This is a genomic window from Micromonospora sp. WMMD812 (genome assembly GCF_027497215.1).
Lineage (GTDB): Bacteria > Actinomycetota > Actinomycetes > Mycobacteriales > Micromonosporaceae > Micromonospora.
The window spans coordinates 1,030,781-1,086,567 of sequence record NZ_CP114904.1 but is presented as its reverse complement, the minus strand read 5'-3'; the positions used below and the strand labels follow the sequence as shown (position 1 = coordinate 1,086,567).

Annotated in this window: 61 protein-coding genes and 1 riboswitch (2 of these 62 running past the window's edge); of the genes, 26 read left to right on the top strand and 35 right to left on the bottom strand. The window is 73.0% G+C overall.

Annotated features, from left to right (window positions below; genetic code table 11):
* The 3 genes from O7603_RS04950 to O7603_RS04940 form a co-directional block, all read left to right on the top strand.
* Positions 1–375, top strand: the final stretch of a protein-coding gene (locus tag O7603_RS04950) for a cytochrome ubiquinol oxidase subunit I (RefSeq protein WP_281574496.1). 1,041 nt of this gene lie to the left of the window's left edge; 375 of the gene's 1,416 nt are visible here — the last part of the coding sequence; the start codon falls outside the window, past its left edge; its stop codon occupies positions 373–375.
* A gap of 15 nt (positions 376–390) precedes the next feature.
* On the top strand, positions 391–1,389 hold the full coding sequence (cydB, locus tag O7603_RS04945) for a cytochrome d ubiquinol oxidase subunit II (RefSeq protein WP_281574495.1): 999 nt from the start codon (positions 391–393) through the stop codon (positions 1,387–1,389).
* 66 nt (positions 1,390–1,455) lie between these two features.
* Positions 1,456–2,493, top strand: coding sequence for a nitronate monooxygenase (locus tag O7603_RS04940; RefSeq protein ID WP_281574494.1), 1,038 nt, complete (start codon positions 1,456–1,458; stop codon positions 2,491–2,493).
* A 170-nt stretch (positions 2,494–2,663) separates the two neighbouring features.
* Here O7603_RS04940 and O7603_RS04935 read toward each other — a convergent pair whose 3' ends face one another.
* Positions 2,664–3,101, bottom strand: coding sequence for a hypothetical protein (locus O7603_RS04935; RefSeq protein ID WP_281574493.1), 438 nt, complete (start codon positions 3,099–3,101; stop codon positions 2,664–2,666).
* A 104-nt stretch (positions 3,102–3,205) separates the two neighbouring features.
* Here O7603_RS04935 and O7603_RS04930 point away from each other — a divergent pair, with 104 nt between their 5' ends.
* Positions 3,206–3,661, top strand: a complete 456-nt coding sequence (locus O7603_RS04930; protein ID WP_281574492.1) for a MarR family winged helix-turn-helix transcriptional regulator — start codon at positions 3,206–3,208, stop codon at positions 3,659–3,661.
* A gap of 100 nt (positions 3,662–3,761) precedes the next feature.
* On the opposite strand, the gene O7603_RS04925 is transcribed toward O7603_RS04930, so the two are convergent.
* The 3 genes from O7603_RS04925 to O7603_RS04915 all read right to left on the bottom strand — a co-directional run bounded on the left by O7603_RS04925 (position 3,762) and on the right by O7603_RS04915 (position 5,846).
* Positions 3,762–4,448, bottom strand: coding sequence for a hypothetical protein (locus O7603_RS04925; RefSeq protein ID WP_281574491.1), 687 nt, complete (start codon positions 4,446–4,448; stop codon positions 3,762–3,764).
* 66 nt (positions 4,449–4,514) lie between these two features.
* The gene (locus O7603_RS04920) at positions 4,515–4,952 is read right to left on the bottom strand and encodes a peroxiredoxin (protein ID WP_281576600.1); all 438 of its coding nucleotides are present in this window, start codon (positions 4,950–4,952) and stop codon (positions 4,515–4,517) included.
* Positions 4,953–5,012: 60 nt separating this feature from the next.
* On the bottom strand, positions 5,013–5,846 hold the full coding sequence (locus O7603_RS04915) for a patatin-like phospholipase family protein (RefSeq protein WP_281574490.1): 834 nt from the start codon (positions 5,844–5,846) through the stop codon (positions 5,013–5,015).
* Between the two features lie 77 nt (positions 5,847–5,923).
* On the opposite strand from O7603_RS04915, the gene O7603_RS04910 reads away from it, so the two are divergent.
* Positions 5,924–6,652, top strand: coding sequence for an SDR family oxidoreductase (locus tag O7603_RS04910; RefSeq protein ID WP_281574489.1), 729 nt, complete (start codon positions 5,924–5,926; stop codon positions 6,650–6,652).
* Positions 6,653–6,756: 104 nt separating this feature from the next.
* Here O7603_RS04910 and O7603_RS04905 read toward each other — a convergent pair whose 3' ends face one another.
* Both O7603_RS04905 and O7603_RS04900 read right to left on the bottom strand, forming a co-directional pair.
* The gene (locus O7603_RS04905) at positions 6,757–6,879 is read right to left on the bottom strand and encodes a hypothetical protein (protein WP_281574488.1); all 123 of its coding nucleotides are present in this window, start codon (positions 6,877–6,879) and stop codon (positions 6,757–6,759) included.
* Entirely contained in the window at positions 6,876–8,294 is a 1,419-nt protein-coding gene (locus O7603_RS04900) for an OFA family MFS transporter (protein WP_281574487.1), read from the bottom strand. The genes O7603_RS04905 and O7603_RS04900 overlap by 4 nt, the downstream gene beginning before the upstream one ends.
* A 223-nt stretch (positions 8,295–8,517) precedes the next feature.
* Here O7603_RS04900 and O7603_RS04895 point away from each other — a divergent pair, with 223 nt between their 5' ends.
* Positions 8,518–9,252 carry a class I SAM-dependent methyltransferase gene (locus O7603_RS04895; protein WP_281576599.1) on the top strand — a complete coding sequence of 245 codons (735 nt, stop codon included), beginning with the start codon at positions 8,518–8,520 and terminating at the stop codon, positions 9,250–9,252.
* Positions 9,253–9,285: 33 nt separating this feature from the next.
* On the opposite strand, the gene O7603_RS04890 is transcribed toward O7603_RS04895, so the two are convergent.
* On the bottom strand, positions 9,286–10,422 hold the full coding sequence (locus O7603_RS04890; protein ID WP_281574486.1) for a hypothetical protein: 1,137 nt from the start codon (positions 10,420–10,422) through the stop codon (positions 9,286–9,288).
* Positions 10,423–10,706: 284 nt separating this feature from the next.
* Here O7603_RS04890 and O7603_RS04885 point away from each other — a divergent pair, with 284 nt between their 5' ends.
* The 9 genes from O7603_RS04885 (at position 10,707) to O7603_RS04845 (ending at position 22,211) form a co-directional block, all read left to right on the top strand.
* Positions 10,707–12,302: a beta-N-acetylhexosaminidase gene (locus tag O7603_RS04885; protein WP_281574485.1), complete on the top strand. Its 1,596-nt coding sequence runs from the start codon at positions 10,707–10,709 to the stop codon at positions 12,300–12,302.
* 174 nt (positions 12,303–12,476) lie between these two features.
* Positions 12,477–12,848, top strand: coding sequence for a helix-turn-helix transcriptional regulator (locus O7603_RS04880; RefSeq protein WP_281576598.1), 372 nt, complete (start codon positions 12,477–12,479; stop codon positions 12,846–12,848).
* 14 nt (positions 12,849–12,862) lie between these two features.
* Positions 12,863–13,273, top strand: a complete 411-nt coding sequence (locus O7603_RS04875) for a VOC family protein (protein ID WP_281574484.1) — start codon at positions 12,863–12,865, stop codon at positions 13,271–13,273.
* A 338-nt stretch (positions 13,274–13,611) separates the two neighbouring features.
* Entirely contained in the window at positions 13,612–15,996 is a 2,385-nt protein-coding gene (locus O7603_RS04870; protein WP_281574483.1) for an excinuclease ABC subunit UvrA, read from the top strand.
* Positions 15,997–16,493: 497 nt separating this feature from the next.
* Positions 16,494–17,195: a hypothetical protein gene (locus tag O7603_RS04865; RefSeq protein ID WP_281574482.1), complete on the top strand. Its 702-nt coding sequence runs from the start codon at positions 16,494–16,496 to the stop codon at positions 17,193–17,195.
* Positions 17,192–17,539 (top strand): transcriptional regulator, encoded by a 348-nt coding sequence (locus O7603_RS04860; RefSeq protein ID WP_281574481.1) that lies wholly within the window; start codon positions 17,192–17,194, stop codon positions 17,537–17,539. The genes O7603_RS04865 and O7603_RS04860 overlap by 4 nt, the downstream gene beginning before the upstream one ends.
* Complete coding sequence (locus O7603_RS04855; RefSeq protein ID WP_281574480.1) at positions 17,536–18,720, top strand: acetylhydrolase; 1,185 nt, start codon at positions 17,536–17,538, stop codon at positions 18,718–18,720. The genes O7603_RS04860 and O7603_RS04855 overlap by 4 nt, the downstream gene beginning before the upstream one ends.
* Before the next feature lie 1,460 nt (positions 18,721–20,180).
* Positions 20,181–21,188 (top strand): tyrosine-type recombinase/integrase, encoded by a 1,008-nt coding sequence (locus O7603_RS04850; RefSeq protein WP_281574479.1) that lies wholly within the window; start codon positions 20,181–20,183, stop codon positions 21,186–21,188.
* Positions 21,189–21,317: 129 nt separating this feature from the next.
* Complete coding sequence (locus O7603_RS04845; protein ID WP_281574478.1) at positions 21,318–22,211, top strand: hypothetical protein; 894 nt, start codon at positions 21,318–21,320, stop codon at positions 22,209–22,211.
* A gap of 5 nt (positions 22,212–22,216) precedes the next feature.
* On the opposite strand, the gene O7603_RS04840 is transcribed toward O7603_RS04845, so the two are convergent.
* From O7603_RS04840 to O7603_RS04830, 3 genes are all read right to left on the bottom strand, one after another.
* A complete protein-coding gene (locus O7603_RS04840; RefSeq protein ID WP_281574477.1) occupies positions 22,217–22,858 on the bottom strand; it encodes a fasciclin domain-containing protein in 642 nt (213 codons plus the stop codon).
* 85 nt (positions 22,859–22,943) lie between these two features.
* Positions 22,944–25,052, bottom strand: a complete 2,109-nt coding sequence (locus tag O7603_RS04835; RefSeq protein ID WP_281574476.1) for a M14 family zinc carboxypeptidase — start codon at positions 25,050–25,052, stop codon at positions 22,944–22,946.
* Between the two features lie 143 nt (positions 25,053–25,195).
* Complete coding sequence (locus O7603_RS04830; protein WP_281574475.1) at positions 25,196–25,975, bottom strand: endonuclease/exonuclease/phosphatase family protein; 780 nt, start codon at positions 25,973–25,975, stop codon at positions 25,196–25,198.
* Between the two features lie 270 nt (positions 25,976–26,245).
* Between O7603_RS04830 and O7603_RS04825 the strand changes: the two genes are divergently transcribed.
* Together O7603_RS04825 and O7603_RS04820 are read left to right on the top strand one after the other, a co-directional pair.
* Positions 26,246–27,025 (top strand): TSUP family transporter, encoded by a 780-nt coding sequence (locus O7603_RS04825; RefSeq protein ID WP_281574474.1) that lies wholly within the window; start codon positions 26,246–26,248, stop codon positions 27,023–27,025.
* Position 27,026: 1 nt separating this feature from the next.
* Entirely contained in the window at positions 27,027–27,797 is a 771-nt protein-coding gene (locus O7603_RS04820; protein ID WP_281574473.1) for a GNAT family N-acetyltransferase, read from the top strand.
* Positions 27,798–27,824: 27 nt separating this feature from the next.
* On the opposite strand, the gene def is transcribed toward O7603_RS04820, so the two are convergent.
* Entirely contained in the window at positions 27,825–28,334 is a 510-nt protein-coding gene (def, locus tag O7603_RS04815; protein ID WP_281574472.1) for a peptide deformylase, read from the bottom strand.
* 10 nt (positions 28,335–28,344) lie between these two features.
* Positions 28,345–29,133 (bottom strand): TetR/AcrR family transcriptional regulator, encoded by a 789-nt coding sequence (locus O7603_RS04810; protein ID WP_281574471.1) that lies wholly within the window; start codon positions 29,131–29,133, stop codon positions 28,345–28,347.
* Between the two features lie 73 nt (positions 29,134–29,206).
* Here O7603_RS04810 and O7603_RS04805 point away from each other — a divergent pair, with 73 nt between their 5' ends.
* Both O7603_RS04805 and O7603_RS04800 read left to right on the top strand, forming a co-directional pair.
* Positions 29,207–30,166 (top strand): ATP-binding cassette domain-containing protein, encoded by a 960-nt coding sequence (locus O7603_RS04805; protein WP_281574470.1) that lies wholly within the window; start codon positions 29,207–29,209, stop codon positions 30,164–30,166.
* Positions 30,163–30,975, top strand: a complete 813-nt coding sequence (locus O7603_RS04800) for an ABC transporter permease (protein ID WP_281574469.1) — start codon at positions 30,163–30,165, stop codon at positions 30,973–30,975. The genes O7603_RS04805 and O7603_RS04800 overlap by 4 nt, the downstream gene beginning before the upstream one ends.
* A gap of 59 nt (positions 30,976–31,034) precedes the next feature.
* Here O7603_RS04800 and O7603_RS04795 read toward each other — a convergent pair whose 3' ends face one another.
* Positions 31,035–31,523 (bottom strand): MarR family transcriptional regulator, encoded by a 489-nt coding sequence (locus O7603_RS04795; protein ID WP_281574468.1) that lies wholly within the window; start codon positions 31,521–31,523, stop codon positions 31,035–31,037.
* 42 nt (positions 31,524–31,565) lie between these two features.
* Here O7603_RS04795 and pip point away from each other — a divergent pair, with 42 nt between their 5' ends.
* On the top strand, positions 31,566–32,516 hold the full coding sequence (gene pip / locus O7603_RS04790; RefSeq protein ID WP_281574467.1) for a prolyl aminopeptidase: 951 nt from the start codon (positions 31,566–31,568) through the stop codon (positions 32,514–32,516).
* Positions 32,517–32,618: 102 nt separating this feature from the next.
* On the opposite strand, the gene O7603_RS04785 is transcribed toward pip, so the two are convergent.
* Positions 32,619–33,881, bottom strand: a complete 1,263-nt coding sequence (locus tag O7603_RS04785; protein WP_281572460.1) for an ISL3 family transposase — start codon at positions 33,879–33,881, stop codon at positions 32,619–32,621.
* A 251-nt stretch (positions 33,882–34,132) separates the two neighbouring features.
* Complete coding sequence (locus O7603_RS04780; RefSeq protein ID WP_281574466.1) at positions 34,133–35,356, bottom strand: chorismate-binding protein; 1,224 nt, start codon at positions 35,354–35,356, stop codon at positions 34,133–34,135.
* 96 nt (positions 35,357–35,452) lie between these two features.
* On the opposite strand from O7603_RS04780, the gene O7603_RS04775 reads away from it, so the two are divergent.
* Positions 35,453–35,653, top strand: a complete 201-nt coding sequence (locus O7603_RS04775; protein WP_281574465.1) for a DUF5999 family protein — start codon at positions 35,453–35,455, stop codon at positions 35,651–35,653.
* A 114-nt stretch (positions 35,654–35,767) separates the two neighbouring features.
* On the opposite strand, the gene gcvP is transcribed toward O7603_RS04775, so the two are convergent.
* Positions 35,768–38,590, bottom strand: coding sequence for an aminomethyl-transferring glycine dehydrogenase (gene gcvP, locus O7603_RS04770; protein ID WP_281574464.1), 2,823 nt, complete (start codon positions 38,588–38,590; stop codon positions 35,768–35,770).
* 72 nt (positions 38,591–38,662) lie between these two features.
* Positions 38,663–38,761: riboswitch (glycine riboswitch) on the bottom strand.
* 90 nt (positions 38,762–38,851) lie between these two features.
* Positions 38,852–39,745 carry an NAD-dependent protein deacetylase gene (locus O7603_RS04765; protein ID WP_281574463.1) on the bottom strand — a complete coding sequence of 298 codons (894 nt, stop codon included), beginning with the start codon at positions 39,743–39,745 and terminating at the stop codon, positions 38,852–38,854.
* A gap of 98 nt (positions 39,746–39,843) precedes the next feature.
* Between O7603_RS04765 and O7603_RS04760 the strand changes: the two genes are divergently transcribed.
* Entirely contained in the window at positions 39,844–40,500 is a 657-nt protein-coding gene (locus tag O7603_RS04760; RefSeq protein WP_281574462.1) for an NAD(P)H-binding protein, read from the top strand.
* Between the two features lie 114 nt (positions 40,501–40,614).
* On the opposite strand, the gene O7603_RS04755 is transcribed toward O7603_RS04760, so the two are convergent.
* From O7603_RS04755 to O7603_RS04685, 15 genes are all read right to left on the bottom strand, one after another.
* Complete coding sequence (locus O7603_RS04755; protein ID WP_281574461.1) at positions 40,615–41,310, bottom strand: cell division protein DivIVA; 696 nt, start codon at positions 41,308–41,310, stop codon at positions 40,615–40,617.
* A 108-nt stretch (positions 41,311–41,418) separates the two neighbouring features.
* Entirely contained in the window at positions 41,419–42,597 is a 1,179-nt protein-coding gene (locus tag O7603_RS04750) for a globin domain-containing protein (RefSeq protein WP_281574460.1), read from the bottom strand.
* 3 nt (positions 42,598–42,600) lie between these two features.
* Positions 42,601–42,999 carry a group 1 truncated hemoglobin gene (locus O7603_RS04745; RefSeq protein WP_281574459.1) on the bottom strand — a complete coding sequence of 133 codons (399 nt, stop codon included), beginning with the start codon at positions 42,997–42,999 and terminating at the stop codon, positions 42,601–42,603.
* 604 nt (positions 43,000–43,603) lie between these two features.
* A complete protein-coding gene (locus O7603_RS04740) occupies positions 43,604–44,191 on the bottom strand; it encodes a MerR family transcriptional regulator (RefSeq protein WP_281574458.1) in 588 nt (195 codons plus the stop codon).
* A 216-nt stretch (positions 44,192–44,407) separates the two neighbouring features.
* On the bottom strand, positions 44,408–44,872 hold the full coding sequence (locus O7603_RS04735; RefSeq protein ID WP_120331353.1) for a bifunctional nuclease family protein: 465 nt from the start codon (positions 44,870–44,872) through the stop codon (positions 44,408–44,410).
* Positions 44,873–45,063: 191 nt separating this feature from the next.
* Complete coding sequence (locus O7603_RS04730; protein WP_281576597.1) at positions 45,064–45,762, bottom strand: MerR family transcriptional regulator; 699 nt, start codon at positions 45,760–45,762, stop codon at positions 45,064–45,066.
* A 50-nt stretch (positions 45,763–45,812) separates the two neighbouring features.
* Positions 45,813–46,265 carry an FHA domain-containing protein gene (locus O7603_RS04725; protein ID WP_007071101.1) on the bottom strand — a complete coding sequence of 151 codons (453 nt, stop codon included), beginning with the start codon at positions 46,263–46,265 and terminating at the stop codon, positions 45,813–45,815.
* A gap of 219 nt (positions 46,266–46,484) precedes the next feature.
* On the bottom strand, positions 46,485–46,865 hold the full coding sequence (gene gcvH / locus O7603_RS04720; protein ID WP_281574457.1) for a glycine cleavage system protein GcvH: 381 nt from the start codon (positions 46,863–46,865) through the stop codon (positions 46,485–46,487).
* Positions 46,866–46,918: 53 nt separating this feature from the next.
* Complete coding sequence (locus tag O7603_RS04715) at positions 46,919–47,908, bottom strand: DUF881 domain-containing protein (protein ID WP_281574456.1); 990 nt, start codon at positions 47,906–47,908, stop codon at positions 46,919–46,921.
* Between the two features lie 10 nt (positions 47,909–47,918).
* Positions 47,919–48,251 (bottom strand): small basic family protein, encoded by a 333-nt coding sequence (locus O7603_RS04710; protein WP_091588778.1) that lies wholly within the window; start codon positions 48,249–48,251, stop codon positions 47,919–47,921.
* Complete coding sequence (locus O7603_RS04705; RefSeq protein ID WP_281574455.1) at positions 48,248–49,180, bottom strand: DUF881 domain-containing protein; 933 nt, start codon at positions 49,178–49,180, stop codon at positions 48,248–48,250. The genes O7603_RS04710 and O7603_RS04705 overlap by 4 nt, the downstream gene beginning before the upstream one ends.
* A complete protein-coding gene (locus O7603_RS04700) occupies positions 49,177–49,794 on the bottom strand; it encodes a CDP-alcohol phosphatidyltransferase family protein (protein ID WP_281574454.1) in 618 nt (205 codons plus the stop codon). Before O7603_RS04700 ends, O7603_RS04705 begins: the two co-directional genes overlap by 4 nt.
* A 350-nt stretch (positions 49,795–50,144) precedes the next feature.
* Entirely contained in the window at positions 50,145–50,615 is a 471-nt protein-coding gene (locus O7603_RS04695) for a MarR family transcriptional regulator (protein WP_281576596.1), read from the bottom strand.
* Between the two features lie 53 nt (positions 50,616–50,668).
* On the bottom strand, positions 50,669–51,847 hold the full coding sequence (locus O7603_RS04690) for a PP2C family protein-serine/threonine phosphatase (RefSeq protein WP_281574453.1): 1,179 nt from the start codon (positions 51,845–51,847) through the stop codon (positions 50,669–50,671).
* Positions 51,848–51,944: 97 nt separating this feature from the next.
* Complete coding sequence (locus O7603_RS04685) at positions 51,945–52,691, bottom strand: SAM-dependent methyltransferase (protein ID WP_281574452.1); 747 nt, start codon at positions 52,689–52,691, stop codon at positions 51,945–51,947.
* Between the two features lie 119 nt (positions 52,692–52,810).
* On the opposite strand from O7603_RS04685, the gene O7603_RS04680 reads away from it, so the two are divergent.
* The 3 genes from O7603_RS04680 (at position 52,811) to O7603_RS04670 (ending at position 54,452) form a co-directional block, all read left to right on the top strand.
* On the top strand, positions 52,811–53,692 hold the full coding sequence (locus O7603_RS04680; RefSeq protein ID WP_281574451.1) for a universal stress protein: 882 nt from the start codon (positions 52,811–52,813) through the stop codon (positions 53,690–53,692).
* 74 nt (positions 53,693–53,766) lie between these two features.
* The gene (locus O7603_RS04675; RefSeq protein ID WP_281574450.1) at positions 53,767–53,979 is read left to right on the top strand and encodes a phosphatidylethanolamine-binding protein; all 213 of its coding nucleotides are present in this window, start codon (positions 53,767–53,769) and stop codon (positions 53,977–53,979) included.
* Entirely contained in the window at positions 53,976–54,452 is a 477-nt protein-coding gene (locus O7603_RS04670; RefSeq protein WP_281574449.1) for a hypothetical protein, read from the top strand. The genes O7603_RS04675 and O7603_RS04670 overlap by 4 nt, the downstream gene beginning before the upstream one ends.
* Here the strand turns inward: O7603_RS04670 and O7603_RS04665 are convergent.
* The gene (locus O7603_RS04665; protein ID WP_281574448.1) at positions 54,449–54,655 is read right to left on the bottom strand and encodes a hypothetical protein; all 207 of its coding nucleotides are present in this window, start codon (positions 54,653–54,655) and stop codon (positions 54,449–54,451) included. The genes O7603_RS04670 and O7603_RS04665 overlap by 4 nt on opposite strands.
* 127 nt (positions 54,656–54,782) lie before the next feature.
* Here O7603_RS04665 and O7603_RS04660 point away from each other — a divergent pair, with 127 nt between their 5' ends.
* Positions 54,783–55,436, top strand: a complete 654-nt coding sequence (locus O7603_RS04660) for a hypothetical protein (RefSeq protein WP_281574447.1) — start codon at positions 54,783–54,785, stop codon at positions 55,434–55,436.
* Positions 55,437–55,464: 28 nt separating this feature from the next.
* On the opposite strand, the gene O7603_RS04655 is transcribed toward O7603_RS04660, so the two are convergent.
* Together O7603_RS04655 and O7603_RS04650 are read right to left on the bottom strand one after the other, a co-directional pair.
* Entirely contained in the window at positions 55,465–55,647 is a 183-nt protein-coding gene (locus O7603_RS04655; RefSeq protein ID WP_281576923.1) for a hypothetical protein, read from the bottom strand.
* Between the two features lie 89 nt (positions 55,648–55,736).
* Positions 55,737–55,787, bottom strand: the 3' end of a protein-coding gene (locus O7603_RS04650) for a hypothetical protein (RefSeq protein WP_281574446.1). 147 nt of this gene lie beyond the right edge of the window; only the last 51 of its 198 coding nucleotides appear in the window; its start codon lies beyond the right edge, outside the window; it ends in the stop codon at positions 55,737–55,739.

Here is a 55,787-nt window from a genome sequence, read left to right as displayed (position 1 = left end):
ATCGCCCTGCTGGTGCTCTGGACCCACCGCAAGGGCCGCGCCCCGCGCAGCAAGTGGCTGCTGCGCGCCGGCCTGGCCATGCCGGTGCTGCCGTTGCTCGCCAACTCCTTCGGCTGGATCTTCACCGAGATGGGCCGTCAGCCGTGGATCGTCTTCGGCGAGATGCTCACCCGCAACGGCGTCTCCCGCAGCGTGTCGCTGACCGAGGTGCTCACCTCGTTCACCGCGTTCACCCTGATCTACGCCACCCTCGCCGTGATCGAGTTCCGGCTGCTGGTCCGCTATGCCAAGGCCGGCGTGCCCGACCTGACCCCGCAGCCCGAGATCGACGACAGCCACGACGACGCCGAGCGCCCGCTCGCCTTCGCCTACTGACCTCCGGAGCGCACCGTGGACCTCACGACCATCTGGTTCCTGCTCGTCGCCGTGCTCTTCACCGGCTACTTCATCCTGGAGGGTTTCGACTTCGGCGTCGGCATGCTGCTGCCGGTGCTCGGCCGCGACGACCGGGAACGCCGCGTCCTGATCAACACCATCGGCCCGGTCTGGGACGGCAACGAGGTCTGGCTGATCACCGCCGGCGGCGCCATGTTCGCCGCCTTCCCCGAGTGGTACGCCACCCTCTTCTCCGGCTTCTACCTGCCGCTGCTGCTGATCCTGCTGGCCCTCATCGCGCGCGGGGTCGCCTTCGAGTACCGGCACAAGCGCCCCGAGCCGTCCTGGAAGCGGCGCTGGGACGCCGCGATCTTCTTCGGCTCCCTCGTGCCGGCGGTGCTGTGGGGGGTGGCGTTCGCCAACATCCTGCGCGGTGTGCCGCTCGACGCCGACCACGAGTACGTCGGCGGCCTGCTCGACCTGCTCAACCCGTACGCCCTGCTCGGCGGCGCGACCACCGCGGCGCTGTTCCTGACCCACGGCGCGGTGTTCATCGCCCTGAAGACCGTCGGCGAGGTCCGCGAGCGCGCCGGCGCGCTCGCCGTGCGCGTCGGCGCGGTCGCCGCCGTGCTCGCCGTCGCGTTCCTCACCTGGACGCTGGACATCCGCTCCAGCACGGCCGCCGTCGTGCTCGCGGTCGGCGCGGCGCTCGCGCTGCTCGGTGGTCTCGCCGCCGCTCGCGTGCGCCGGGAGGGCTGGGCGTTCACCGGCACCGCCGTGGCGATCGGCCTGGCCGTGGCGACCCTGTTCGCCGCGCTGTTCCCGAACGTGCTGCCCTCCACCCTGGACGCGGCCGGCACCCTGACCGCCACCAACGCCGCGTCCACCCCGTACACCCTGAAGATCATGAGCTGGGTGGCGGTGGTGTTCACCCCGATCGTGCTGGCCTACCAGGGCTGGACCTACTGGGTGTTCCGCAAGCGGATCGGCGTGGTCCACATCCCGCAGCACTGAGACCCGCCCGCCGGCCCGCCTCTTCCCCTCGGGCGGGCCGGCGGGCGCCGCGGCTAGGGTGAGCCGGTGACCGGTGAACCCTGGCTCGGCCTGCTCGGCAGCGCGACGCCGCTGGTCGGCGCCCCGATGGCCGGCGGCGCCACCACCCCGGCCCTGGTGCGGGCCGTCACCGCGGCCGGCGGCTTCGGGTTCGTCCCCGCCGGCTACCGGACGCCCGACGCGGTCGCCGCCGACCTGGCCGACCTGCGCGCCACCGGCACGCCGTGCGGGGTGAACCTGTTCGTGCCCGGTCCCCGCGAGATCGACGAGGAGACCTTCCGCCGGTACGCGCGGGAGATCGCGGTCGAGGGCGAGCCGTACGGCCTGGACCTGGCCGGCGCGCCGATGGTGCACGACGACGACCGCTGGGCCGACAAGATCGACCTGTTGACGCGGGAGCCGGTGCCGGTGGTGAGCTTCACCTTCGGGCTGCCCGACCCGGCGGCCCTCGCGGCCCTGCGTCGGGCCGGTTCCCGGGTGCTGGTCACGGTCACCTCGGTGGACGAGGCGCGCGCCGCCCGCGACCTCGGCGTCGACGGTCTCGTCGCGCAGGGCACCGAGGCGGGCGGGCACAGCGGCACCCACACCCCGCGCCGGCCGGCCCCGCCGACCTCGACCCTGCCGCTGGCGCGGGACGTGGCGGCGGCGACCGGCCTGCCCGTGCTGGCCGCCGGCGGTGTGGCCGGCCCGGCCGACGTCCGCGACCTGCTCGCCGCGGGCGCGGCCGCGGTGGCGGTCGGCACGCTGCTGCTGCGCACCGACGAGAGCGGCGCCAGCCGCACCCACCGCGACGCCCTGGCCGATCCCGCCCGCACCGGCACCGTGCTCACCCGCGCCTTCACCGGACGGCCCGCGCGGGGGCTGCGCAACGCCTTCATCGACCGGTACGAGCCGACCGCGCCGCTCGGCTATCCGGAGCTGCACCACCTGACCCGGGGCCTGCGGGCGGCGGCCGCCGCGGCCGGGCACCCGGACCGGGTGCACCTGTGGGCGGGCACCGGCTACCGGCACGCCACCACCGGCCCGGCCGCCACCGTGGTCGACCGCCTGACCACGCCGCTCTAACCCCCCAGGTCGCGCGGATCATGCAGTCGTGGTGCCTGGGTGATGCCGGTACGCGGCTTTTGCGAGGCACCACAACTGCATGATCGATCGACTGGAGGGCGGGGTGCGCGCGGGAGCTGGGCACCGTGGGTGTTCCGCGCGGGCGTGGCGGGTGGACGGCAGGGGGAGCGTCAGCCGCTGGTCGCGGCCAGCTCCGCGTCGGCGCGTTCCCGGACCAGGGTGAGCACGCGTCCGGCCACGGCCAGGTCGGCGGCGGGGATGTCGCCGTAGAGCCGGCCGGTGATGGCGGCGGTCGCGTCGGCGATCTCGCGCCGGACGGCGTCGCCGGCGTCGGTGAACGCCAGGCTGTCGGCGTCCTCGCGCAGCAACCCGGCGCCGACGAGGTCGGCGAGGAGGGCCTCGGCGGCCGGAGCGTCGATCTTCAGGCCGTCGGTCAGCCGGGTGACGAGGTCGGCGCGCGCGGCGGCGCCGCCCTCGGCGGCGAGGCCGTTGAGCGCGATCGACTGCGGGAAGGTGAGGCCGACCCGGGTGAGCTGGCGCTCCAGCAGCGCGCGGGTGGCGTAGTGGGCCCGGCCGATGACCTGGCCGGTGAGCGGGGACGACGACATGACAGCCTCCACTGACGACTCAAACGTTGGCCGCTCCAACGTTGGCCTCACCAACATAACAGGAATCGTGGGTGACACCAACGGTTTCTGCTAGGCTCCGCCGCATGGAGTCCGTCACCGGTCCCGAGTCACCCGCCCGTCTGCGGACGACCCCCAGCTGGCTGCTCGGCCAGGCCGCCGCGCACGGGCACCGCCTCGTCGCGGACGGGTTCGGCGCCCTCGGCATCCGCGGCTACCACTACCGGCTCCTCGCCGCCCTCGCCGAGATCGGCCCGACCAGCCAGGCCGAACTGGGGCGGCGGTGCGGCATCGACCGCAGCGACGTCGTCGCCGCGCTCAACGACCTCGTGGCGAAGGGGCTCGTGCAGCGCAGCCCCGACCCCGGCGACCGGCGCCGCAACGTCGTCACCGTCACCACCGCCGGTCGCCGCGATCTGCGCCGCCTGGAGGGCGCCCTCGACCGCGCCCAGGACACGTTGCTCGCCCCACTGTCCCAGCCGGAGCGCGAGCAACTGGTGCGCCTGCTGTCCACCCTGCTGGCGCATCACGCCGCACCCTGAGCAGGAGGAACGGCCCACCCTCGCCCGATAGGCCCACGGGCGCCGCGGCCGGCGGCGCGCCCCGGCGGCCGGACCGCCGCGCGTGACGCGCCGCCGCCGGTCACGGGGTCTCGCGCAGCTCCGCCAACCGGGCCTCGATCTCCGCCAGCTCGGCGCGCAGCTTCTCGGCCTGCTGCTCCGCCTCGGCCCGCTCCGCGGCCAGGATCTGCTCCACCGCCTCCTGCACGCCCGGCACGTCCACCAGCGCCACCATCCGCAGCGCCTCCGCCGGCTTCACCACGTACGGCTTGGCCAGGGCCTTGCTGCCCTGCTGCGCCGCCACGGTCCACTCACCGTCGGCGTACGCCAGCGTCACCGTCAGCCCCGCCGGGCCCTTCGGCTTCGCCGCCTTCACCGGCCGGCGCGCCGGCTTCGCCTCCACCTGCTCCACGTGCTCCACCTTCGGCTCCTCCCGACGCGGCGCCGGCACCCGCGGCGTGTCCAACACGAACTCCGGCTCCGCCGGCGCGGGCGGCTCCTCGACCTCCGGCTTCGCCTCCGCCACCTTCCGGCCCGCGCCGCGCGGGGCGATCGCCACGTCGGCGGGGGAGAAGGGCAGCTCGTCGCGGCCGAACCGGACCACCACGAACTCCTCGGACAACTCCGGATCCGTCAGCTCGATCACCTGGCCGACCTGCCCGGCCATCTGGCCCGCCGCCGCCGTGAACACCACCTTGGGCTTGCGGCCCGCGGTCAACGCCTCCCGGATGCCCTGCACCTCGTCAGTGGACAAACCCTCGCCCGCCATCACGCCCTCTTCCGTACACACGTTTGATTCCAGCCTTGATACCAGTCGGCTGCGACAACCGGAAGATCAACCCCCCAGGGCGCGCAACGCCGCGTCGGCGTGCTCGTTCATGCTCAACTCGCTCTGCACCACCGTCAGCACCCGCCGGTCCGTCCCGATCACGAACGTCACGCGCCGCGTGCTCAGCGACCCCAGCGGCAGCCGCCGCCGCACACCGAACGCCGCCGCGACCGCCCCGTCGACGTCCGACAGCAGCGGATAGTCGAACCCGTGCACCTGGGCGAACTCGGCCTGCCGCGCCACCGGATCCCGGCTGATGCCGACCCGCTGCGCGCCCACGGCCGCGAACTCCGCCGCCAGGTCGCGGAAGTGGCAGCTCTCCGCCGTGCACCCACGGGTCATCGCCGCCGGGTAGAAGAACAGCACCACCGGCCCCGCCGCCAGCAGCTCGGACAGCCGCCGCACCGCCCCGGTCTGGTCCGGCAGCGCGAAGTCCTCCACCATGTCCCCGACGTCCAGCACCGTCCACCTCCACCTCGACACCGACGGGCGGAGCCTAGAGGATCAGCCCCAGACCGCCGCCGCCTCGTCCGCCACCGCCGCCGCCTGCGTCCGCCCCGCCCGCGCCGCCGCCGCCCGACGCGCCGGGTCCAGCACGTTACGCCCGATCGCGGCCCGCGCCGCCGCGTCCGGCGTCACCACCGCCACCCGCGCCCCGGCCGCCCGCAACGCCGCCACCTGCGCCGACAACCGGGGCATCGGACCGAACGCGGCGGCCGTCGGCGCCAGCACCACCACCCGCTCCGCCCCCGAGGCCAGATCCGCGTTCACCGGCGACCGCATCCCCCCGTCGACGAACCGGCGACCGCCGATAGTCACCGGCGGCCACACCCCCGGCACCGCGCAACTGGCCCCCACCGCGTCCACCAACGACACCCCGGAACCGGCGTCGAACACCACGAACTCACCCGAGTGCGCGTCCACCGCCGTCACCAGCAGCCGCCGCGCCGGCCACTCCCGACGCGGCAGCCGCGACTCGATCACCGCCCGCCGGGAGGCCTCCGACGGCGTACGCGCCGCCAGCGCCATCGCCCCGATCCGCGCCCGCGCCGCCACCGCGTCGCGGCTGCGCCCACCGGCCCACAGCAGCCGCGCCACCGCCGCGAACCCGAGCCGCGCCGCGACCTCGCCCCGCGGCGGCGCCACCTGCGCCTCGAACGACTCCTCGACCGGCCCGCCGGAACACAGCTGCGCGCCCACCACCGAGCCGGCCGACGTGCCCACCACCAGATCCGCGTCGGCGAGCGCCACCCCCCGCTCGGCGAGCCCGGCCAGCACCCCCCACTCCCACGCGACCCCGGTCACCCCACCGCCGCCCAGCACCAACGCCCGTGTCATGTGATCTTCACCTCCGCATCGGTACGTGCCGGCCACGGTAACGTCGCGGCAACGGTCACGGCAGGGGGAGAGGCGCCTTGGAACCGGTCACGATCATCACCGGCGGCAGCCGCGGCATCGGCGCCGCCACCGCCCGCCGGCTCGCCCACGCCGGCCACCACGTCGCTTTCGGCTACCGCCGGGACCACGACGCGGCCACGGCGGTCCTCGCCGACATCCACGCCGCCGGTCGGCGCGGCGTCGCCCTGCCCGCCGACACCACCGACCCGGACCAGGTGGGCGCGCTCTTCGACGCCGCCGCCGACCTCGGCGACCTCACCGGCCTGGTCAACAACGCCGGTGTCACCAGCCCGATCGGCCCGTTCGTCGACCTCGACGCCGACGACCTGCGCCGCGTCGTCGACGTCAACCTCATCGGGTACGTCCTCTGCGCCCAGCAGGCCGCCCGCCGGATGACCGCCGGCGCCGCGATCGTCAACGTCTCGTCCGCCGCCGCCACCCTCGGCAGCCCCGGCGAGTACATCCACTACGCCGCCGTCAAGGCGGCCACCGACACCCTCACCGTCGGCCTGGCCAAGGAGCTCGCCCCCCGCGGCATCCGGGTCAACGCCGTCGCCCCCGGCATCATCCGCACCGACATCCACGCCGTCTCCGGCGTGCCCGACCGGCCCGACACCGCGGCCGGGCGCATCCCGCTGGGCCGCGCCGGCGAGGCCGACGAGGTCGCCGGCGCCATCGCGTGGCTGCTCGGCCCCGACGCCTCGTACACCACCGGCACGGTGCTCCGCGTCGCCGGCGGCCTCTGACGCCCGCCCCGGCCCCGCGACCGTGCGGTTTCGGCCCTGATTCCGGGCGCTAGGCCCGGCCGTCACGGGCACGATCGCGGGGAGGGGGGCGGAGGGCTCGGTCGTCAGCTCGTGAACAACTTCGCCGCCGTGATCACCGTCTGGACCACGCCGTAGCCCAGCAGCACCGACACCACCAGCCAGGAGATCCACAGTCGGGCCTGCTGCCCGCGCGGGTTGCCGTTCATCGCGTACCGCTCCTCTCCGCCGTCGCCGGCTCGACCTCACCGTCGGGGTCCCGCAGGGTCCGCTCGTGGAACCGGTCGGGGACCGGCCGGATCAGCAGGTTGGCGACGAACCCCACCGCCAACACCCCGACCATCGTGAACAGCGCCGGCCGGTACGCCGCCGCCGTCAACGTCCCCGGCTCGCCCTGCGCGTCCAGGAACCCGTTCACGATCAGCGGCCCGGCGATCCCCGCCGCGGACCACGCCGTCAACAGCCGCCCGTGGATCGCGCCCACCTGGAACGTGCCGAACAGGTCCCGCAGGTACGCCGGCACCGTCGCGAACCCGCCGCCGTAGAACGAGAGGATCACGCACGCCAACAGCACGAACAACGCCGTCGCCGAGTGCCCCACCGCCGCCAGCAGCGCGTACAGCACCATGCCGACACCCAGGTACAGCATGTAGATCGGCCTACGGCCGATCACGTCCGACGTGGACGACCACACGAACCGGCCCGCCATGTTGAACAGCGACAGCAGACCGACGAAGCCACCGGCCGCGGCCACGGACACCGCCGAGACGCCGTTGTCGCGGAAGAAGTCCTGGATCATCGGACTCGCCTGCTCCAGGATCCCGATGCCGGCGGTCACGTTGCAGAACAGCACCACCCACAGCAGCCAGAACGACCGGGTCTTCACCGCGTTCGCCGCCGACACGTTCGCCGCGGTCACCAACGGCTTCGCCGCCACCTGCGCCGGGTCGAAGCCCGCCGGCCGCCAGTCCGGCGCCGGCACCCGCACGTTGAACACCCCGAACATCATGACCAGGAAGTAGCCGATGCCCAGCGTCACGAACAGCCACACCAGCGCGCCGCCGGACGCCGTCGAGCCCGCGTTGGCCGGGTCGTAGCCCGGGTCGTAGAACGACAGCAACTGCCGGGACAGGGGAGAGGCGACCATCGCGCCACCACCGAAACCCATGATCGCCAGACCGGTCGCCAGCCCGGGCCGGTCCGGGAACCACTTGATCAACGTGGACACGGGGGAGATGTAGCCGATGCCCAGGCCGATGCCGCCCAGCAGCCCGTACCCCAGGTACAGCAGCCACAACTGCCGCGTCGCGATTCCCAGCGCCCCGACCAGGAAGCCGGCCGCCCAGAAGGACGCGGAGACGAACATCGCCTTCCGCGGCCCGTTCGCCTCCACCCACGTGCCCGCCACCGCGGCCGACAACCCGAGCATCACGATCGCGATGCTGAAGATGATGCCGATCGCGGTCTGACTCGTGTCGAAGTGCGCGATGAGCGAGTTCTTGTACACGCTCGTCGCGTAGACCTGCCCGATGCAGAGATGGATCGCCAACGCCGCCGGGGGGATCAGCCAGCGGCTGTACCCCGGCGGCGCGACGGTGTGCCGACGATCGAGTGCGGAAAGCATGTCGATGCTTCCTCTCCGGTGAGGATGGAAAATCCTCCCCACTTCATGCCCCCGCGGACCGGCCGCGGAAAACCGTATACAAACCGGATCGTCGCCGGACGGTCGTTCCGGTGAGCCGAACGGTCGACCCGCACAGGTCGACGCGCGTCGCGCGGACGCCGGCATGCTCCGCGCCGCGCGGACGCCGGCGCGCTCCGCCGCGTGCCAGGATGACGGCGTGCGCATGGTCTTCGGCGAGGTCGCCCACGTCTACGACGACGTCCGCCCCGGCTATCCCACCGAGATCGCCCGCACGATCCTCGACTACCACGGCACCGCCCCGGCGCACGTGGTCGAGATCGGCGCCGGCACCGGCAAGGGCACCGACGTGCTGCTGCGCCTCGGCGCGCCGATCACCTGCCTGGAACCGGACCCCCGGATGGCGGCCCGGCTCACCGCGAAGCACCCTCAGGTCCAGGTCCGCACCGAGAGCTTCGAGCAGTGGCGGCCACCCGCCGGCGGCGTACCCCTGATCGCCGCCGCGCTGGCCTGGCACTGGCTCGACCCCGCCACCCGCAACCCGCGCGCCCACGCCGCGCTCACCCCCGGCGGCACCCTCGCCGCCTTCGGCCACCGGTACGCCTACGCCGACCCGGACCAGGCCGCCGCGATCGATGCCACCCTCCGGGCGATCGACCCCACCGTCCGCGACCGGCCCCCGACCTGGCTGCACGACGACATCATCGCCAGCGGCCTGTTCACCGACGTCCGAACCGAGACGACCAGCCGGCACCTGCCGTTGACCACCGACCGGTACCAGCAGCTGATCGGCACCTTCGGGCCGTTCCGCACCCGCCCGGTCGACGAGCGGGCCCGCGCCCTCGACGCCGTCCGCGCCCTGGTCGACGGGTTCGGCGGCACGGTCGTGCTCGACCTGCGCACCACCCTGGTGCTGGCCCGCCGACCCGGGACTGCCTGACGGGCGCCCCGCCGGCGACCGCGACGGGACCCGTCACGCGGTGCCGGACACCTCCGCGCCGTCGCCCGACCCACCGTCGCCGACGCCGCTCACGAGCTCCAGCGTCGGGATCAGCCGCAACGCGATGCGGGCCCGACCCGGACCGGTGACGTTCCGCGGGCCGTACTTCGCGTCGAACAACGCCAGCACCCGCATCCGTTCCTCGTCGCCGTCGACCCGCACCAGCCGGAACGACGTGCCCGACCAGCCGTTCACGGCCAACGACCGGGACAGCCGCACCTCCAGTGGGCCGGTGCCGTGGTCGGTCAACTGGTCCACCATCGGCGATCCGTCGATGCACCACTCGTCACCCTCGGCGACGAAGTGCACCGCACAGGAGCGCAGCACCGTCGAGCCGTGGCTGACCGTCAACGGCAGGCAGACGTACTCGTCGAGGTGCCGCGTGCTGGGATGGCGCCACAACTCGTCGAAGCGGCTCTCCACGAAGTCACCGAGCGGACTGGCCATGAACACCTCGAGGTGCGGCGACGCCGACGCCCGCGCCCCGATCGGAAAGAACGAGATCAGGGCCTTGTCGTCCCACCGGAACATGTGGATCGACGGCGACGCGTCGTAGATGCGCACGTGGAACCTCGCCCGCAGCCCCTTGTCGAGCGACGTCGCGAACTCGTTGAGCCGGCGCAGATTGTCCACCAACACCCTGCGCACGTCCACCGGCCTGATCTCCTCCGCCCGCTGCGACGCCGCGGCCGAGTCCGGGTCGAGCAGCAGGACCCGGACGACCACCCCGTTGCCGAGCGCCGCCCGCAGCGCGTTCAGGAAGCGCTCACGGCCACCGCCCTCGAGCAGGTGACTTCCCGTATCCATGATCGCCACCACGCTGGTCGCGCCGGCCACGTGCGCGCTGAACTCCTCGTCGTCCAGGCGTGGATGCTCCTCCACGCGGGACCGCCGCAGCTCCTCGAAGAGCGGATCGAAGATCGCGTACGTGAGCGCGACGATGACGACGCTGGCACCGATGTTGAGCAGCACGTCGCGGTCGTAGCCGTCCTCGGCCCGACCCCACGCGAGCAGCGCCACGGACAGCACCACCAGCGCCAGGGAACCGGCGACCCGGCGCAGGCGCCAGCGCAGACGGCGACGGAAGACCCCCGCGATCCGCTTGCCCACGCGACCTCCCCCTGGCGCAGGTGAGATCGATGATTGCCCATCACGGGATCCGGCGCAACGCTCGGTGTCCCTTTCACCACAGGCGAATCGCCGCGCCTCCGGCCCCGATCGCCGTGCCGGCGCCGCTGGCGGGAGGGACAAGGCCAGCCCGTCCGGTGTGATCGGCGCGCACGGGGACGCCGACGTCCAACCACGATAAGGAAGGTTTACAGTCCGGGCCCGGCGCGGGTAGCGTGCGGGAACTGATCGATCGCCGCCGATCACGACAAGGTCCGGAGGTATTCATGCGTCGCCGGAACACCATGACGCGGCTGCTGGCCATAGCCGCACTCGGACTGCCGATCGTCCTCCCGGGAGCCCCGGCCGCCGCCACGCCGGCCGCCCCGGAACGGCAGCTGAGCGATGTCATCCCCGCACCGGTCGAGACCCGCCCCGACGCCCGGGACGCGTTCACGCTCCGCCCACACACCATCATCCGCACCGCACCCGGCTCAGCCGCCGCCTGGCGGGTGGGACGGCAACTCGCCGACACCCTGCGCCCCGCGACCGGCTACCCACTGCCGGTCCTGCCGATCCGCTCGACACCACTGCCCGAGATCGCCCTGCTCATCGGCGGCGCCGACGCGCGCGTCGGCCAGGAGGGCTACCAACTCGACGTGACCCAGCGCCGGGTGACCATCCGGGCGAACAGCGAGGCCGGCCTGTTCGCCGGAACGCAGACGCTGCGCCAACTGCTGCCCGCGAAGATCGAGGCGCCCACCCGGCAGCGGGTCACCTGGAGCGTGCCCGGCGGCCGGATCGTCGACCACCCGCGCTTCGCGTACCGGGGGGCGATGCTCGACATCGCCCGGCACTTCCACACCGTCCCCGAGATCAACGCCTACGTCGACCTGCTCAGCCAGTACAAAATCAACTACCTGCACCTGCACCTGACCGACGACCAGGGCTGGCGCATCCAGATCGACTCCTGGCCGCGGCTCACCACCGTCGGCGGCGGCCCCGGCACCGGTGTCGACGGCGTCGGCCCCGGTTACCTCACCAAGGCCGACTACAAGGCCGTCGTCGCCTACGCCGCCGCACGGCACATCACGATCGTCCCCGAGATCGACATGCCGGGGCACACCAACGCCGCCCAGTCGACGTACGCCGAACTCAACTGCGACGGCGTCGCCCCGCCGCCGCGTACCGACATCGCCGTCGGCTACAGCTCGCTGTGCATCGACGACGAACTCACCTACCGGTTCGTCGAGGACGTCATCCGTGAGGTCGCCGCGATCACCCCCGGCCCGTTCCTGCACGTCGGCGGCGACGAGGCGCACGCCACCACCGACGAGGACTACCGCACCTTCATGCAGCGGGTCCTCCCGATGGTCAGCAAGTACGGCAAGCGCGCCTCGGGCTGGAACGAGGTCATGCAGGTCGACCCGCCGACCGACGTCGTGGCCCAGTTCTGGGGCACCGGCCGCACCAACGCCGACCTCGCCGAGGCCGCCGCCCGCGGCAACAAGGTCGTCATGTCGCCCGCGAACAAGGCGTACCTCGACATGAAGTACGACCCCAACACCCGACTCGGCCTGTCCTGGGCCGCCTACATCGAGGTCCGCGACGCGTACGACTGGGACCCGGCGACCCGGGTGACCGGCGTCGGCGAGTCGGCGATCCTCGGCGTCGAGGCGCCCCTGTGGTCGGAGACGCTGCGCACGCTCGACGACATCGAGTACATGGCGTTCCCGCGCCTGCCCGCGATCGCCGAACTCGGCTGGTCGACGGCCGGCAGCCACGACTGGGAGGCGTTCCGCGCCCGGCTGGGGGAGCAGGCACCCCGCTGGCGCGCGCAGGGCGTCGACTTCTACCCGTCCCCGCAGGTGTCCTGGTCCTGACCGCACCCGCGTCGCCGCGGGTCACCCCGCCGGGGTGCCCGCGGCGACGCGACGACGGGGGAGAGCCGCTGGGCAACTTCGGCCCGACATGGCACGATCTTGGGTGTGACCAGCACCTCCGCTGAGGAACAGCGCCTGAACGACCTCGCCCGTCTGCGCCGCGTTCGCGACCGGATGGACCGGGAGTTCGCGCAACCGCTGGACGTGGAGGCGCTCGCCCGCGGCGTGAACATGTCCGCCGGACACCTCAGCCGCCAGTTCCGGCAGGCGTACGGCGAATCGCCGTACTCCTACCTCATGACGCGGCGCATCGAACGCGCCATGGCGCTGCTGCGCCGGGGCGACCTCAGCGTCACCGACGTCTGTTTCGCGGTCGGCTGTTCATCGCTGGGCACCTTCAGCACCCGCTTCACCGAACTGGTCGGGGTGCCACCGAGCACCTACCGCGCCCGGGCGGCCGACGCGGCGGCGGAGATCCCCTCCTGCCTCTCGAAGCAGGTGACCAGACCGGTCAGGAATCGAGAAGCACCCGTCACCGCGCCGTAGCTAGCGTGACCCCCATGAACATCACCATCCACTACGCCTTCCTCCCGCACACCGACGCCGACGCCGCCCTGGCGTTCTACCGCGACACCCTCGGCTTCGAGGTCCGCAACGACGTCGGCTACGAGGGGATGCGCTGGATCACGGTCGGTCCCGTCGACCAGCCGGGCACCTCCATCGTCCTGCACCCGCCGGCCGCCGACCCCGGCATCACCGACGACGAGCGCCGCACCATCCTCGAGCTGATCGCCAAGGGCAGCTACGGCGCCGTCACCCTGGCCACCGACGACCTCGACGGCGTCTTCGACCGCCTGCAGGCCAGCGGCGCCGACGTCGTCCAGGAGCCGACCGAGCAGCCCTACGGCGTGCGCGACTGCGCGTTCCGTGATCCCACGGGCAACCTCATCCGCGTCAACGAGCTTCGCTGAGCCGCGGCGCACCGCCGATTCCGGAGCCCCCGCGCCGCACCTGCGCGCGAGGCGACCGAGCCGTCCGACCGTGAGCCGAGGCGCGACGGCCGCCCGCCGGCCCGACGCCCGGCCGGGCGCGCCGGGACTCCACGGACCGCGGCGGCGCGGCTACCGTGGTTCCTGCGCCGACGGCGACCCGGCCCACGCCAGCCCGCCCGGCGTCGCCGATCAGCCGCACCGCCACCGTCGCGCCGACGACCCAGAACCAGACATACCGCTCGACCGTGATCAGATCAAGCCAGGCGACGCCGACGAAGACGACGGCGGCCCGCCGCACAGATGGAGAGACGAACAGCATGGCCACCAGCACGGACACCCAGTCGCCGGAGCCGCACGTCGCCGACAGCCACGACCTGATCCGCGTGCAGGGCGCGCGCGAGAACAACCTCAAGGACGTCAGCATCGAGATCCCGAAACGCCGCCTGACGGTGTTCACCGGCGTCTCCGGCTCGGGCAAGAGCTCGCTGGTGTTCGGCACGATCGCCGCGGAGTCCCAGCGGATGATCAACGAGACCTACAGCGCCTTCGTGCAGGGCTTCATGCCGACCCTGGCCCGGCCCGAGGTCGACGTCCTCGACGGGCTGACCACGGCGATCATCGTCGACCAGGAGCGGATGGGCGGCAACCCCCGCTCGACGGTCGGCACCGTGACCGACGCCAACGCGATGCTGCGCATCCTCTTCAGCCGGCTCGGGCAGCCACACATCGGCTCGCCCCAGGCGTTCTCGTTCAACGTGGCCTCGATCAGCGGAGCGGGCGCGGTCACCGTCGAGCGCGCCGGGCAGACCGTGAAGGAGCGTCGCAGCTTCAGCATCACCGGCGGCATGTGTCCGCGCTGCGAGGGCATGGGCTCGGTCACCGACTTCGACCTGACCCAGCTCTACGACGACAGCAAGTCCCTCAACGAGGGCGCCCTCACCATCCCCGGCTACAGCATGGACGGCTGGTACGGCCGCATCTTCAGCGGCTGCGGCTTCTTCGACCCCGACAAGCCGATCCGCAAGTTCACCAAGAAGGAACTGCACGACCTGCTCTACAAGGAGCCGGTCAAAATCAAGATCGAGGGCATCAACCTGACGTACGAGGGTCTGATCCCGAAGATCCAGAAGTCGATGCTGGCCAAGGACGTCGACTCGATGCAGCCACACATCCGCGCCTTCGTGGAGCGGGTCGTCACGTTCACCACCTGCCCCGACTGCGGCGGCACCCGGCTCAGCGAGGCGGCCCGCTCGTCGAAGATCGCCGGCATCAGCATCGCCGACGCCTGCGCGATGCAGATCAGCGACCTCGCCGCGTGGGTGCGCGGCCTCGACGAGCCGTCCGTGGCCCCGCTACTGACGAAACTGCAGCACACCCTCGACTCGTTCGTGGAGATCGGGCTCGGCTACCTCTCGCTCGACCGGCCGTCGGGCACGCTCTCCGGAGGTGAGGCGCAGCGCACCAAGATGATCCGCCACCTCGGCTCCTCGCTGACCGACGTCACCTACGTCTTCGACGAGCCCACCATCGGCCTGCACCCCCACGACATCCAGCGCATGAACGAGCTGCTGCTGCAGCTGCGCGACAAGGGCAACACGGTGCTCGTCGTGGAGCACAAGCCGGAGGCGATCGCGATCGCCGACCACGTCGTCGACCTCGGCCCGGGCGCCGGCACCGCCGGCGGCGAGGTGGTCTTCGAGGGCACCGTCGAGGGGCTGCGTGCCGCCGGCACGCTGACCGGGCGGCACCTCGACGACCGGGCCTCGGTCAAGCCGTCGGTGCGGACACCGGGGGGAGTGCTGCAGGTCCGCGGCGCCGGCACCCACAACCTGCGCGACGTCGACGTCGACATCCCGCTCGGCGTGCTGGTGGTGGTGACGGGCGTGGCCGGCTCGGGAAAGAGCTCACTGATCCACGGCTCGGTCTCCGGCCGCGACGGGGTGGTGTCGGTCGACCAGGGCGCCATCCGCGGCTCGCGACGCAGCAACCCGGCGACCTACACCGGCCTGCTCGACCCGATCCGCAAGGCCTTCGCCAAGGCGAACGGCGTGAAGCCGGCCCTGTTCAGCGCCAACTCCCAGGGCGCGTGCCCCACCTGCAACGGCGCCGGCGTCATCTACACCGACCTGGCGATGATGGCCGGTGTCGCCACCGTCTGCGAGGAGTGCGAGGGGAAGCGGTTCCAGGCATCGGTGCTGGAATACCGCTTCGGCGGCCGCGACATCAGCGAGGTCCTCGCCATGTCGGTGACCGAGGCCGAGGAGTTCTTCGGCGCCGGCGACGCGCGTACGCCAGCCGCGCACGCCATCCTCCAGCGGCTCGCCGACGTCGGGCTCGGCTACCTCAGCCTCGGTCAGCCGCTCACCACACTGTCCGGCGGCGAGCGGCAGCGGCTCAAGCTGGCCACGCACATGGCCGAGAAGGGCGGCGTCTACGTCCTCGACGAACCGACCACCGGCCTCCACCTCGCCGACGTCGAGCACCTGCTGGGCCTGCTCGACCGACTCGTCGACTCCGGCAAGTCGGTCATCGTCATCGAGCACCACCAGGCCGTGATGGCGCACGCCGACTGGATCATCGACCTCGGTCCGGGGGCCGGCCACGACGGCGGCCGGGTCGTCTTCGAGGGCACGCCCGCCGACCTCGTCGCCGCCCGCTCCACCCTCACCGGCGAGCACCTGGCAACGTACGTCGGCTCCTGACCGGCACCCGTGTCATTTCTCAGTTGACCTGAGCCACACGGATAGCTCCTGAGCTGCAGTGGCCCAAGTTAGTGAGAATCCGCCATGGCGTGCGGCAGTACAGCGGTGGTCCAGACCAAGCGACTGCGGTCGCCTTCGTCGACTACCTGGAGCTCGGCGTAGTGGTACGTCACAGGCAGCCCTTGCCCCTCGACGACCGCGTATGCCTGGGGCGGATGGAGTGATCGATCAAGACGATCAGCTCACGGATCCGTGAGCCATCCGGCATGGTGAGGATCCGGGTGTCTCCCTCGACCTGCGTGTCCGTGACCCGTCCGGGCAGCAGCGTGCGGTGACGGCGCCGATATCGGCGACGGCGTCCCACACGGGGTCGGGCGGAGCGTCGATGACCGCCTGAACTTGGACCCTCGCCACGCTGCATCTCCCGTCGATCATGCGGACAACCTTTCGCCAACCTAGCACTAGCGCCAATGAGTTTGCCATGGAAACCTATTGGCATGACTACCGACTCGGTGCCCGTCGGCGGCGATCCTCGCCGGCTGCTGTCCGACGTGCGCAACCTCGCCCATCGGGTGCGGGTTGACCAGCGGATGACCTGGTTCGCGCTGCTGGTGCTCGCCGCGGTGACGCTCGTAGGGATCCCGTTCGACTGGTTCGGCATGACGGAGCACTGCTACCCCGACGGCAGCTGCCAGTTCGCGCGCCGGGGCGTGCTGTACTACTGGCCGCCGGCGCTGCTGCTGGCGTACGCGGTCATCGCCGTCTGTTACGTGCGGGCCGCGCGGGCGCGGGGGCTGGGTGCCCGGGTCCTGCCCTACACGATCACCGGTGCCGCGACGACCGCCCTGTTCACTGCCGCGTGGGTGGCCGCCGCCCTGTACTTCTCGAACCACCCGGCGCCGATGGACCCGCTGCCGTACTGGTGGTTCGTGCTGGACCGGCTTCTCGCGCCGTGGGGCATGATCGGGCTCGCGTTGCTAGTGCTGGCACGGCTGGAGCGCAACCTCGGGCTGCTGCTGTTCACCGCCGGCTACCTGGCGTTGGTGCTGCTGGTGCTGCCGATGAACTCCGGCTGGGGACCGTCCCACTGGGGAATCCGGGCGCACTTCGCGGTGCCGCAGCTCATCAGCGGCGTTGTGCTACTGCTGGGCGCGGCCGGCTTCGCGGCCGCCCGCCGGCGGCAACGGCGACGGCCGTGACCGACACCCCGAACCCCGTTGCCCCGCACCCGGTCACGGGGCTGGACGACGTGGTGCACCAGCGAGTGCGACTCGGCATCCTCACCATCGCGCACGAGGCCCGCCCCGTCGAGTTCGGCTACCTGCGCACCCAACTCGACCTGACCGCCGGCAACCTCTCCAAGCACCTGAACGTGCTTGAGGCGGCCGCCCTGATCGAGGTCGAGAAGGGCTACGAAGGACGCCGGGGCCGCACCTGGATCAGCCTCACCCCCGCCGGCACCACCGCGCTCGCCGAGGAGATCGAGCGACTGAAGCTGCTCATCGTACGAGTTGAGACCCGCGACACCCCGGAGGACCGATGACAACCGCGCTGACCCGCCGACGTCTGCTCGCCACCGCGCTCGCCACCGGGGCCGCCGTGCCGCTCGGCACCGGGTGGGCGGCCCCGGCGCAGGCCGCTTCCGGCCCGGCACGGCCCACGCTGCCCGCACCCACCGGACCGCACCGAGTCGGCACCGTGCCGCTGCACCTGGTCGACAGATCCCGCCCGGACCCGGTCGCCGGCCCGGGGCACCACCGCGAACTCATGGTCAGCGTCTGGTATCCCGCCGGTCGGGATGCCTGGCGTCATCCGGTGGCACCGTGGCTGCCCGCCGCGCCGATGGCTGCGCTGCTCGCGGCCAACGGGTTCGACGCCGATGTCGCGGCGGCGCCCCTCACCGCCGGCCACGAGGGCGCCCCGGTGCTCCAGGCAGCCGGCCGGCGACCCGTGGTCGTCTTCTCCCACGGCGCCGGCGGCTACCGTTCCGAGACCACCATTGTCGTGCAGGAACTTGTCAGCCACGGCTACGTGGCTGTCACGGTTGACCACCCGTACGACTCGTTCGGCGAGTCTCCCGACGGCGCCCCCACTGTTCCTGACGACGACGTGTCGGTCACACCATGGGACCATGCCCACGACATTCAATTCGTCCTCGACCGCATCGAGGACCTCGCCGCCGGCCGCAACCCCGACGCCCAGTGCCGCCCGCTGCCGGCCGGCCTGGGCGCCGCTCTCGACCCGCGCCGCATCGGCATGTACGGCTTCTCGAAGGGCGCGACCGCCACGGCCCTCGTCATGAACTCCGACCCGCGCGTGCAGGCCGGACTCAGCCTCGACGGTCCAATGCTGTCGCAACCACCCGTCGCCGATCTCGACCGGCCGTTCATGCTGATGACCGCGATCTTCACCCCCGGCGCCGAAGAGTCCGGCGTCGCCGAGTTCTGGCCGCTCCTGCACGGGTGGCGGCGCCAGGTGCACGTCGACGGCACGACCCACGGGGCGTACTGCGACCCCCAATGGCTGATCCCGCAACTGGCGTCGATCATCGGGATGAGCGACGACGACCTCGCCGACTGGATCGGTACCCTCGACCCGTTCCGGGCGGTACGCATCCAGCAGGCCTACCCGCTTGCCTTCTTCGAGCTGCACCTACGTCACCGACGGCAGCGCCTGCTCAACGGCCCGAACCCGGCCTTTCCGGAGGTCCGATTCGTCTCCTGACCCACTCTCATCGGGGGCCAGCCGATCACCGCCGCCACGACCGGTCTCGGCGTCGCCCTGGTGCAGACCACCGATCCCGCCCAGCCCTAACCACCGTGGCGCTCCCGCGTGCGGCGAGACGGCAGTCTGGTGTCGATCGAATGTCCGCACTTCGGCCAGATGAGCGTATGCCGATGTAGCTAAGGATCTTTGCCGACTCGGTCGATCGTTACTCTCAGTTATTTGACGATCATCTACTTTCTGGAACGAGCCAATACCACGACCCTGGGATTCCGTACCTACCTCGGGAGGTCAGCCCGCACCCCGACATCGCCAGCCTTTGGGCGGCTCTGGATCAGGGGAGGCGGGCGGGTTTGGGCGCTACGGGGTTCGGGTTCGGCGTCTGCCTTTTGTCCGGGTTCGTTGTGGGGTACGTCGGCCCGGACGGGTCACGCAGCGTTGGGCGACGGGATCCCCAGCGGCCCGCGGGTGCCCCGGCCGTGGCTCAAGTAAGTGAAAGACCGAGGAGATGCTCAAGTTATGAGAATGGCTCAGGGATGAATGAGAAGTGACACGTGGGACGAGTCGATCTCGGCTCGTCCCACCGCACGATTCGATAATGCACATTATGTCAAGTTGAGCGAAGCGGGCCTCCCCGAGAGGGGCTAGCCGACCTCCCGTGGCCGCACCCGTCGTGGACGCGCACACGCGACGCGCCTTGGACGGCGGCCCAGTGAACGACCGAGCCCCGGGCGGCCTTGGATCGCGGCCCAGCGAACGACCGAGCCCCGGGCACACGCACTTCGGTGTGGTCACCATCGGCGGGCGGCCGGCACGTGATGCCTGGCCGGGGCCTGCGGTCGCGATCCGGCTCGCCGGCGCTCGTGCGGGCGCCTGCCCGCTCTCATCCAGCGGCGCGGGCCGCTGGGCACCGGGCTCGGCGCGGTCCGGTAGCGAGTTGCCGACCACGTGCGCGGGCCGGTCAGTGGCTCGGCTGACCGACGCGGTTGCCGCGATGGCGCGGTATCGCTGCAGCCGGGATGCCCGACTCCCGGAAAGGCGAGCCGATCAACGGAGCAACCGCCCTGATCAACACCAGCACCAGCTCCGCGATATGGCGGCATCCGCGCCTTCCGCATGCCGCCATATCAGGGACTTGGTGTTGATCAGGTGGATGCGGAGGGGCCGGCGGGTTATGCGGGCCCTCGACCTGGCCGGCGGCCGGCAGGCGCCGCGCGTGCCGCTGAGTCGTTTGTGTACTCAGCTCGAAAGGACCGACGTGGAGCACCTTCGTGCAGCAGAACCCGCCTGCAGCAGACCCGGCATTGCAGGCGGCGCGGAAACCAACGGTTCGCGGCGTCGGCCGCCCGCTCCCTGAGGTCGACCTCCGGCGCTCAGGCCGCCTGCTCCGCCGCTCTCCCCCGGCGTGCTTTCATGATCGATCATGGTTCGAAACGCGAAAGTCATGCATAATATGCCTTATGCATGACAAACAGGACGAATCGGTGGGTCAGCTGATCGAGGAGTTCCTGACCGCTCGGGCGACCCGCAAGCCGTCCCCGCACACGCTGGAGGCGTACCGGCGGGATCTGCGCAGCGTCGCGGCCCTGGCCGGGGAGGCGTTCACCCCTCCCCTCCCCCTCGACGGCCTGCGGGTGTCCGCCCTCTCCCCGCGCGTCATGCGGGCGGCGTTCGCCCGATTCGCCACGCCCCGCGCCGCCGCCTCCGTCCACCGTGCCTGGTCCACCTGGAACAGCTTCTTCACCTTCCTGGTGGCCGAGGAGGTCGTACCGGGAAATCCGATGCCGGCGGTGGGACGGCCCCGCACGCCGCTCCCCCAGCCCAAGCCGCTGCGGGGCGAGGACACCCCGGAGGAGCTGCTGGCCGCGGTCGTGCGCGACGACGGTCGGCAGCGTGACCCGTGGCCGCAGCGGGACCTCGCGGTGCTGGCGCTGGCGCTCTGCGCGGGGCTGCGCCTGTCCGAGCTGCTGGCGCTGCGGGTGGGGTCGGTGAACGGTCGTGCGGGTGAGCGGCGGGTGGACGTGTCGGGCAAGGGTGGACGTCCGCGCACGGTGCCGATCGAGGCGGGGCTGGAGCGGGTGGTGGCCGACTACCTGGACAGCCGGCGGCGCCGGTTCGGCGCGCGCAGCGTACGGCCGGACTCGCCGCTGCTGGTGGACCGGCGGGGCGAGCCGCTGCGTCGGGGCGGGTTGCAGTACCTGGTGGAGTCTTGTTACCGGAGGGCGGGCATCGGTGACCGGGTGCCGCGTGGGGCGCGGTTGCACGCGTTGCGGCACACGTTCGCGACGCGGTTGGCTGAGGACGGGGCGAGCGCGGCGGAGATCATGCGGTTGCTGGGGCACGCGTCGTTGGCGTCGTCGCAGACGTACATCGAGGTGACGGCCGGGCAGCAGCGCGACGCGGTGCGGGCCAACCGCACCAACCGGGCGTTGGCCGCGCTGGTGCCGGCGGCAGACGGGGAGGGTTAGCGACGGATGCGGGTGGATGCGGCACGCGCGGTGGCGGCGCGGTGGGTGCGGGAGCACGCGGCGACGGGTCCGGGGTTCCGGGGTGCGTTCCTGAGTGGGTCGGTGGCGTGGTTGCCGGGGTCTGCGGAGGTGCCGGCGACGTCCGACGTGGACGTGCTGGTGGTGCGGGAGGGGCCGGTCCGGAAGGTGGGCAAGTTCCGGTGGGGTGGCGTGCTGCTGGAGGTGTCGGAGCTGCCGTGGGCGGAGGTGGCCGACCCGGAGGCGGTACTGGGGTCGTACCACCTGGCGGGGTGTTTCCGTGCGGACCCGGTGCTGGCGGATCCGACCGGGCGGTTGGCGGTGGTGCGGGAGCGGGTGGGGGCGGGCTTCGCGGACCCGGAATGGGTGCTGCGGCGGTGCGCGCAGGCGCGGCGGCGGGTGGCCGACGGGTTGCGGGCGTGGGATCCGGCGGCGCCGCTGGCGCAGGACGTGACGGGGTGGTTGTTCCCGACCGGGGTGACCACGCACGTGTTGCTGGTGGCGGGGCTGCGTAATCCGACGGTGCGGCGGCGCTACGTGGCGGTGCGGGAGGTGCTGGCCGAGCACGGTTTGCCGGAGCGGTATCCGGAGCTGTTGGGGCTGCTCGACGGTGGTGGGGTGTCGGCGGGTCGGGTGCGGGAGCATCTGGCGGGGTTGGCGCGGACGTTCGACGTGGCGGCGTCGGTGGCGCGGACCCGGTTCTTGTTCAGCGCCGATGTGACGCCGGTGGCGCGGCCGGTGGTGGTGGACGGTTCGCGGGAGCTGATCGAGGCGGGTTGGCACCGGGAGGCGATGTTCTGGATCGTGGCGACGTACGCGCGGTGTCACGCGATCCTGGCGGCGGACGCGCCGGAGCGGGGTGCCGCGTTGGTGCCGTTGTTCGAGGCGGCGTTGGCGGATCTGGGGGTGGCGTCGCCGGCGGACCGGCGGCGTCGGGCGGACGAGGTGCTGGCGTACCTGCCGCGGTTGTGGTCGACGGCGCGGCGGATCGTCGGGGTGCGGTGAGGGTGTCAGTGGGCGCGGTGTCCGGTGCCGTCGGCGGTGGTGGGCAGGGGGCCGAGCACCGTGTTGACGAGGTGGATGCGGGCGCCGGCGGCCTGGTAGTCGGCGCAGACGGCGTCGGCCTTGTCGCCGAAGCGGGTGGTGGCGCCGGTGCGGGTGACGGTGAGGGTGGTGCCGTCGAGGGTGGTGGTGGTGCCGGCGGCGGCGAGGTGGTCGAGGGTGTGGGCGCCGGCGATCAGGTGCGCCTTGACGAGGGTGCGGAGCCTGTCGTGGTCCCGGGTCATGAGGGTGTCCCAGGTGTCGTCGTTGAACTTGGCGGCGAAGGCGTCGTCGGTGGGGGCGAGCACGGTGAGGCCGTCGTGGTCGAGGTCGGCGAGCAGGCCGCTGGTGCGCAGCGCCGCCTCGAAGGTGGTGGCGGTGGGCATCCACTGCAGGGCCTTGTCGACGGGCTGGCCGGCGAGTGCGGTGGGGTTGCCGGGTTCGGTGCCGGTGGGCAGGGCGGCGCAGAGTGGTCCGGTGACCGCGACGGCGGCGGCGGGGGTCGGGTCGGGGTGGGCGGTGCCGCCGTCGGTGGTGCAGGCGGTGGTGGCGAGCAGCAGGGTCGCCGCGGTGGCGGCGGCGAGGCGCCAGGTGGTGCGGGGGTACGACACGACGTCTCCACGGGTCGGGTGGGTGGCGCCGGCCGGGCGGGCGTGGGTCCCGTCCGGCCGGCGCCAACCGGTTACCGGGTGGGTGTCACAGGGTTGCGCACTGGCCGGCGCGGGGGCCGGTCACGGTGTTGCGGATGTTGAGGTTGGCCGGTGCGGGGGTGTTGCCGGTGCAGGCGAGCGGGCCGGTGACGCTGTTGCCGACGAGCAGCGGCGTGTCGGTGCCGGTGCGGTTGGCGGACAGGTCGACCGGGCCGGTGACGGTGACGTCGATCAGGGAGATCGCGCCGGTGGTGCCGGTGAGGCGCACCGGGCCGGTGACGCGGGTGTCGGCGAGCAGGACGCCGGCGGCGCCGCTGGCGTTGACCGGGCCGGTGATGGTGGTGCCGGTGGTGACGAGCGCGGCGCCGGGGCGGACGGTGACGGGGCCGGTGATGGTGGCGTCGGCCGCGCAGGTGAACCCGGTGACGGTGAGCGGGCCGGTGCGCCGGCCGGTGAGGGTCGGGTAGACGCGTTCGCCGTCGGTGAGGTTCTCCACGCCCTGCCCGTCGAGCAGCAGCGGGATCAGGCCGCGTTCGGGCTGGTTGAGGGGGACGTAGTAGCCGTCGCCGGTCTTGACGACCTTCCAGCCGTGTGCGGCGATGCGGTCGGCGACGGTGGTGCCGACGCCGCCGGGTCCGTCGGTGCGGGCGCCGTGGTACTGCTCCTCGGTGAGTTTGTAGGCGCAGGGCGCGTTGTCGAGGATGAGGTTGGCCGGCGGTGCGTCGATCGGCGGCGGGCTGTCGGCGGGGTGCGGTGCCGGGTGGGCGGGGATGGGTCGGGAGCCGCGGAAGACGAGGCGGCCGGTGTTGGCGGCCTGCCAGGTGATCGCCTCGGCGCGGGCCTTGGTGATGTCGGCCAGGTCGGCCCGGTGGTAGTCGAGGAACTGCTGGAAGGTCCAGAGGGCGGAGAAGGTCTTGCGGCGGCGGTTGTTGGCCGCGTTGCCCTCGTCGGGGCGGGTCTGGCCGCCGGAGCTGCGCAGTTCGAGCAGGGAGTTGACGACGTTCTTCAGGCCGAGGGTGTTGCGGAGGATGGTCTCCTCGCTGAGGCCGACGTTGCCGCCGCCCTCGCAGCCGTAGGGGCAGGGCCACCAGCCGGCTTCGGCGCCCTTGGCGTACATGTGGCCTTCGATCATGTCCTGGGACTGGTCGAAGATGGGCTGGGCGACGTTCTGGTGTCGGGGCGGCAGCATGGGCAGGTCGCCGGCGCGGGAGTTGCCGAACTCGTGGCCGTCGTAGCCGGCGACGGGCCGGTACTCGCGGATCATCTTGACGTACGCGGCGGTCTCGGGTTGGCGGATGAGCGAGTAGTCGCGGTTGAGGTCCTGGCCGGTGGAGTTGCCGCGGGTGTTGGCCGCCCGGCCGTCGCCGTTGATCGTGGGGACGATCAGGACGGTGGTGTGGCTGAGCAGGTCGATGGTGCGGGGGTCGGTGCTGAAGGCGAGTTGCCGGGCCATGATGAGGCAGGCTTCGCGGTCGCCGGGCTCGTTGCCGTGCACGTTGCAGTTGACGGCCAGCGGTGAGGTGGCGGCGACGGCGGCCGGGGTGGCCGGTGGGGTCGGGTAGCCGATGACGAACATGTTGATCGGCCGGTTCAGCACCGTCCGGCCGATCTCGACGACGCGGACGCGGTCGCTGAGTTGATCGACGGCGGCCGTGTAGGCGTACTCGTCGGTGTCGCTGGTGTACTGGGCGGCGTGGGTGGTCTCCCACTGGGTGCGCAGCCGCTCGCCGGGGGTGTCGGGGTTGCCCCAGGGGGCGTTCGTGGTGCCGACGATCGGGGCGGACCAGGGCTGTTCGGTGGTGCCGAGGCGGGCGCGGACCCGCCAGCCGAACCGGTCGCCGGGGTTGAAGCCGGCGTCGGCGAAGGTGGGTGACTGCTGGTTGATCTGCCGGTTGGGGCGCCACACGCCGACGATGGTGGGGGTGCCGGTGGCGGTGCCGGCGGCGTCGACGGGGGTGCGTTCGATCTGGTAGTCGGTGGCGCCGTCGACGGGCTGCCAGGCGAGGGTGGCGTAGCCGTCGGCCTGGCGGACGGTGAGGTCGCTGACCTGGTTCGGTTCGGCGGCCTGCTCGGCGTTGGCCGGGGTGGCGACGGTGGTGAGGGTGAGTGCGAGCAGTGTGGACAGTGCGATGAGGACGGTCCGTGGGCGTCTCACATGGCCTCCATGGCGAGAACTGGTTGACCTTGACGCGGTTTCGACCAGCATGATCGGCATGATTGCCTGACGCAACGATCTTGAGGGAATCTTGAATACCCGTCGGTAAGGAGCGCTCTCCCCTGTCGGCGCTGACCTCGCCGTCAGCCGAGGTCGACCAGGAGTGGGCGGTGGTCCGAGATGGTGGACAGCGGTGTGGCGACGGCGGTGACCGGGGGCAGCTGCGCCACGGCGTGCCGGTCGGCGAGGATGTGGTCGAGTTGCACCCGGGGCTCGCCGGCCGGGTAGGTGTGGCGGCGGCCCAGCGGTCGCCAGCCGGAGACCACGCGGGCCACGCCGGCGGGCAGGTTGAGGTCGCCGAGCAGGACGCGGGGCGCGGGCAGCGCGCGCAGCGCGCGGACGACCTGGCGGAGCTGGCGGACGTTCCACCCCGGGACGAAGGACAGGTGGGTGGCGGCGGCGGTGAGCGGCCCGTGCGGGGTGTCCAGGACGGCGGCGAGCACGACCCGCGGTTCGTCGTGCAGCAGGACCAGGCCGCCGCGCGGGCCGGGCACGAAGACCGGTGAGCGGACCGGCGCGCCCTTGAGGCGGGTGACCTGCCAGGTGCGTACGGGGTGGCGGCTGATCAGGCCGACGCCGTAGCAGGGTTCGCCGTGGCCGTCGTCGTCGTGGGTGAGGGGGCGGAATCCTTCGCCGGGTGTGCCGACGACGGCGGCGGCGAAGCGGTGGTGCGGGGCGTCGAGGGCGCGGGCGGCGATGGCGGTGAGGTCGAGCTTGCCGCTGCGGCTCTGGTCCCGGTCGACCTCCTGGAGGGCGAGCACGTCGGCGTCGAGCGCGGAGACGGCCGCGGCGAGCCGGTCCGGGTCGACGAGCCCGTCGGCGAGCGATCGGCCGTGCAGCAGGTTGAAGGTGGCCAGGCGCACTCCTGCACCCTACGACGCCGTGGCAGTCTTGCCGGGTGGTCAAGGTGTTGCTCTGCTCGATGCTGGTGTTCGTGGCGGTCGGGGCGCTGGGGGTGTGGCTGCGTCGCAGCCGGGGCCGCTGATCCGGCCGCCGGCCGGAGGGTTGGGGACGGCGCCCCGCGGGCGGTCCGGACCGCAGGACGGGGAGCCGGCGGCGGTCGCCGGGTGGGTGGGTGAGGCTGGCCACAGCGGCCGGCATCGGCCCTGCCCAGCTGGGGAGAATGGCGGGCCGTGGACCTGGACCCCGTATCGCTGACCACCCTGCTCACCGCGGCCGCGATGGCCGGCTGGGTCGACGCGGTGGTCGGTGGCGGCGGGCTGCTGCTCCTGCCGGCGTTGCTCGTCGCCGCGCCCGGGATGCCGGTGGCCAGCGCGCTGGGCACCAACAAGCTCGCCGCGATCGCGGGCACCGCGACGGCGGCCGCGACCTATGCCCGCCGTACCAAGGTCGACTGGGCGGTGGCCGGGCCGGCCGCCGGGGTGGCGGTGGTCAGTGCCGGGGTGGGCGCCGCGTTGGCCGGCGCGGTGCCGGCCGCCGCGTACCGGCCGGTGGTGCTCGTCGTGCTGGTGTCCGTGGCGCTGTTCGTGCTGCTGCGTCCCCGGCTGGGCGTGGTGTCGCTGCCGGAGCGGCGGACCCCCGCGCGGGTCGCCGTCGCGGTCGCGGTCGCCGGGATCGGCATCGCCCTGTACGACGGGTTGATCGGCCCGGGCACCGGCACGTTCCTGGTGCTGGCGTTCACCGCGCTGCTCGGCGCGGACTTCGTGCACGGCTCGGCGATGGCGAAGGTGGTCAACGCCGGCACCAACCTCGGTGCGCTGGTGGTGTTCGGGGTGACCGGGCACGTGTGGTGGCTGCTCGGCGCGGGGATGGCGGTGTGCAACATCGCCGGGGCGGTGCTCGGGGCGCGGATGGCGCTGCGCCGCGGCGCCGGGTTCGTGCGGATCGTGCTGCTCGTGGTGGTGCTGGCGCTGGTCGCCAAGCTCGGCCACGACCAGTGGCTGGCGGGCTGACGTGCCGGTACGCGCCGAGCACGACCGGGACGCGCTGGCCCGGCTGCTGCGCCGGGACCCGGTGCTGCACGCCTACCAGCTCGGCGACCTGGACGACTTCTTCTGGCCGTACACCTCGTGGTTCCGCCGCGGCGACCAGGTGGCCCTGCTCTACCACGGCGCGGACCCGCCCACGCTGCTGGCGTTCGCGGCGCCGCCGGATGTGGCCGACCTGGCGGCGCTGCTGGTCGACCTCGCGCCGCTGCTGCCCGCCCGCCTGTACGCGCACCTGTCCCCCGGCCTGGACGCGGCGCTGGCCCCGTGGTTCCGCCTCGACGGCGGCCACGCGCACCGCAAGATGGCGTTGACCGACCCGGCGCGGCTGGCCGGCGTCGCGCCGGTCGGGGTGCCGCTGGGCGCGGCGGACCTGCCGCAGCTGCACACCCTCTACGCCGAGGCGTACCCGGGCAACTGGTTCGACCCGCGGATGCTGGACACCGGCCAGTACGTCGGCGTCCGTGCCGGTGACGCGCTCGTCGCGGTGGCCGGGGTGCACGTGTGGTCGCCGGCGTACCGGGTCGCGGCGCTGGGCAACGTCACCACCCATCCGGCGGCGCGGGGTCGCGGGCTGGCCGCCGGGGTGGTCGCGGCGCTGTGCGGGCGGCTGCGGGACAGCGTCGACCACGTCACGCTGAACGTCCGGGCGGACAACACCGCCGCCGTGCGGCTCTACGAGCGCCTCGGCTTCACCCCGGTCGCCGACTACGGCGAGTACGCCCTGACCGCCCGGTAGCGCGGGGCCTTGTCGAGGGAACGCCTGTCAGCTGGACCGGCTCGGCGAGTCGAAACGGCCGGCGCGGATCTCCCGCAGCGCGCGGCGGCGGGTCTCGCCGCGCAGGGTGTCCACGTAGAGCCGGCCGGCCAGGTGGTCGGTCTCGTGTTGCAACGCCCGCGCCAGGAAGCCGGTGCCGGAGATGGTCAGCGGCTCGCCGTGCTGGTCGACGCCGTGGGCGGTGGCGTGCAGGGCCCGGGGCGTCGGGAAGTACAGGCCGGGGATGGACAGGCAACCCTCGTCGTCGTCCTGCAGTTCGTCGGAGAGTTCCAGGGTCGGGTTGATGAGGTGGCCGCGGTGCCCGTCGGCGTCGTAGACGAACACCTGGGCGTCGACCCCGATCTGCGGGGCGGCGACACCGGCCCGGCCGGGCGCGCCGAGCAGGGTGTCCATCAGGTCGCTGACCAGCGTACGAAGCTCGGCGTCGAAGCTGGTCACCGGCGCGCACGAGGTGCGCAGCACCGGGTCGCCGATGATCCGGATGGGGCGCATGGTCATGTCGGACAGGTTATCCGCCGGTCGGGGGTGTGTCCGCGCCCGGGCGGTCGCGTGTCAGCACCTCGATGCCGTCGAGGATGCGGGCCAGGCCGAACTCGAACGCGCGGGCCGGGTCGCCGGCGGCCTGGTACTCCTCGCCGGCTGCGGCGCCGACCCGGGCGGCGAGCGGGAAGCGGCGCGGGTCCATCGCCTTCTCCAGGTACGGGGCGTGGGCCTGCCACCACTGCTCCTCGGTCATCCCGGTGCGCTCGGCGGCCTGCGCCGCCTCCACCGCGCCGCGTACGGCGCCGTGGACGAACCCGCCGACGAGGGTGACCACGGCGTCCATCTCGAGGTCGGTGAGGCCGATGCCGTCGACGGCGCGCAGTTCGCGTTCGTAGCGGGCGATCAGGTTGGGGCCCAGCGGCGGGCGGGTGGTGGCCACCTGCAGCAGCCACGGGTGGCGCAGGTAGAGCGCCCAGCTCTCCCGGGCGATGTGTTCCAGGCGGGCGCGCCAGCCGTCGGTCGGTGGCGCCGAGGTGACGGTCTCGCCGTAGACGGTGTCGAGCATCAGGTCGAGCAGTTCACCCTTGCCGGGGACGTGCGTGTAGAGCGACATGGTGCCCACGCCGAGGCGTTCGGCGACCCGGCGCATGGACAGCGCGGCGAGCCCCTCGGTGTCGGCGACCTCGATGGCGGCCCGGACGATCCGGTCCACGGTGAGGTCGGTGCGGCCCCGGCGGCTGGCCGGTTCCCGCGTGCGCCAGAGCAGGGCGAGGCTGCGGGCGGGATCGCCGGTGCCGCTGTACTCGGTGGTCACGTCCGGGACTCTACCGCCGCTCGTATCGTACGGTGTACGGTACAGCGTACGGTGTCGGGTGGAGGAGGCGCGGATGCGAAGCGGAACATCGACGATCGAGGCCGAGGGGCTGCGCAAGCAGTACGGCGACACGCACGCCCTGGCCGGGCTGGACCTCACCGTGGCGGCGGGCACGGTGTGCGGGCTGCTCGGCCCGAACGGCGCGGGCAAGACCACCGCGGTGCGGATCCTCACCACCCTGCTGCGTCCCGACGGCGGGCGGGCCCGGGTCGCCGGGCACGACGTGGTGGCCCACCCCGACCGGGTACGCGCCGCGATCGGCCTGGTCGGGCAGCACGCCGCGGTCGACGAGGTGCTGACCGGCCGGCAGAACCTGGTGCTCTTCGGCCGGCTGCACCACCTGTCCCGGCGTGCCGCCCGGGCCCGCGCCGACGAGCTGCTCGACCGGTTCGGCCTCGCCGACGCCGGCGCCCGGCCGGTGTCCGGCTACTCCGGCGGGATGCGCCGCCGACTCGACCTGGCCGCCAGCTTGATCCTGGCCCCGCCGGTGCTCTTCCTCGACGAGCCGACCACCGGGCTCGACCCACGTGGGCGCAACGAGGTGTGGGACGCCGTCCGCGCGCTCGTCGCCGACGGCGCCACCGTGCTGCTCACCACCCAGTACCTCGACGAGGCCGACCAGCTCGCCGACACCGTCGCGGTGGTCGACGCCGGCCGGGTCGTCGCCGCCGGCTCGCCCGAAGAGCTCAAGGACGACCTCGGCGGCGACCGCCTCGACGTGCTGCTGCGCCGCGCCGACGACCTGGCGCGGGCCGCCTCGGTGATCACCGCGGCCACCGGCGCCGCCTGCGCCGTCGACGTGGCCGCGCTGCGCGTCAGCGCACCGGTCGGTGACCGGGTCACCGCCCTGGCCGGGGCGCTGCGCGCGCTGGAGGAGGCTCGGCTGGGCGTCGCCGACGTGGCGGTCCGCCGACCCACCCTCGACGAGGTGTTCCTGCGCCTGACCGGCCCGCGCGAGCAGGTGGCGGCATGAGCAGTCTCGCCCTCGCCCCGCGCCGGGTGCGCTGGGCCGTGGCCGACACCCTCGTCCTGACCGGCCGGGCGGTGACGCACTGGACCCGCCAGCCCGCGGAACTCATCGTCGGGCTGCTGTTCCCGGTGCTGCTGGTGCTGATGTTCGGCTACCTGTTCGGCGGCGCGATCGCCGTGCCCGGCGGCGGCGACTACCGGGAGTTCCTGCTGCCGGGCATGTTCGTCATGACGATGGCCTTCGGCCTCGAGGCCAGCTACACCGCGGTGGCCACCGACACCGCCCGCGGGGTCACCGACCGGTTCCGGTCGCTGCCGATGGCCCGCTCCGCGGTGGTCACCGGGCGCGCCGCCGCCGACCTGCTGCACTCCGCCGCCGGCCTGGCCGTCATGCTGGCCTGCGGGCGGCTGGTCGGCTGGCAGTGGCGCAACGGGTTGGCGGCCGCCGCGGCGGCGGTCGGGCTGCTCCTGCTGCTGCGGTTCGCGTTGATCTGGGCCGGCATCCACCTGGCGCTGCTGCTGCGCCGCCCGGAGTCGGTCATGGTGTTGCAGATCCTGGTCTGGCCGGTCGGCTTCACCTCCAACGCGTTCGTCGCACCCGAGACGATGCCCGGCTGGCTCGCCCCGGTCGCCGAGTGGAACCCGCTGTCGGCCACCGTCGCCGCGTGCCGGGAGCTGTTCGGCAATCCCGGGTGGGGCGGCGAGTCGTTCGCCGCGCAGCACGCCCTTGCCCTCGCGGTGGGCTGGCCGGCGCTGCTCATCGCCGTCTTCCTGCCCCTGTCGGTCCGCCGCTACCGGCAGCTCAGCCGCTGACCGACGCGCCCGCCGCGCGACGCCCGGTCACGCTGCCGTGCGCGTGTCGGCCGGCCGCGTCACGCCGGCGGCGGGGGCAGGCCGGCGTCGGCGATGCGGTGGCGCAGCGACCGGCGCCGGGTCGCGTCGAGGACCCTGTGCAGCAGGTCGGCCAGGGGCACGGGCAGTTCGGCGTCCAGGCCGCGCAGGGCGCTCGCGGTGGCCGCCCACTCCGCCTCGACCAGGGGCAGCAGCGCGCGGGCCCGGTCGGTGAGGTGCACGATGCGCTGGCGGGCGTCCGCGCCGGGGACCAGCTCGACCAGCCCGGCCCGGACCATCTGGGACACGGTCTGGCTGGCCGCGGAGTGGGTCACCCCGACCCGGCGGGCCAGATCTCGGATGGCGAGGGGCCCGTCGGCCACCAGCACCCGCAGCGGCGGGGAGAAACGGGGCCGGTAGTCGGTGATCCCCCGCTCGGCGTAGACGGCGGCCACGTCGCCGTCGAGCACCTCGAGCACGTGTCGCAGCAGCGTGCCCACGGCCTCCCGCTCGGGTACGTCGTCGGTCACCCCGCTAATGTAACAGCACTGTTGTATCGGAGGGGGGACGGCATGTACCCTCTCGTCGAGCCGTACGCGCACGGCCTGCTCGACGTCGGCGACGATCACCACCTGTACTGGGAGGCCTGCGGCAACCCCGACGGGAAACCGGCGGTGGTGCTGCACGGCGGGCCCGGCTCGGGCTGCTCCCCCGGCTGGCGGCGCTACTTCGACCCGGCCCGCTACCGGGTGGTCCTGTTCGACCAGCGTGGCTGCGGACGCAGCCGCCCGCACGCCGCCGATCCCGCCGTCGACCTGGCCACCAACACCACACCGCACCTGGTCCGCGACATCGAGCGGCTCCGCACCCACCTCGGGGTGGACCGTTGGCTCGTCCTCGGCGCGTCCTGGGGGTCCACGCTCGGCCTGGCCTACGCGCAGCGCCACCCCGACCGGGTCAGCGAGCTGGTGCTGTTCAGCGTGGTCACCACCACCCGCCGGGAGGTCGAGTGGTTGACCCGGGCGATGGGGCGGATCTTCCCGGCCGAGTGGGCGCGGTTCCGCGACGGGGTGCCGCCCGCGTCGCGCGAGGGCGACCTGGCCGACACGTACGCCCGGCTGCTGCACGACCCGGACCCGGCGGTGCGGGAGCGGGCAGCCCGGGACTGGTGCGACTGGGAGGACACCCACGTGGCCACCGTCCCCGGGCACCGGCCCGACCCGCGGTTCGCCGACCCGGAGTTCCGGATGGTGTTCGCCCGGCTGGTCACCCACTACTGGCGGCACGCCGGTTTCCTGCCCGACGGGGAGCTGCTGCGCGGGGCCGGCCGGCTGGCCGGGATCCCCGGCGTGCTGCTGCACGGCCGGCTTGACATCAGCGGCCCACCGGACATCCCGTGGCAGCTGGCACAGGCCTGGCCGGACGCCCGACTGGAGGTGCTGGAGTCCGCCGGCCACGGCGGCGGCCACGGCATGGCCGACCGGGTGCTGGCCGCGCTGGACGGTTTCGCCGAGCGCCGCTGACCCGCCGGCGTCGGCGTGTCGCCCGCCGGCACCGACCTCTCCCGCGAGCGCTATGCCTCTGTGGCATAAATATGGCTCTTGTGATTGATGTGTGGGTCGGGGTCATGGTCGGGGTAGTTCGGGTCGGTGGCCGCCGAGGCTGAGCATGGCCAGGGCGATGAGGGCTTCGGCTGAGTGGAAGCCGAAGGCCATCCGGGTGATCAGGCGGATCTTGGTGTTGACCGACTCGATCCGGCCGTTGGACAGGCCGTGTTCGATGGCGGCGATGATCTGGTCGCGGTGTCGCGTGACGCGTCGTTGCAGGTCGACGAAGACGTCGATGCGGCTGCGTCGGGCCCATCCGATCCACCGGTCGAGGGCTTCGACCGCCGTGGTCGGGCTGGTCCTGGCCAGGGTGAACACCAGCCGTAGGCCCTCTTTCAACGCCCAGGCCCGGTGCAGGCGGGGATGGGTCTTGGCGATCCAGGCGAGTTTGGCCTGCTGGGCGTCGGTGAGGTTGTCGGGGTTCTTCCACAACGCCCAGCGGGTGTTCTTCAGCTCTCGGGCCTCGCCGGTGGCGACACCGCGGCGGCCGGCTCCTCGCCCGGTGGTCTCGTTCCATGCCTGACGGCGAACCCGGTCAACGGCGTCGGTGGCCCAGGCCACCACGTGGAACGGGTCGGCGCAGCGGACCGCGTTCGGGCACCTGCGCCGCACGACCGTCGTGATCCAGTCCGCGCCGTCGGCCGACACGTGCGTGATCTTCGCGGCCCGCTCGGGACCGAGCAGGTCGAAGAACGCCTGTAACGTGGTGGCGCTTCTACCCGGCGCCGCCCACACCAACCGGCCGCTGTCATGGTCCACGACCACGGTCAGATACCGGTGCCCCTTCTTGTAGCTGACCTCGTCGATCCCGATACGACGCAACCCGTCATACCGGTCCTCAAGGCCACCGGTATCGGCCCATACCCGGGCCACGATCGACCCCACCGTGCGCCAACCGACCCGCATCAGCTGCGACACCGCCGACTTCGCCGTGTGCACCGCCAACCACGCCACCGTCGCGTCGAACGCCCGTGTGTGCCCCGCCCCGTGACGCGCCCACGGCACCGCCGCCACGACCACCCCATGCACCCGACAGGACACCCGAGGCGCGTCCGCCTCGATCACCGCCCGCACCGTCCCGAGATCCAACGCCCGCCACCGACGACGCACCCCAGCGTCATAACGGGCACACCGCCGCCGGCAATACGGACACCGCCGCGACGCGCCCTTACGCACCCGCACCCGAGCCACCACCACCGACTCGTCCGGATCGAACTCCACACCCTCCACCACCGCCTGCTCGACCCCGAGCAGCCCAGCCCATACCCTGGCAGAACGCACGCCGTTCTCCCGCCCATCCAGTTCTGACCTCGACAAGCCAGAACCTAGGCAGGACAACGGCGTGCGCCATCAAGGACGCGCCCAACCACCCACAAACACGTCACAAGAGCCATAAATATGACGCAGAGGCATAACGCTCGCGGGGGTCAGGTAGCTCCCGGCCGCGACGGGCAACGCGCCGGCCGTCCCCCTGGGGAACGCGCCGGCCCGCGAGCGCCGGGGCGGGCGACCGCGCGGCGGAGGGCGTCGGGTCAGTGGCCGGCGAGGGCGGCCCGCACGGGGGCGGTCTTCGCGGCCGCCTCGGCCACCTCGTCCCACGGGTCGCTGTCCCAGGTGATGCCGCCGCCGGCCCACACGTGCAGCCGGTCAGCGTCGGCGGCGGCCGTGCGGATGGTCAACCCCAGGTCGATGCGGCCGGGGGCGACCCAGCCGAGCGCGCCCATGCCGGCGCCGCGGCCGACGGGTTCCAGGGCGTCGATCCGGTCCAGCGCGGCGAGCTTCGGCGCGCCGGTCACCGACCCACCGGGGCAGACCGCGCGGAGCAGGTCGGCCAGGCCGAGGCCGTCGGCGACCGCCCCCGACACGGTCGACTCGGCCTGCCACAGGTCGCACCACCGGCGTACGGCGAACAACTCGTCCACCCGGACGCTGCCGGTACGGGCGACCCGGGCCAGGTCGTTGCGCTCCAGGTCGACGATCATCACGTGCTCGGCGCGTTCCTTCGCGCTGGCCAGCAGCTCCCGGTGTCCGGCCGCGGTGGCGGGGCGGGTGCCCTTGATCGGGCGGGTGACCAGCCGACCGCCCGTCAGCTCGACCAGGGTCTCCGGTGAGGCGCAGCCGATGGCCCAGCCGGCGCCGGTCAGGGTGCCGCCGTAGCGCGCTCCGGGCAGCGCGCCGAGCCGGGCGAGGGCGGGCAGCGGGTCACCGGCGTACCGGGCGGCGGCGTGCCCCACGACGTTGACCTGGTAGACGTCGCCGCGGCCGATGGCGTCGCGAACCGCGTCGACCGCCGCGGCGTGCTGGTCCGGGGTCCAGCTCTCCGTCCAGTCGCCGAGCCACCAGCCGTCGGGGTCACGTCGCGGGGGCGGGGGCGGCGGGTCGGCGTGGCCGTAGACCACCACGGCGACCTCCGGCAGGGCGGGCGCCGGGTTGGCCGCCCCGACCGGCGCGCCGGCCAGCAGCGCGCCGGCGGCGGCGGAGACGTACAGGGCGGCGCCGCAGGGCCCGGCCGGGTCGTGGCCGGGCGCCGGGCGGGCCAGGTCGTCCAGGGGCAGGCCGTGCGCGGCCAGGAACTCCTGCACCCCGGCAGCGGGATCGCCGCCGTCGGCCGGGCGCCACTCCCACCGCGCCCGCTCGACGAGGGCACGGCGGCACCCGGCCGGCACCGCCGGCGCATCGATCACCGCACCTGGGAGCGTTTCCACAACGACTGGCCCATTCTTCCTCATCCGTTCAGTGGATTTCCCGGCTCGCACGCGTGGACCTGCTCGATGCTGGCCACTTTCGCTTGGTACTGTGCGTCACTGGTCATGTGAACCATGACACAGTGCCCCCACAGTCCGGAGAACCCGATGTGCCAGCACCAACCCACCTGCCCCTCCGCCGACGCGACTGATCGCGAAGCCGCCCGGGTCATCGCCTGCTTCCATGAGCAGGGCTGGAGCCTGCTCTGCAACGGCGTCATCGTCTTCGAGGACACCGGTGAGCTGCTCCCCGACGGCCGCTGCATCGCCCCGCACCGCGGACCCGCCCGCCACGCCCTCGTCGCCTGACCGACCACGCTCCGTCACACCACGACCGTTGACCAGGCTAGTCCCCCGGATCGGGACCCACGCCCAGGTCGACCCGCCGGGGCGGCAAAACGACCCGCCCCGGCGTCGCCGCCCTCAGCTCTCGAACGCCTCCGGCGACGGGCACGAGCAGACCAGGTTCCGGTCGCCGTACGCGCCGTCGATCCGCCGCACCGGCGGCCAGTACTTCCCCGCCCGGTCCACGCCCGCCGGATAGGCGCCCACCGACCGCGGGTACGGGTGCGGCCACTCGTCACCGCTGACCATCGCCGCGGTGTGCGGCGCGTTCGCCAGGGGGTTGTCCCCGGCCGGCCACTCCCCGCCCGCCACCTTGTCGATCTCCGCCCGGATGGCGATCATCGCGTCGCAGAACCGGTCCAACTCGGCCAGGTCCTCGCTCTCCGTCGGCTCGACCATCAGCGTCCCGGCCACCGGGAACGACATCGTCGGCGCGTGGAAGCCGTAGTCGATCAGCCGCTTCGCCACGTCGTCGACGCTGACCCCGCTCGCCTTCGTCAGCGGCCGCAGGTCGAGGATGCACTCGTGCGCGACCAGGCCCTTGTTGCCGGCGTACAGCACCGGGAAATGGTTACGCAGGCGCGCCGCCACGTAGTTCGCGGCGAGCACCGCCACCCCCGTCGCCCGGGTCAGACCCGCCGCGCCCATCATCCGCAGGTACGCCCACGGGATCGGCAGGATCCCCGCCGAGCCGTACCGGGCGGCGGAGATGGCCGGCCGGGCAGTGTCGTGCCCGGCACCCGGGTCCCCGGGCAGGAACGGCGCCAGGTGCGCGCGGACCGCCACCGGACCGACACCCGGCCCGCCACCGCCGTGCGGGATGCAGAACGTCTTGTGCAGGTTCAGGTGCGACACGTCCGCGCCGAACTGGCCCGGCTTCGCGAAGCCCACCAGCGCGTTGAGGTTCGCCCCGTCGACGTACACCTGCCCACCGGCGTCGTGCACCTTCGCGCACAGCTGCGCGATGCCCGTCTCGTACACCCCGTGGGTCGACGGGTAGGTGACCATGATCGCCGCGAGGGCGTCCCGATGCTTGTCGATCTTCGCGTCGAGGTCGACCAGGTCGACGTTGCCCTCCACGTCGCAGGCCACCACGACCACCCGCATGCCGGCCATCACCGCGCTGGCCGCGTTCGTGCCGTGCGCCGACGACGGGATCAGGCACACGTCCCGGTGCCCCTCGCCCCGCTCCCGGTGGTACGCCCGGATGGCCAACAGCCCGGCCAGCTCACCCTGCGAACCGGCGTTGGGCTGCACGCTGACCGCGTCGTAGCCGGTCAGCTCGGCCAGCCACCCCTCCACCTGGCCGATCATCTCCCGGTAGCCGGCGGTCTGCTCGGCCGGCGCGAACGGGTGGACGTGCGCGAACTCCGCCCACGTCACCGGCTCCATCTCGGTGGTCGCGTTCAGCTTCATCGTGCACGAGCCGAGCGGGATCATGCCCCGGTCCAAGGCGTAGTCGAAGTCGGCCAGCCGGCGCAGGTAGCGCAGCATCGCCGTCTCCGAGTGGTGGCTGCGGAACACCGGGTGGGTGAGGAAGTCCGAGGTGCGGCCGAGATCCACCGGCAGCCCGGCGTCGACGGCGCCGTCGAAGGCCGGAACGCCGAACGCCGCCCACACCGCCTCCAGGTGCGCCACGGTCGTGGTCTCGTCGCACGACACACCGACCCGGTCGGCGTCGACCAGCCGCAGGTTCACCCCCCGCTCGGCGGCCGCCGCGACCACGTCGGCGGCCCGGCCGGGAACGGTCGCGGTGACGGTGTCGAAGAACGCCACGTCCGCGACGCCCACCCCACCGGCGCGCAGGCCCGCCGCGAGCCGCGCCGCCATGTCGTGGGTACGACGGGCGATCGCGCGCAGCCCGTCCGGGCCGTGGTAGACGGCGTACATGCCGGCCATCACGGCGAGCAGCACCTGGGCGGTGCAGATGTTGCTGGTCGCCTTCTCCCGGCGGATGTGCTGCTCCCGGGTCTGCAGCGCCAGCCGGTAGGCGGGGTTGCCGTCCGCGTCGCGGGACACCCCGACGAGGCGGCCGGGCAGCATCCGCTCCAGGCCCGAGCGGACCGCCAGGTAGCCGGCGTGCGGGCCGCCGAAGCCCATCGGCACGCCGAACCGCTGGGTGGTGCCGGCGGCGATGTCGGCCCCGATCTCCCCCGGCGCGCGCAGCAGCGTCAACGCGAGCAGATCCGCGGCGACGGTGACCAGCGCCCCGACGGCGTGCGCCGCCTCGACCAGGGCGCGGTGGTCGCGGACCGCCCCGGACGCCCCCGGGTACTGCACGTGCAGGCCGAAGAACTCACCCGGCAGGTCCTCGCCGTCGAGGTCCAGCACCCGCACCTCGATGCCGAGCGGCTCCGCCCGGCTGGCGATCACCGCGATCGTCTGCGGCAGCGCGTCGGCGTCGACCACGTACACCGGGCTCTTGCTCTTCGACGCGCGGCGGGCCAGGGTCATCGCCTCGGCCGCCGCGGTGCCCTCGTCGAGCATCGAGGCGTTCGCGGTCGCCAGCCCGGTCAGGTCGGTGACGACGGTCTGGAAGTTCAGCAGCGCCTCCAGCCGGCCCTGACTGATCTCCGGCTGGTACGGCGTGTACGCGGTGTACCAGGCCGGGTCCTCCAGCACGTTGCGGCGGATCACCGCGGGGGTGTGGGTGCCGTGGTAACCCAGGCCGATCATGGAGACGGCGACGGTGTTGCGGCCGGCCAGGGCCCGCAGCTCGGCGAGCGCCTCGGCCTCGGTGGCCGGGTCCGGCAGGTCCAGGGTGCCGTGCCAGCGGATCACCTCGGGGATCGCCGCGTCCATCAGCTCGTCGATCGAGCCGTAGCCGACGGCCTCCAGCATGCGGCGCTCGTCGTCCGGGCCGGGCCCGATGTGACGGGTGGCGAACTGCTCTGTGGTCATGGGCTGCGCTCCCGGGGGCGAGGTCGACAGGTCGGCCTCCCCCTCTGTCGCGCCGCGCAGCGCTCCACAGTGCCTGCCCACGAGGTCCTTTTGCCTGAGAGGTTCCGGGGAGGATTTGCCCCTTCGGCGCCGCCCTGGTGCTGCCTGGGCGGTCTCTCCCACGTGGGTGGTACCGGCACCGTCAACGCTACCAGCGTGCGGGTTTCCCACCGATGTCGTACCCCGGCTCGGTGATCACCCGCACGGGGGCCGGCGGTGCCGTCAGCCCGACGCCGGCGCCGCAGCGGCGAGGCCGGCGGCCACCGCGCCGGCGGCGGACGCGGCCGGCGCGCGGCCGACGGTGCGGTCGGCGAGCGCGGGCAGCACCCGGCCCAGCGGCGCGTCGACGGTCAACGCCGCATACCCGTCGCCTCGGGTCACCCCCTGGTTGACGATCACCACGGGAATGCCGATCTTCGCCGCGCGCAGCACGAACCGGCGACCCGACATCACCGTCAACGACGAGCCCAGCACCAGCAGCAGCCGGGCCCGCTCGACCAGGTCGAAACAGCGGGCCACCCGCGCCGGCGGCACCGTCTCGCCGAAGAACACCACGTCCGGTTTGAGGGTGCCCAGGCAGAACGCACAGTCCACGACCCGGAACCCGGCCACCTCGGCGTCGTCGAGATCCACGTCACCGTCCGGGTTCACCGCCGCGACCCGCGCGTCGAAACCCGGGTTGGCCTCCCGCAGCCGCCGGTCCAACTCCTCCCGGGACGTCTGGTTGCCGCAGTCGAGGCACACCACCTCGTCGAGGCGGCCGTGCAGCTCCACCACCGCGCCGCTGCCGGCCGCCGTGTGCAGACCGTCGACGTTCTGCGTGATCACCGCGTCGACCAGGCCGCCCCGCTGCAGCCGGGCCACCGCCCGGTGCCCGTCGTTCGGCAGCGCCCGCGCCATCAGCCGCCACCCCAGGTGGCTGCGCGCCCAGTAGCGGCGCCGCGCCAGCGCGTCCCCCGTGAACGTCTGGTAGGTCATCGGGGTGTGCCGGCGAGCCACCCCGCTGGGACCCCGGTAGTCCGGGATGCCCGACTCGGTGGACAACCCCGCCCCGCTCAGCACCACGACACCACCGCCGGCCACCCGGTCGGCCAGCGCGTCGATCGTCTCCGTCACCCGTCCATGCTGCCTCAGCGCCCGTCCGCCCGCCCACCGGCCGCCTGAACTCCGCCTCGCACCGCCATGATCGGCGCGACAGGGCCTAGGTTGGCGGTATGCGCGTCGTCATCGCCGGAGGACACGGCAAGATCGCCCGGCTGCTGGAACGGCACCTCGCCGGCCGCGGCGACACCGCCGTCGGCCTGATCCGCAACCCCGACCACGCCGCCGCGCTGACCGCCGCCGGCGCCGCACCGGTGGTCTGTGACCTGGAACACGCCGACGTCACCGAGGTCGCCGGCCACCTCGCCGGCGCCGACGCGGTGGTCTTCGCCGCCGGTGCCGGCCCGGGCAGCGGCGCCACCCGCAAGGACACCGTCGACCGGGCCGCCGCCGCGCTGCTCGCCGACGCGGCCCAGCGCGCCGGCGTCCGCCGCTACCTGCTGGTCTCCTCGATGGGTGTGGAACGCGACCCGGCACCCGGCACGGACGCCGTGTTCGCCGCCTACCTGCGCGCCAAGAAGGCCGCCGAGGACGACCTCACCACCCGGGACCTGGACTGGACGGTCCTGCGGCCCGGGCGGCTCACCGACGACCCGCCCACCGGGCGGATCACCCTCGCCCGGCACGTCGACCGGGGCGCGGTCACCCGTGCCGACGTGGCCCGGGTGCTGGTCGCGCTGCTCGACCGGCCGGCCAGCGCCGGCCTGATCCTGGAACTCGTCGGCGGGAACACGCCACTGGACGAGGCGGTCGCCACCGCCACCGCCTGACCGGCCGCGGCCCGACCGGCCGCCGACTTTCCTGCGGGTACCGACCGTCGTCGCGACGCTACCGGCGCCCACCATCTCCGGTCGGCCCGCGCCCGCGGGCCGACCGGAGACACCTCACCGCTGCTGATGCCGGGGCAACGCCGCCGGCTGCGCCCCGCCGGCCACGAACGGCGCGCCCGCGGTCTCCTTCGCGATCCGGTCCATCGTGCGGGCCAGGTGCTCACTGCCGTCGTCCAGGTGCCGTGCCGCGGCCTGCATGTGCGAGATCATCATCTCGCCGAAGATCCGCAGCGCCTCCCGGGTGGCGACCGTGTCGTCGAAGCTCGACCCGGCCGTGCTGCGGTAGTCGTTCACCGCCCGCTCGGCCTCCTGCTTCGCCTCCTCCGCCGCCGCCTGCATGTAGCTCTCGTACTGCACCCGGGCGTACTCGGCGACCCGCCGCGCGTAGTCGTGCGCCTGCGCGATGATCTGCTCGGCCTCCCGCTGCGCCGCCGACAGCAGGTTCACCTCCTTCGCCGCCGGCACGGGCGACGCTGCGTTCCTGCTCGGGATCACCCCGTGCCGGTGCAGCTCCACCCGGTCGGTGAGCCGCTCGTTCTCCGCCCGCAGGTTCGCGATCTGCGCCGACAGCACATCCAGCTCGTCGGCCACCTGCATCCGGAACCGGTCCACCTCCGAGTTGTCGTACCCCCGCCGGGTGAACGGCGCCGCCGCGAACTCCCACCGACGCACCCGGTCGGCGGTCATCCGCACCTGGACGCCACCGGCGACCGGTATCCCGTCGTACCTGCTGATCGGGGTCGCGCTCACCGGATCCGCCTTTCCTTCGCGGCTGCGGGGCCCGCAAGCTCACTTGTCGCGCTCACCGGGCCCGCCTTTCGTTCGCGGCTGCGGGGCTCGCAAGCTCACTCCTCGCGCTCACCGCACACCTCCCGAGTTGTCAGGGGCGGACGACTGCTCCACCGCCGTCCGCCACGCCGGGCCGTACCAGTGCTTGCCGAACCCCTCGTGATGCACCTGACCGGCCTGGTAACCCGCCCGGGTCAACGCCTGCACCGAGTGGGAGACCATCTCGTCCGAGCCGCACACGTACACGTGCCGCGTGCGCCAGTCACCGTCGGCCAACGCCCGGTCCGCCACGTGCACGAACTCGCCCGGCCGCTGCAGGTCCGCGCCCACCACGTAGTTCACCGTCAACCACGGCGACGACGAGGCCAACTTGTCGATCGCGTCGTTGTCGTAGAACTCGCTGCGCGAACGGGCGCCCACATACAGGTCGACCCGGCGGCGGGCTCCCTCCGCGGCCACCTGCTCCACGAGCGCCTTCACCGGCGCCCAGCCGGTGCCGCTGGCCAGCAGCAGCAGATCACTCGACCCGGCCGACCACAACGTCAACCGGTCCCCCACCGGCGCGGCCAGGTGGATCTGGTCACCCACCGACGCCCCGTAGACCAGCCGCGAGGACACCGCGCCGCCCGGCGCCGCCCGCACGTGCAGCTCCAACGTGCCGTCCGCCCGCGGCGCGTTCGCCGGCGAGTAGTAGCGCCACGAGCGCACCGACGGATGCGACACCCCGATCGACTGCCCCGGGGTGAACGGCAGCAGATACTGCGGCCGCAACGTCAGGACCGCCACGTCGAACGCCCGCCGCTCGTGAGCGACGATCTCCGCCACCCACCACGGCGGGTTCACCGCCTCCGCCGCCTGCGCGGCCTCCGTCATCACCTGCGCGACCAGCCCGTACGCGGCCGTCCAGTCCTGCGCCAGCTCGTCGGTCCACTGGTCGCCGAGGAAGTGCTGCAACGTCGCGACCAGCGCCTCACCGACCGCCGGGTAGTGCTCCGCGCGCACCGCGAACTTCCGGTGGTCCGCGCCGAGGTCCTGCAGGAACCCGACGAGCCGGTCCAGCTGGTCCACGTGGGTCACGATGTGCCCCAGCGCGGTGACCAACCGGTCCCGCTGGCCCGCCATGTTCGTCGGGAACATCTGCCGGGTCTCGGGATGGGTCAGAAACAGCGTCGAGTAGAAGTAGAGCGGCACCTGGTCGCCGTGCGCGGCGACCAGGGACCAGCTCTGCTTGAGCCGTGCCGCGTCCATTGCTCAGACGCCCGGACGGTTCCCGGTGGCCACCACCTGGTCCTGCACCTGCCCGAGGACGGTCCGCACGTCCGCCAGGATGTCGGCCGGCACCCCCAGCTCGGTCAGCGTCACCGTCAGGTGCGCGCCCACCTTCGCGTAGTGCGCGACAGGAATGTTGAGCGGCTGGTGCGCCTCGGCCAGCCCACGGCCGGTGTACTCGTTCGGACCGCCGAGCACCACGGTCAGCATCAGCGCCAGATGCCGACGCTGACCCGCCATGTCCACGTCGGTGAAGTAGCCGGCGAGTTCCGGGTCGGCGAGCACCTTGTCGTAGAACAGCTCGACGGCCGCCTTCACCGAACTGGCACCACCGATGCGCTCGTAGTGCGAGACGGGAGTGGTCTCTTCCGTAACCGTCACGGTTGTTCCTTCCAGGGTGGAGGGTCGCGCGGGGTCGGCGCGGAGGGGCATCGGTCCCACTCGGCACACGACGTCGTCGTCCCGGCGGCATCGGCACCAAACGGGCCGTGTCGGACCATAGCGTGCCGGCGACCGCCGGTCACGGCCCCCCAATCGGATTCCTGACAGCAGCCGAACACACAACGTCACCATCGTCGGCACTCATCGGCGCGGCGCGGACACACCCCGTGATCCCACGTGGACAGTGGCCTCACGAACCGCTCCACCATGGACACGATCCCAGCCCGGCGAATCCCGCCGGCCGGGAACCCACCGCCACGCCGTTGACCACCGACGATGCGTGCCGCCGCCAGCCCGGCCACGACCACCACCGCCACCGGTGAAGCCACGCCGCACACCACGCCCGCCCCGAACCAGCCGGACATCGCCCAATCGGCGGCAACCGGCACGCAGCGTCACCACATCGACAGAAAGACTCTTCGGCGCGTCGCGCCGTCACGGGAGCGGCCCGACGTCAGTGACTGACCCACGGCCCTGATCAGCCGCTCAGCCCGACCCCGCTCGGGATCGCCGGCGGAGGTGGCCCGCCGAGGACCGCAGGGCCTCAGCCGGCGCGGCGACGCGCCCGCCGAGCCGCCAACTCGTCGCCCGCCGGATCCGGCGCCGCCTCCGGCTCCGCGCCACCCGCCGCCGGCTCCGCCGGAAGATGCGACAGCGAACCCTGGATCTCCTTGAACGCGCCACCGATCGCGATGCCGAACACCCCCTGGCCGCCCTGCAACAGGTCGACCACCTCCTCCGGGGAACGGCACTCGTACACCGTCGTCCCGTCCGAGATCAGCGTGATGCCCGCCAGGTCCTCCACCCCACGCGACCGCAACGCGTCGATCGCCTTGCGGATGTTCTGCAACGACACCCCGGCGTCCAACAACCGCTTCACGACCTTCAACACCACCAGGTCGCGGAACGAGTACAACCGCTGAGTGCCCGAACCCGAGGCGTCCCGCACACTCGGCACCACCAGCGCCGTCCGCGCCCAGTAGTCCAACTGGCGATAGCTGATACCCACCGCGTGACACGCCGTCACGCCCCGGTAGCCCACCGAACCGTCACTGTCCGTGGCCCACCCTGGGGCCGCCACACCCGGCTCGTCCAGTTCCGTACCCGGATCGGAATTCCGCGGCTCGTGCATCCGGACAACCTCCCCGCCAGTGCGGTGACGCGTCGTTTCCGGGACGCGCACCCCTCGACACGGCAACCCTATAGCGACCTTCAGGGGTTACCACGGAGGAACGGTCGCGACACGCCGCGCAGCCACGCGGAAGATCACCACTCACAGCCGGCGTCACCCACGGTGACACCGCCGGAAAGATCAACAACCGGCCCGCCAACCGGCCGGGCCGCCCGCTCAGCCCGCGAAATCCTCCGGACGCACCTGCTCCAGGAACTCGCGGAACTTCTCCACCTCGTCCTCCTGCTCGTCCGGGATCACGATCCCCGCCTCGCTGAGGACCTGCTCGGCACAACGAATGGGTGCCCCCACCCGCAACGCCAACGCGATGGAATCGCTCGGCCGCGCCGACACCCGCACCCCGTCACCGATCAACAGGTCGGCGTAGAAGACGTTCTCCTTCAGCTCGGTGATCTCCACCGCCCGCAACGGTGCCTCCAGCGCCGCCAGCACGTCCCGCAACAGATCATGCGTCAACGGCCGGGCCGGCTTGACCCCCTGCTGCTCGTAAGCGATCGCCGTCGCCTCCACCGCACCGATCCAGATCGGCAGATAGCGGTCCCCCTCGACCTCCCTGAGCAGGACGATCGGCTGGTTACTGGGCAGCTCCACCCGAACCCCGACCACGCTCAGCTCGCGCACCGCCGCCTCCGTGTCGTTGTCACCTACGCCGCACCGCGCCCTTCCCTGCACGGTACACGGACCGCGACACGGCCGTCCCACGCGCTACCCGCACCACGCCCGCGCCAGAAAGGGGTTACCCCGGCAAGCCTACGACACGCTTTCCGGACCAGATCTTTCCGCACGACCGCCACGGGAACCCGCCCGCACGCTCACCGGCCCAACGTCGACCGCAAACCCACCCGCACCAACGCCGCGTGCAACTGCTGCGACAACGCCACCAACTCCCGCGCCGTCTCCGCCGCCCGCGCCCGTGCCGCCGGATCGCTCTGCCGCGCCAACGGCGCCACCAACTGCGCGAACAAGCCGACCTCCCGGTCCGCCGCCGTCCGGTAACCGCGCAGATGACGCGGCTCCAACCCGTACGCCGCCAGACCCGCCACCGCCCGCGCGATGATCAACGCATCCCCGTCGTACCAACCCGGCGGATCCGGCACCACCACACCGAGCCGCTCCAACTCCCCCAGCGTCGACTCGTCGATACCGCTGCGGGACACCAGATCCGCACGGCCGAGCCGCACCTCCGGCGACTCGGCCGACTCATCCTCCCGGCCCGGCACCTCACCGCCCGGACCCACCGCCACCAACGCCGGACGCGACCGGCCCGGCGCCGAACCGGTCGCGTCCCACTCGGCCAACTGCTCCCGGATCACCCGCAACGGCAGATACTGATCCCGCTGCGCGGCCAGCACGAACCGCAGCCGCGCCACATCGTCCCAGCTGTACTTCCGGTAACCCGCCGCCGTCCGCTGCGGCTCGACCAGCCCCTCGGCCTCAAGGAACCGCAACTTCGAGATCGTGACGTCCGGGAAGTCCACCCGCAACTGCCCCAGCACCTCACCGATACTCATCAGCGGCTGGGACCGGGCCGCCCCCGGTGGCGTGGAGGCCGCAGGCTCGTTCACCCGCGGCCGGCCTCCTCCTCCGGGCGCGGACCGGCGATGAACACCACCCGGAACTTGCCGATCTGCACCTCGTCACCATTGCTCAACGTGGCCGCCTCGACCCGCTCCCGATTCACGTACGTGCCGTTCAGACTTCCCACGTCCCGCACGGTGAACGTGCCACCGTCCCGGTGGAACTCCGCGTGCCGCCGCGACACCGTCACGTCGTCCAGGAAAATGTCACTGTCGGGGTGCCGCCCACTGGTCGTCACATCGTGGTCCAACAGGAACCGGGCACCCGCATTCGGACCCCGACGAACCACCAGCAGCGCCATGCCCGGCGGCAACGAGCCGGACATCCGGCTCGGCACCACATCGGTGTCCGGCCCCTCCAGCACTTCGTCGAGCGAACCGAGATTGAGCGTCGAAGTGACGTCGAGTGGGGGGAACTCGTCGTCTGGGCGCGTCATGGGACCACCTCACGGATCTGTTCGGTCGGCGTCGTCGGGTAATGGCGGGTCTGGCCGCCGGGCAGTCGCACACCCGGCGGCTGGCTCCCCGTGCCAGGGAAGGCAATTTCCGCAACGCTCAAACTATTGGGTTCTCGGTCGACTGGGCGAGCCTAGCCAGCGCCGAAATGCAGGGCAACCGGACGCGCGGACTCGGCGGGCGCTCCGGATCAAGCACACTCAGCTCTCGGTGAGCTCGCGGTACGCACCCGCCGTCAGCAGCCCGTCCACCGCCGTCGGATCACCCGGAGTGATCTCCACCAGCCAACCCGCACCGTACGGATCAGTGTTGATCACCTCGGGCGTGTCACCGAGCGCCTCGTTGCGCGCGGCCACCGTGCCACTGACCGGGGCGTAGATCTCCGACACGCTCTTCGTCGACTCGATCTCACCCAACGACTCACCGGCCGCCACCACCACACCAGGGTCGGGCAGCTGGACGTACACGATGTCACCCAGCGCGTCCTGCGCGAAGTGCGTGATGCCGACCCGGATCGTGCCCGTGCCGTCACCCGCCACCCACTCGTGCTCGGCGGTGTATCGCAGATCCTCAGGAATCACCAGACGCGTCCTCATCCATCGGTGCGCCGGGCCACCCGGCGCGGCCGCGCCGGTCAGGAGACCGGACGGGCGTGTTCCAGCTTGATCGGAGCGTGCAGTGCCGAAACCTCAACAACCTCACGCTCCTCAGGGAGCACGTTACCGCCGTCACCCTGGACCGATGCCACCACCCCACCGGGAATGTTCAAGGCCGTACGCATCGTCGCCGGATCACCGATCACCGTGATCGTGTACGGCCCGGTCAACCGCCGCCCGTCCACCACCAGCGACCCGTTCTCCTCCAGGAAGAACGTCGACGCGATGATCCGCACCGTCGCCCGGTCCCCACCGGAGATCTGCATCGCCTCCGCGCCCGCGCCCCGCAACTCCTGCACCGCGTCCAGCACCCGGCTCGCCGAGATCGGCTTGGCGCCCGCCGTGAACTTCACGGTCAACCCCGGCCCCGTCGCCGGCAACGTCCCCGCCAGGATGCCCAACTCGTCCGCCCGCCGCGTCGCCTCGTCCAGCGCCGCCTGCCGGCCCTGCTCACCCGAGCGCAACTGCCGCTGGCTCTCCTCCAACGCGGCGATGTCCTGCCGCAGCCGGTTCTCCCGGGCGTCCAGGTCCGACAGGATGCGGACCAGGTCCTCCTGGCGCGTCGCCCCCAACGTCGGATCCGCCGACGTCGTCTTCAACTGCACCACCAGCGTGAACCCCAGCAGCGCCAGCAACGCGGCGATCATCACGCCCGCCGTCGAGAACCGCGACCGGGCCACCACCGGCCCACCCGCCGCCGACCCGCCCGCCGCCGGCTCCGAATCCGCCGCCGGCTCCCCGGACGCCCGGGACAGGTCGACCGTCGCGTCCTCGACCGGCTCCACCCCGGACCCGGAACGCTCACCCCGATCCGGCTCGTCCACCGGCCCGTCCGGCACCAACGGGCTCAACTCGTCCGGATCCGGCGCGTCCGGCCGTGGATCCGGCTCACCCGCAGGGCCCGCCGGCCGCGCCGGACCCGGCGGCTGCGGCCACCCTGTCCCGGTCTCGGTCTGCTCGTCGCTCATCGCCTCAAACCTACGCCCGGAACAGGTGTCGGCGAATCGCCGCCACGTTTCCGAAGATCCGCACCCCGAGCACGACCACCACGCCCGTGGACAGCTGACCACCCACGCCCAACTGGTCACCCAGGTACACGATCAGAGCCGCCACCAGCACGTTCGAGATGAACGACACCACGAACTGCTTGTCGTCGAAGATCCGGTCGAGCTTCGCCCGCACCCCACCGAACACCGCGTCCAATGCGGCCACCACGGCGATCGGCAGGTAGGGCTGCAACGCCGCGGGCACGGTGGGATCGAGCCACACCCCGAGAACCACACCGGCGAGCAACGCCAGCACCGCGATCATCGACCACCTCCGGAGGGGCTGGGAGACGTCCTCGAGCCGGACGACCCGGGACTGGCGGACCGGTCACCCGACGGCGAGGAGCTCGGGCTGACCGGCGGCTCCGCGTAGCGTAGCTGCGGCTCGGGAGCGGCTGGCAGGGTGAGGTCGTCGGTCTCCCGCACGCCGAACGACAGGCCCGTCTTCTCGGCCACCTCGCGCATCAGCGCCGCGTTGCGACTCTGCTCGAACCGGCGCTTCATCGAGCCCGGCCCGATCGCCGCCACCTCGTACGGCCCGGTCACCGGCCGGAAGTCGACCAGGATCGCCTCCCCCGCCGACCGGATCGTCGACGTCGCGGTCAACCGCTGCCCGTTGATCGCGATCGCCTCCGCTCCCGCGCTCCACAGGGCGTTGGCCACCCCCTGCAGATCGCTGTAGAGCACCCGGGGCGGACCCGCGCCGGCCCCGGTCACCGCGTCAGCGTCATCGGGGGCGTCCGCCAACCGGACCACCACCCCGTCACCCCGCACCCGGCCCAACCCGGTGCCCGCCTCCAGGTCCCGCAGCCGCGCCGCGGCGGAGTCACCCAGCGCGGCGTCGCGCTGACGGCCGACCTCCTCCCGCAGCTGGTCGGCGCGCGCGGAGAGCTGATCGGTCTCGCCCTCCCGCTCCTTGATCTGGGCGACCAGCCCGGACCGGGCCTGACTGCGACCGGGCTCGTCCTCCATCGTCTGCTTGTACGCGACCGCGAGGAGGAAACCGAGCAACACCAGCACCACGACGGTGACCGTTCGCGCCGACCCGGCGCGCCACGCCGGCGGCGGGCTCTCCCGGCGGCGGGCAGCCGCGTCGGCGTACCCGGGATCCAGCGGGTTCCGGAAGAGCTCGGTGAGGAAGTCCGGCGTGAACACCCGCGCCGGGCGCTCCCGCTCGTCACGTTCGTCGCTCATGCCGCCGCTCCCGCGCCACGCGCGGTCCGCACCAGGCGGACCGCCTGGATCACGTACATCCCGCCGGCGACCCAGTAGAGCACCAGGCCCCACCACGCCAGCGCCCACCCGATCGCGCCGGCCACCGCCGCGGCCCCGGGCGCCGCGGCCGCCAGCAACAGGGTCGGGAACGCGGCCAGCAGCAGGAAGGTGGCCGTCTTGCCCACGTAGTGCACCGGCGGTGGGCCGTACCCGTAGCGGCGCAGCACCGTCAGGGACCCGAGCAGCAGCAGCTCCCGGGCCAGCAGCGCCGCGGTGAACTCCCACGGCACCACGTCCCGCACGGTGAACGCGACCAGCGTGGCGAGGATGTACAGCCGGTCGGCGAGCGGGTCGAGCAGCTCACCCAGGCGGCTCACCTGGCCCAGTCGGCGGGCGATCCACCCGTCGACCCAGTCGGTGGTCCCGCCCACGGCGAGCACCACCACCGCGGCGACATCCGCGTGGGCGACCAGGAGGAGATAGAGGAAGAGCGGTACGCCGAGCAGGCGCAGGAAGCTGATCAGGTTGGGCAGGGTGAGCACCCGGTCGCCGGTGGCCTGCGGATGCTCTGCCCCAGCCGGCCGACGCGACACCGAACCTCCTCCGCGGCACAGCCCGACGCCCGGCCGTTGACGGACGTTGCGGAGGGGCGTGCGCGCTGTCGGGCCGGCCATCGCCGGCGCCCCTGCGGCCCCGTCGAACGGGACCTTTGTCTGAAGTCGGCCCACGATCGTCGATCGCGGGCCGGGCGAGTTGCGCTGCCACTATATCGGGCCCCTCCCGCGGCCAGCCGGCCCCGACGTCGGCGCGGGCTTGCCCGTGCCGTGTGGCGTGCCTCACGGCCTGTAGAGCGTCCTAGGACGATAGTTGCCACGCGGAGAGACGCACGGGACCGAACGGCGCACGCACACCTTCGCGAGGGCCGGGCCCCGGCTGGCCCGGCTCAGGCGGTACGGGCGGACGGGTCGGTCTGCGGCTCGCCGGCCGCGAGCGTCGCGGCCTGACCGAATGCCAGCAGGGCCAGCAGCAGCTCGTGCTGCGCCCGGGAGGACATCCGGTCGAGCACGGCCTGCACCGCGCGGTGCCGCCGCTCGGCCAGCTCGCGCAGGAGCGCCTCCGCGGCCGCGGTGGGCAGCAGCAGCACCTCCCGCCGGTCGCGTGGATCCGCGGCCCGGCGCAGCAGCCCGGTGGCCTCCAGCCGGTCGCAGAGCCGGCTCGCCGAGGAGGGCACCACGTCGAGTAGTTCGGCCAGCCCGTTGACGTTCGTCTCCGGCCGGCTGCTGATCAGCGACAGCACCCGAAGCTGCGTCGGGGAGACCGAGACGTGGTGCCGGGAGGCGGTCGAGTCGAGCACACCGAGGAGCGCCCCGGCGGCGGCGTCGATCGCCGCGGCGAGATTCGGAGGTCGCTCCACCCGCTGTCCTCTGCCGTCGTCCCGCTCGTGCCCGGCCGTGACGAGGGTGCCTCTCATCCGCCATCCCGGCCGCGGAAACCGTGCCAGTCCAGGCAGACCACGACGGCGTCGTCGCGTAGGTCGGTGTCCGCGTGGTAGGCGTGCAGTTCGCGCATTACCGTACCAACTGCCTCGGCCGCCGGCTGCAGCCGCGTGGACCGCATCGCGCGAGCCATCGCCCGCTCGCCGTAGGGCTCCTGCTCCGCCGGGGTGGCCGCCCAGACCCCGTCGCTGACCACGAAGAGGCGGTCGCCGGGCGCCAGCTCGAACTCCTGCAGGTCGTACCGTGCCTCGGCGAACATGCCCAACGGCAGCTGCTGGTCCAGGGCGATCGGGTCGACCGTCCCGCCGCGCAGGCGCAGCACGTGCGGGGAACCCGCGTCCACCGCCCGCACCCGTCCGCTGCGGACGTCCAGTTCGAGCAGGAGCGTGGCCACGTACCGCCGGCCCCGGTGTTGGTAGTAGAGCGTGTCCGAGGCCAGCTCGGCCTGCTCGACGAGGCCGCCGCCGGAGCGGCGGGCGTTGCGCATCGCGTTGACCGCGACCGCGGTCAGCAGCGAGGCCGCCAGGCCGGTGCCGTCGCCGTTGAGCACCGTGACGGTCAACCGGTCACCGTCCACCGACCAGTCGAAGTGGTCACCGCCCACGGTGTACGCCGGTTCGAGCTGCCCGGCGAGGTGGAACGCCTCGTGCGTGACACTGCGACCCGGCAGCAGCTCCCACTGCATCTCGGCGGCCAGCGTGAGCCGTTCCCGGCGCCGCGCCCGCCGGTAGCGGTCGGTCTCCCGGTCCGCCGCGCGCAGGGCCACCGCCAGATCGCCGGCGATGTCGGCCGCCCGCTCCTCGGTGACCCGGTCGGGTGCGCCGGGCAGCTCGATCATGAGCACCCCCACCCGCTCCCCCCACACCGACAGCGGCAGGTAGAGCCGGCACCGCCCGTCGTCGGCGCTGTCGCGGACCGGCTGCTGACTGCTGAAGCAGCGCTGGGCCGCCCCGGAGCCGCCGAGGAAGCCGGCGGCCGGTAGCTCCGGGTCGAGCACCGGCCAGAGCCCGCTGATCCGGTAGTCGGCGATGAACACGTCGGTCCGGGTCGCGCTCAGCGCGAACCGGATCGCCCGGTCGGCGGCCTCCGCCAGCTGGTCAGGCGGGGCGGCGCGGAGAGTGCGCGACACCGGATCGGGCGCGTCCACCATGGTTGTTCCTCCGAGAAGCTTGCTGTAGGGCAAGCATCATACGGAGGGCGTACGGTGGCCGGTCCGTGCGGTGCCCCGTGGCCGCGCCCCGGGCCGGTCAGTCGTCCCCGCGGACCGCGACCCCGCCGTGGAACGCGTCCGGCACGTCCGGCAGCGCCCCCTCCGGGCGCCAGCGGGTGACCGGGACGATGCCGTCGTCCGTGGGCGTCCACCGCCCCAGCAGCGACCGGAACGCCGCCGGTGGGCGCATCCGGAACGCCGGCCCCATCATGGCCAGCGCCTGCGGATACCCGGCCAGCTCCTCGGTGTCGAAGTCGACCGCCAGGCAGCTGCCCGGCGCGGCCGCCGTGTACAGCTCGTCGAGGGTACGCGCCAGCGTGTCGTCGTCGAGGAAGGCGGCGAGACCCAGGAAGACCACGCCCACCGGCCTCCTCCCCCACCCCGGAACGAACCGGTGCAGCTGGGCCGGGTCGATCGTGCCGATGTCGGTCGCGTCGCCGTAGCCGTAGCCGGCGCGGTCGCTGCCGGCCAGGATGCGCTGGCCGAGCCGGATGGTGACCGGGTCGACATCGGTGTAGAGCACGGTGGCGTCGACCGCCACCTCGTGCACGTTGCCCATGGTCGGCACTCCGGCGCCGAACACCAGGAACCCGTCCACGTCGCGTGCCGCGATCGCCCGCACCGCCCGACCGAGGAAGGCGCGCAACGCCCCGAAGACCGGGGCACACGGCCCGTACGCCTGCTCGAAGGCGCGCGCCGCCGCCACGTCGACCGGAAAGTGATGCTCCCCGCCGAGCCAGAAATCGATCATCCGTGCGGTGCTCGGCTGGTCGGGCTCAACCATCGATGACGCTCCCTCCCCGGTGGTCGCCGCCAGCGTACCGATCGGGCGTCCTGGGCGGTATCGCTCCGCCGGCGCCACCCGGCCCGCGATACTGGCCCACAGTGGGCGGGAGGTGGGCGGTGAACTCGGCGAACGGCGCGGCGATCGTGGTCGGTGTGGACGCTTCCGAACCTTCCCTGCGCGCGGTACGCCTGGCCGCCGCGGAGGCGGCGCGCCGGCACCGGCCGCTGCGGGTGGTGCACGGCTTCATCTGGCCGCTGCTGCACGTGCCGCTCTCCCCGCCGCCGGACGGACCGCCCGGTGGCGGGCTGCGCAACCAGGCGGAGCAGCTGGTCGCCACGGCGGTGGCCGAGGCGGAGGCGGTCGCACCGGGCGTGCGGGTGTCCGGCGAGATCATCGACGGGGAGGCCGCCGCGGTGCTTCTCGGCGAGTCCCCCACCGCCGCGATGATCGTGCTCGGTGACCGGGGACTGGGGGGCTTCTCCGCGCTCGTGGTCGGGTCGGTGGCGATCCAGGTCGCCTCGTACGCCGACTGCCCGGTACTGGTGGCCCGCGGCACGGACCGGCCCGACGGGCCGGTGATCGTCGGGGTCGACGGTTCGGAGCTGTCCGTCCAGGCGGTCGAGTTCGCCGCCGAGACCGCCGCCGTCCGGGGCGCTCCGCTGCGGGCCGTGCACGCGTACCGTCACCCGGTCTCCACCGGCGCCGGCGACATGCAACCCCTCGTCCACGACAAGGCGGAGTTGCGCAGCGACGAGGAGCGGGTGCTCGCCGAGTCGCTCGCCGGGCTGGGCGAGCGGTACCCGGACGTGGCGGTGACCGCGGAGACGGTCCGTGGCCGACCCGGCACGGTGCTCGCCGAGGCGTCCCGGCACGCGCAACTGGTGGTGGTCGGCGGGCAGGGGCGCGGCGAGTTCACCGGCTTGATCCTGGGGTCGGTGAGCCAGTCGGTGCTGCACCACGCGGACTGCCCGGTGGCCGTGGTGCGCGCACCCCGCTGAGCACGGTTGACCGAGGCGGCAACGGGTAGACGGCCCCGGTACGCCATCGGCGACAGCGACCGGAGGAGGCAGAGATGCCAGGACCACGGCCGGGCAGCAACGCGTATGACAAATTGCGGGCGCGGCTGCGCAACGCGATCGACGATTCCGGGCGGCGGGTGTCCGACGGCCGGGCGAACCAGGTCGCGAACCGCATCCTCCAGGAGGACCGCGGCCAGCGCGGTGTGGTCCGCGGTGAGCGGACGTACGGCCCCAAGGGTGAGCGCGAACCAGGCGACCCGAAGTGAGGGCCACCGACGTGACCGACGGCGCCATCGCGGGCGCCGTCGGCTCCACCGCGTTGAATGTCGTCACGTACCTGGACATGGCGTTCCGGGCCCGGCCGGCGAGCAGCACCCCGGACGAGGCGGCCGGGCGGCTCGCCGGCGCCGCGCATCTCGACATGGGGCCCGGGCCGAAGGCGACGAACCGACGCTCCGGGCTCGGCGCTCTGCTCGGCTACGCGACCGGCATCGGGGTCGGTGTCGGATTCGCGCTCCTGGCGCGCGGGCGCCGGCAGCCGTTGGCGGCGGCCGGTGGCCTGTTGGGCGCCGGCGCGATGACGATGACGGACGGGTCGCTGACCGTGCTCAAGGTGACCGACCCCCGCACGTGGCGGCGCTCGGACTGGCTCGCGGACATCGTGCCGCACCTCGTGTACGGCATGGCGGCCGCAGCCACCTGGAACCGGCTGCGGCCGCCCACGAAGCGTCGGGGCTAGCCCCGGGCGTCGCTCTCGTCGTCGGCCAGCGGCTCGTCCGCCGGACCGTACGGCGAGGCCTGTCCCTTCGGGACCGGCCGGCCCTCGTCGCCACGGGACGAGCCACGGTTGAGCGGATGGCCGGTCGGCTGCGGGCCCTTGTTGTCCTGGCTCGTCGCGCCCCGGGCGTTGCGGCGGAACTCCTGCTGCTGCGGATTGACCACCGGTCTCTCCTTCCGGCTGGACGGCTCACGGCATCGACCGCCTCCACGGAGGCTTACCCGTCGCCGGCGACGGCATTCCGCCGCCGCCCGCGGGGCTAGCCGAGGGTGGGACGGGTACACACCCGTCGTGGGCGATGAGCGAGCGGTGGCGCGGGTCCTGCTGGACCGGCGGGGACGGACGTACGCCGAGGAGGCCGGGATCCGGCTCGCCGACCGGCCGGCGCAGCTGTACCAGCTGCTGGTGCTGGCCACGCTGCTGAGCACCCGGATCCGGGCGTCGGTGGCCGTGGCGGCCGCCCGGGAGCTGTTCGCGGCGGGCTACAAGACCCCGCAGGCGATGGAGGCGGCGAGCTGGCAGCAGCGGGTCGACGCGCTCGGCCGCGGCCACTACCGCCGCTACGACGAGCGGACCGCCACGATGCTCGGCACCGGCGCCCGGCTCTGCCTGGACCGCTGGCACGGGGACCTGCGCCGGCTGCACCGGGAGGCCGGCGGCGAGCCGGCCGGGTTGCGCCGGCGGCTCACCGAGTTCCCCGGGATCGGCCCGACCGGGGCCGACATCTTCCTGCGCGAGGCGCAGACGGTCTGGCCGGACCTGCGTCCGTTCGCCGACCGGCGGGCGCTCGCCGGCGCGAAGCGGCTCGGGCTGCCCGGCTCGCCGGACCGGCTGGCCCACCTGGTGGGTGGCGCCGACTTCGGACGGCTCGCCTCGGCGCTGGTGCGGGTGGCGCTCGGCGAGGAGTCCGCCGGCGAGGTGACCCGGGTCGCCGCCGCCCGGTGAGCCAACGGGTGCCGAGCTTCGGACGGGCCTACTTGGCCGGCTGGCCGGGCTTGGTCAGGTGCCACACCAGCAGCGAGGCCAGGAGCGCGAGCAGCACCAGCCCTCCGGTGAGCCCACGACCCTCGTCCGGGTCCCGGCCGGTCGTGCCGAAGTAGATCACCGCGAGCCCGGCGAGCACCGTCAGGAACGTCCGTACACCTCGGTCCTTCACGTATCGGACGGTACGGGCGCGAGCGGACGCCGGTGCCGAGTTCCGGACGATGTCCCCCGTCCGGGTGGATCACCGGTCGGTGCCGCCGCTCAGTCGACCTCCAGGTCGTCCAGCGAGATGGCGTGCGTCATCAGCCACCG

What these genes read in the sequence shown, in the direction of transcription:
- O7603_RS04730 (WP_281576597.1), bottom strand. Translation starts at nt 45,762, where the DNA reads ATGAGTATCGGTGAGGTGCTGGGGCAGTTGCGGGTGGACTTCCCGGAC.
- O7603_RS04850 (WP_281574479.1), top strand. Translation starts at nt 20,181, where the DNA reads ATGCATGACAAACAGGACGAATCGGTGGGTCAGCTGATCGAGGAGTTC.
- O7603_RS04775 (WP_281574465.1), top strand. Translation starts at nt 35,453, where the DNA reads ATGTGCCAGCACCAACCCACCTGCCCCTCCGCCGACGCGACTGATCGC.
- O7603_RS04930 (WP_281574492.1), top strand. Translation starts at nt 3,206, where the DNA reads ATGGAGTCCGTCACCGGTCCCGAGTCACCCGCCCGTCTGCGGACGACC.
- O7603_RS04800 (WP_281574469.1), top strand. Translation starts at nt 30,163, where the DNA reads ATGAGCAGTCTCGCCCTCGCCCCGCGCCGGGTGCGCTGGGCCGTGGCC.
- O7603_RS04925 (WP_281574491.1), bottom strand. Translation starts at nt 4,448, where the DNA reads ATGGCGGGCGAGGGTTTGTCCACTGACGAGGTGCAGGGCATCCGGGAG.
- O7603_RS04900 (WP_281574487.1), bottom strand. Translation starts at nt 8,294, where the DNA reads ATGCTTTCCGCACTCGATCGTCGGCACACCGTCGCGCCGCCGGGGTAC.
- O7603_RS04710 (WP_091588778.1), bottom strand. Translation starts at nt 48,251, where the DNA reads ATGATCGCGGTGCTGGCGTTGCTCGCCGGTGTGGTTCTCGGGGTGTGG.
- O7603_RS04880 (WP_281576598.1), top strand. Translation starts at nt 12,477, where the DNA reads ATGGACCGGGAGTTCGCGCAACCGCTGGACGTGGAGGCGCTCGCCCGC.
- O7603_RS04740 (WP_281574458.1), bottom strand. Translation starts at nt 44,191, where the DNA reads ATGCACGAGCCGCGGAATTCCGATCCGGGTACGGAACTGGACGAGCCG.
- O7603_RS04805 (WP_281574470.1), top strand. Translation starts at nt 29,207, where the DNA reads ATGCGAAGCGGAACATCGACGATCGAGGCCGAGGGGCTGCGCAAGCAG.
- def (WP_281574472.1), bottom strand. Translation starts at nt 28,334, where the DNA reads ATGACCATGCGCCCCATCCGGATCATCGGCGACCCGGTGCTGCGCACC.
- pip (WP_281574467.1), top strand. Translation starts at nt 31,566, where the DNA reads ATGTACCCTCTCGTCGAGCCGTACGCGCACGGCCTGCTCGACGTCGGC.
- O7603_RS04750 (WP_281574460.1), bottom strand. Translation starts at nt 42,597, where the DNA reads ATGGACGCGGCACGGCTCAAGCAGAGCTGGTCCCTGGTCGCCGCGCAC.
- O7603_RS04685 (WP_281574452.1), bottom strand. Translation starts at nt 52,691, where the DNA reads ATGGTTGAGCCCGACCAGCCGAGCACCGCACGGATGATCGATTTCTGG.
- O7603_RS04675 (WP_281574450.1), top strand. Translation starts at nt 53,767, where the DNA reads ATGCCAGGACCACGGCCGGGCAGCAACGCGTATGACAAATTGCGGGCG.
- O7603_RS04915 (WP_281574490.1), bottom strand. Translation starts at nt 5,846, where the DNA reads ATGACACGGGCGTTGGTGCTGGGCGGCGGTGGGGTGACCGGGGTCGCG.
- O7603_RS04865 (WP_281574482.1), top strand. Translation starts at nt 16,494, where the DNA reads ATGACTACCGACTCGGTGCCCGTCGGCGGCGATCCTCGCCGGCTGCTG.
- O7603_RS04725 (WP_007071101.1), bottom strand. Translation starts at nt 46,265, where the DNA reads ATGACGCGCCCAGACGACGAGTTCCCCCCACTCGACGTCACTTCGACG.
- O7603_RS04870 (WP_281574483.1), top strand. Translation starts at nt 13,612, where the DNA reads ATGGCCACCAGCACGGACACCCAGTCGCCGGAGCCGCACGTCGCCGAC.
- O7603_RS04690 (WP_281574453.1), bottom strand. Translation starts at nt 51,847, where the DNA reads ATGGTGGACGCGCCCGATCCGGTGTCGCGCACTCTCCGCGCCGCCCCG.
- O7603_RS04760 (WP_281574462.1), top strand. Translation starts at nt 39,844, where the DNA reads ATGCGCGTCGTCATCGCCGGAGGACACGGCAAGATCGCCCGGCTGCTG.
- O7603_RS04705 (WP_281574455.1), bottom strand. Translation starts at nt 49,180, where the DNA reads ATGAGCGACGAACGTGACGAGCGGGAGCGCCCGGCGCGGGTGTTCACG.
- gcvP (WP_281574464.1), bottom strand. Translation starts at nt 38,590, where the DNA reads ATGACCACAGAGCAGTTCGCCACCCGTCACATCGGGCCCGGCCCGGAC.
- O7603_RS04895 (WP_281576599.1), top strand. Translation starts at nt 8,518, where the DNA reads ATGGTCTTCGGCGAGGTCGCCCACGTCTACGACGACGTCCGCCCCGGC.
- O7603_RS04875 (WP_281574484.1), top strand. Translation starts at nt 12,863, where the DNA reads ATGAACATCACCATCCACTACGCCTTCCTCCCGCACACCGACGCCGAC.
- O7603_RS04935 (WP_281574493.1), bottom strand. Translation starts at nt 3,101, where the DNA reads ATGTCGTCGTCCCCGCTCACCGGCCAGGTCATCGGCCGGGCCCACTAC.
- O7603_RS04715 (WP_281574456.1), bottom strand. Translation starts at nt 47,908, where the DNA reads ATGAGCGACGAGCAGACCGAGACCGGGACAGGGTGGCCGCAGCCGCCG.
- O7603_RS04905 (WP_281574488.1), bottom strand. Translation starts at nt 6,879, where the DNA reads ATGAACGGCAACCCGCGCGGGCAGCAGGCCCGACTGTGGATCTCCTGG.
- O7603_RS04920 (WP_281576600.1), bottom strand. Translation starts at nt 4,952, where the DNA reads ATGGTGGAGGACTTCGCGCTGCCGGACCAGACCGGGGCGGTGCGGCGG.
- O7603_RS04885 (WP_281574485.1), top strand. Translation starts at nt 10,707, where the DNA reads ATGCGTCGCCGGAACACCATGACGCGGCTGCTGGCCATAGCCGCACTC.
- O7603_RS04855 (WP_281574480.1), top strand. Translation starts at nt 17,536, where the DNA reads ATGACAACCGCGCTGACCCGCCGACGTCTGCTCGCCACCGCGCTCGCC.